We start from the raw sequence: 57671 nt of genomic DNA, 5'->3' as shown, positions 1-57671 counted from the left end.
ATTTACTTGATTGTTTCGGCCCTTTAGTCGGGACTATGATAAAAGAAAAGACTTCAGAATTATCAGTATATGGAACTTTAGAAAATCCGCTTAATTCTCAAAATTTAAGTGAACATCTGCAGAAGATTAGAAATACCCATTATTCAGAATATATAGAAATTGCTGTTGATGCTTCTCTAGGATCCCGTGAAGATTTAGGCATTATAAAAATCAGAAAAGGACCTATATTGCCAGGCAAAGCACTGGATAAAAAACTTCCGCCGGTTGGTCAGATTGCGATAACCGGCATAGTAGGGGAAAGATTGACTTATAAAAACATTGCCGGTCTAAAAACAGGCAGCATAAAGCCTGTTTACTTTATGGCCAAGGTTTTGAGTGAAGCTATAGTTGACTGGTATTTTTCGCATATTTAAATTCCAGTTTACAAGCAATATAATTATGTGCTATTATCATCCCAAATATTTTGATATATGTTATTACATTTTCAGTAATAATTCATAATACTGAAAAATTTTTTGAAATCATTTTAGTTAGCAGAGTTAAGGAGGAGAATAATGAAGAAATTGATGCTAGGCAATGAAGCTATTGCCCGCGGAGCATATGAAGCAGGAGCTACAGTGGCTGCTGCGTATCCGGGCACTCCTAGTTCCGAAATTTTAAGCAATTTTGCCAAATATGATGGAGTATATGCAGAATGGGCACCTAACGAAAAAGTAGCTTTGGAAGTAGGTGCGGGAGCTTCCGTTGGGGGAGCACGGACTCTGGTAGCTATGAAACATGTAGGGGTCAATGTGGCAGCAGACCCTTTATATACTTTATCCTACATAGGGGTTAACGGAGGATTAGTGTTAGTTTCGGCAGATGACCCGGGTATGCATTCTTCCCAGAATGAACAGGACAACAGGGGATATGGGCGCTTTGCAAAAGTGCCTGTTTTAGAGCCTTCTGACAGTCAGGAAGCTAAAGATTTTACAAAATTGGCTTTTTCTTTGAGTGAAGAGTTTGATACTCCGGTGATTTTGAGAACAACTACCCGGCTTTCCCATTCTCAAACATTAGTTGAGGAAGGAGAGCGGGAAGAAATAAGAATCAAAGAATATAGAAAAAATGCAGCAAAGTATGTTATGCTTCCGGGCTATGCGCGTTTAAGGCATGTAGAAGTAGAAAAACGCATGTTAAAACTTAAGGAATATGTAGAGACAACTCCCTTAAACCGTATTGAATGGGGAAATAAGAAGATAGGCATAATAACAAGCGGCATTCCTTATCAGTATGTAAAAGAAGTATTGCCAGATGCTTCGGTATTAAAATTAGGTATTACAAATCCTCTGCCGGAAAAGCTTATTCGCGATTTTGCAGCTGAAGTTGAAAGGCTTATTGTTATAGAAGAACTGGAGCCGGTGATTGAAGAACATGTGAAAGCATTGGGCATAAAGGTAGAAGGCAAAAACTTATTTTCAGTTTTAGGTGAATACAGCCCTGAGCTTATTGAAGAAAAAATCAAAGGTATTAAAGTTCAAAGTGCAGGAGATTTAAGCTCAGAGATTCCTGCCCGTCCACCTCTCATGTGTCCGGGCTGTCCGCATCGGGGTGTTTTTTATACCTTGCGTAAAAAGAAATTAGTGGTAACAGGAGATATAGGCTGCTATACCTTAGGCGCTTTGAGTCCTTTAGAGGCCATGGATACCTGTTTATGTATGGGAGCAAGTATAGGTATGGCATTAGGCATGGAAAAAGCACGTGGGCGCGAGTTTGCCAAAAAGACGGTAGCAGTCATAGGGGATTCGACTTTTGTTCATTCAGGGATAACCGCGTTAATAGATGTAGTCTATAATAAAGGTGTTTCTACGGTATTAATTTTAGATAATGATACTACCGCTATGACCGGCCACCAGGATCATCCTGCAACTGGAATTACGCTTAAAAATGAGCCTACTTATAAATTAGATTTACCGACTTTGGTTAAAGCAGTGGGGGTTGAACATATAAGAATAGTAGATCCCTTAAATCTGGAAGAATTTGAGAAAACCTTAGATGAAGAGCTTAATCGGGAAGCTCCTTCGGTAATAATAGCTAAAAGACCTTGTGCTCTGCTTAAAAAAGACAGAATACCGTCCAAAATCAAATACTATATTGATGATGAAATCTGTACTGGATGTAAACAGTGTATAAGAGTAGGCTGTACCGGGGTTTATTTTGATGAAGAAACCAAAAAAGCAAAAATCAATCTTAAAACCTGTGTAGCTTGTGGGCTTTGTCCTCAAATTTGCAAATTTGATGCTATTAAGGTTATGGAGGGATAATTATGAATAAGAATACAAGAAATATCCTCATAGTAGGTGTAGGAGGACAGGGCACTTTGTTAACAAGCCGTATAATAGCACAGGTTGCAGTTCAGATGGGCTATGATGTGAAAGTATCTGAGGTTCACGGAATGGCCCAAAGAGGAGGCGGTGTAGTATCCCAGGTTCGATACGGGGATAAGGTCTATTCTCCTATCATAAAAAAAGGAGATGCCGATTTTATTCTTGGTTTTGAGAAGATTGAGACAGCCCGCTGGCTGGAATACCTTAAACCCGGAGGGAAGGTTATTGTAAATGATGAGAGAATAGATCCTCTGCCGGTTATGAGCGGCAAAACTGAATACCCTGATGATATTATTGAAAAAATACGCAGTTTTGTTCCTGATGCAATAAAGGTAAATGCCAGCGATATTGCGCTGAAGCTGGGAGATGTTAGAGTTGCCAATGTAGTTTTAGTTGGAGTTTTAAGTCGGGTGATGCAGCTTCCCGAAGAACAGGTTAAGGAAGCTGTAAGAAAAATAGTTCCTGCCAGAGCAGTAGATATAAATCTTAAGGCATTTGAAGAGGGGCTTAAACTGGCCTGAAAATACGAAAACTTGAATTTTTAAGCGGAAAGTGCTTTTACTTTCCGCTTTTATGTTTTTGATTGGCATATAAGCTTATTCTAAAATATACATTTAACAGCTTTATATGATAGGCAAATGCCGATTAAAGTGAGGTGATTGGTATGACATTGCGGCACCTGCGTATTTTTACACCTGGCAAAGCCGAAATTGCGTCAGGAAGAAAAATTGGTTATTCGAAGATTTTGGAAACAGGAAGGTTCTTGTATCTATTGTCAAGACAGAATAACTTTCCTTAAACGTGGATCTTCAACAAAACAGGGATATAACGCCTGGTGGCGTGCGGCCAGAAAGCGTTACCTTATGATTCGCCCGCTTTGTACCCAGTGTTTAAAGCAGGTGAAGCTGACACCGGCTTCTGTTGTGGACCATATGGTTAAAGGTTTTTCATATATCGTTTCAATTCTTCATAAAAATTTTCACGGGTACCGGCAAGAATTACAACAATGGTTGAATCGCCTTCTTCGATGATTGTATAGGCCAGCTCATAGTTTGTTTTGTTGTAATAGATATCATAACAAAAGACACCAGAAAGATCGCCCGTTTTAGGTTCACCTATATAAGGATTCTTGAGGATTTCATCAACGGCTTTTTGAAAAGCTGCTTTGAGAGGTTTTTCTTTCAGCTTTTTTAAAAAACGGGCAGCAGGAGGCAGAATAATAAGCTTATACATCATTCGTCTTCCTCACCGAAAACATCTTCATACGTGAAAAAACTGGCTTTACCGGCAGTAGCAAGGTAGGCTTCATCAAGCAAGCGTTCAACAGCAGGACGAACCTTGCGCCGCATTTCCTTAAACTTTTCAAGAAGCTCAGTCCCGGAAAGACCTTGAGATATTAAGTCGGCAAGGATTTGTTCATCGAATTCGCCGGTGTTTTCACGCACAGGGCGGATAATAATAGCATCGTTTTGTAGATAGCAGTCAACTTCCTTTTCAATACCGAGACGATTGAAAAATTCTATAGGAATAGTTATCTGTCGTTTCTTTGATACGGAAATACGTTTTTTCAACATAGAATTAACACCTCCCAGTTGGGTTGTTTGCAACATAATTATTCACCTTTTCTTAGTATATGCTGAGTAATAATATAATGTACAAATTTTCTTTGATTTAATTATAACAAAGAAACAAAGACAACTCAAGGCAGGAAATAACCTGCGGATAAGGTTATTGAAGATTTTGGAAAGCAGTATGATATAATTCTCACTAGGAGGTAAGGGTATGTCAAATTTAAATGAATTTCTATCAGTATTTCTTTCATATAGAACAGCCAGGTTGGAATTTCTTAATTACATTGGGTGTGTAGAATCCAATAGAGATCCCCTTGCTGAAACCAGTGAGCATTTGGTGGCACTTTTAACAGGTGGTGAACTTGTAAAAAACAGGGTTCAGAAGGGTTATGATGTTGTGGGTTCTGATGTTTGCTGAAGCGGTAAGAATTACAGATAGGAGGATTAAGAGAAAAAGTGTACTGTGAAATTGAGGGAATAACCCACAAAGGGGAAGGCGTAGGAAGGATAAACGGAAAAGCGGTTTTTATTCCTTATGCTCTTCCCGGGGAAAAAGTAGAAATAGAAATAGTCAAAGAAAAAAGAAAATTTGCATATGCCCGGATACTCAATATCCTAAAGCCTTCCTCTTACCGGACAGAGCCGTCATGTTCTCATTACTATCAATGCGGGGGCTGCCATTTACAGCATACTGTTTATGAAGAACAGCTGCGCATAAAACAGAGAATAGTTGAAGATGCAACAGCCAGAATAGGAAAACTGGATGTTGAAATAAACGGAGTCATAGGAGCAGATTATCCCTGGCAGTATCGCAATAAGGTAACCTGGCATGTAAAAGAAGGCAAGCTGGGCTATTATCAGCCGGAAAGCCAGAACCTGGTAGAAATTAAAACCTGTAGACTTATTTCTGAGGATATGCAGCGGGTAAGCTGGGTTCTAAGTGAGCTTTTGCAGAGAAACGAGGGTTATGGACAAGGTGAAATTGTCCTAAGACAGTCATCTTACAGCAAGAGGATAATGCTCATTTTTAAAAATCTAAATCTGGATAGCAATTTTATATCCGCTCTGAAAAGCCAGACAGATGCAATCTATTTTTATAACCGAGGTCACCTGGAACATATCCACGGTGATTTATATCTGGAGGAAAAAATAGGGGACAACATCTTTAGATTGTCTCCCTTAAGTTTTTTCCAGATCAACCAGAAGCAGAATGAAAAAATAATAGACTTTGTAAAAAAAGCTTTAGAATTGACCGGTGGAGAAAAAATACTTGATGCTTATTGCGGTGTGGGCAGTATAGGATTATCTCTGGCTGATCAGGCCGGTTTTGTGCTGGGAATAGAAAACAACCGGGAAGCGACAGCTAATGCCGAATATAATGCGATACAAAATAGAATAAAAAACAGCCGCTTCATAGCAGGGGATTGTGAAAAAATTTTGCCTGAACTGCACGAAAAGTTTGATATAGCAGTGGTGGATCCTCCCCGCAGCGGACTTGAAAGAGCAGTTATAGATGTCCTAATTAAATTTAAACCTGAAAAAATACTTTATGTTTCCTGTAATCCTTCTACTCTCGCCCGCGACCTGGCATTACTGACTGTCGGGGGTTACGAAATACAAAAAATCCAGCCTTTTGATATGTTTTGCCAGACACATCACGTTGAGTGTGTCGTCTTGATGTCAAGGGTGGAGAAATAGGACGGCTGAAGATGTAGATAAATAAAGGGTTTCCAGACATTTAGCTTTTCTCAAGGCCGCTCTGCCGGATGTGGCAATGTCAGGAGACCCTTATTTTTATTGATTGCGGGAACATATCAACCACCCTGAAAATTAATAGTTGAGTAAACAGATTAGATAAAGGTCATTTTTTATAGGAGTTGAGGATACAAGATAGATGTTTTAGCTTAGATTATAATTGGCTTGAATTTTCTTAAAAAATGTGAAAATGTGCGTATATGTATTACCTCATAGTTATATTTATGTTATTTCTTGGGTTCGAGTATAGCACAGTTTTCACTGGTTAGATTGAGGTCAAAACCTATAGCAGTCTGGACTTCTTGTTTAATTGAAGCTTTGTCGATATCTGCATAAAAGGGTATTTGGGAAAAATTTATTTTTTTAAAGTTCCAGACAAATAAAATTAAAACACCTATACTTAATGAATTAATATTAATTTTCAGAACGTTAGCAATATCCTTTATAACTCGCCAGTATTCTGTGCGAATGTTTGGAAACTCTAAGCATACAATAAACGGTTTAATAAGCTCTATATTAATTCCATATCTAGAAACTAATACAGCAATATCATCTAGTATTGCTCTTGGTGATTCGAGAGAATCTTTATTGAATTCAACTTCAATTATTGCGACGGAATCACTAAGTTCCATAATGACATCCATTCGTAAATATACATCACCTCTTCGTCGTATGAAACAACGATTTCCTGTTTGAATAAGAAGGTTTCTTGTAAAAAGATTTGGAAACTGCGCATCAGTATTAATAGATGCAATTTTCTGGTAAATTGTAGCCATTTGCTTCTCAGATTCTTTAAGCATTTGCCCAATATGTTTAGCTTTCAACAGGTTCTGAATTTGATTTATATGTAATGAATATGTTTCCTCTGTAAAATCTACTTTTTCAACCAAATTAATATCAAAATTGACTACTGCACATTTACTTGTTAAATAAATTGCACCTGCTGGACATCTAGAAGCACATAAACCGCAATTAATACATAATTTTTCATTAATTGATGGAGTCAAACTCTCTTTATCCCATGAGATTGCTGAGGTTGGACATACATTATCGTTCACATCCACAGGGAAAGCATTAAAATACTTGCTTTGTGGTGTTATTTCTTCCGGTAAATATTTCATACAATAAGGAGTTACACAGCTAATACAGCAAGCACTGCATGATGATTGCGTTCTTTTCAAAATCGAAGGTTTATTTGGTACATGTAATATCTCTAATATTCGTTCATCAGATTTCATTAATAATATAGATTGTTTGTAATTCTTTTGGTTAAGAATTTTCGACATTTATTAAACCCTCCATCTTTCTGATTTCTTGTGGGTCGATATATGCGCTACCGCGTAGAGTTTTTATAGCCATTATCAACAGCGATTTAAAATCTATGATTCCGATTTTAATATTGAATGCAAACTTTATATCATCAATCAATCGTCCTACCTCTGCACGATCATGAGGCATATGATAGCCAACTGCTAAACTAACTGTATCCCAATCCGTATTATAAGTCTTGCGAGATAAGAGGATTATTTTATTTTCTAGTGCCTGGCGCACAGCTTTTATAGAAATATATTCTTCTTCTGAGGGGGATTTTATTTCAATGGGTATTGTAAAGTCATCGTCAATTGCAATTGCGTCCCATCTTTCATAGTTTATGCCTGCTCTTGTGGCAGTACAATTAAATCCTAATATACAAAATAAATCAGCAATTAATGGATAAAACACAGTTTGAGTTGCATTGTGGTATTCAGCAAACAATGAATCTACAATTTCTTGATCTTCTTTACCATCATTTATCATGCTTTTTATCTTTTTTGAAATTTCTGATTCCTCTTTTAAAGATAATGTGTCTGTCGAAGTCTGGCGCAACAATCTCACAGTTCCTTTTGGTGCGGCTGTTATTTTATAAATGTCTTTAGTTTCCGCTACAATTCGGTTATACTCTTTTATGTCTGAAGATGATGGGGTGTATTCAATTCCAAGTGCAGAATTTACAATAGGTGTTTTGATAGTCTGATAAGGAGAAAAAAGTAACTCTTTATCACCAATATGTTTACTTAATGCAACTGAATCCTTAGCAATGCTATCATAAACAGGTGTAACATCAAAATTAGCCCTTTGTAGCATTGTATAAAAGCCAAGTCTAATCATAGCAGGCTTAACAGCTTCGTCCATCTTTTCAAAATGTTCTGTACGTATATCTAGAACTCTCTTAAGCCATTCAGCTTTTTCTCGACCATATTGGGTCATTTTTAGGATAACCATGTTTCGTCCATTAGGGTACAAGATATTTTGCCTAACTTTTTCAAACCAACCACAGTATGTTAATACGGACATTGGAAATCTAGTATAGTTTTGCATAGTATTAATTTGAATTTTTATTCTTTTAGACAATTCTAATATAGCTCCATGAAGTTTTCTAATATCACCCCGCATTGCTTTTATGTAATCAATCATTGATGAAAAAGCCCTTAAGTCGGTATCATCAATATTTAAAGGACCTACAATAATTTCATCACGACAAATATAGCCATCTAGTTCATAAGCGGTAAGAAGAATAGTGGCAAAAGTCCTTGATGCGTTTTCATTTTTATTATCAATAACTTGATTTGGGTAATTAATCCCTAAAACACTTTCCTCAAAAATGGATTTTGGATCGATTTTAGCCGCTGCCATATGTTCACCTAGAAGTGTAAATGAAAATAGAAGCGCCTTTTCTTCGCTGGAAGTTATCCAACCCAAGGATCGATATAATTCGGCATACATTTTTGATTGATTATATAACGGATCTCTGCTGCGATCTTTTCTAGTAGATAGTTTTAAAGCTTGCTCGCCGACATAACCTGAGGAAGCAGCTAAATTCATTTTCGTTAGTGTTTGAGACATATCATCTAAGGTAAAAACTTTATAATCGCTTAAATATGTATAAATTGTTTGAAAGATATGTATAAAGGTTGGAATATCAGATCCCGGATTAGGAAACCTTATCATTTATTTATATCCTCCTTGGCTAAGAGAGCAAACCTTTCATCGTTTCGATGAAAGGTTTAGCACTGTCAATTTTTGTTTAGTTACTCGTTCGATTTAATTAATTATAGCAAATTTTTTATTTTCGCAAGCCTATTATTGGCAACATCACACCATTTTTGCTCGATTTCAATACCGATCCATTTTATCTTATGTCCTTCTGCATTTAACTTTTCACAACAAACACCCAAAGTGCCAGAACCGTGAAATGGGTCGAGTATTGTGCCTTCATATAAACCATCTTTGTTTTTAGGACAAAAAGCTTTAATTAAATCTGTAATTAAAGATTCGGGTTTTTGTGTAGGATGCTCCGTCTTCTCTTCTTTGAATAATTTACCTGCTAATGTTGGATACTCCCAGATATCTCCTCGTAATGCACCTAAAGGATTAGGAGTCCATTTTTTTCTCTCTCCATTTGCTCCTGTATAATAAACTGGATTTTTTAATCGTTCTGCACTTTTATACGGTATTCTAATATCATCATAATTATATGTCCATTTTTTGTTTGATTTTGAAAACCATAAAAATGGCTCATATTGAGCTGTTGGAACAGTTTTAACACGACTAAAACCATTTTTATAATGCCAAATATTCATACGACGGTAATAGAGACCAGCTTCATACATAATTACTTGGATATAACCAATATAATTATGAATTCCAAACCAAATAATACTGCCGGTATCGTTTAACAAACTCTTGCAGTTTTCAATACGCTTTTTTGTTATGTCTAAAAATTCTTTTAATAGTAATTTGTCGCTATCATTACCAAAATCTTTATTAAGATTATAAGGTGGATCCGTGAGAATTAAATCAAAGCGCATTCCTTTTTTTATCATTTCAATTAATAATTCATCGCTGTTGCCACAATAAACTTTGTTATACTCCATCTCCATTTGACATCCCTCACTTTTTTCGTTTTTCTTTTCTAAATATTAAGATGTATTGGTGATGAATGTTTTCCACATAAGCGAAGGGATATCCATAAGGTAAAAGACTTTTGTGATTTTGTATAAGAATCTTAGTACCTTGTAGTCCCCAAAAATGTTTATCATCAATAGCCGCTTTGTTAAGCTTTTGAATTAGATCACTATGAAAACTAATAAACTCTGATTTATTTCTAAAATCAGAAACTATTATACACATATATTTTCCTTCTTTTATAACCCTACCGCACTCGAGAAAAACATCATTAACTAAAACATTTATAAATTTTCCGTAATCTTCAATATTACCTAAATCATCATCACTATCGGAATAATTTGTAGCCAGGCTATTATTCACGCGTTCTTTGATTACTTTATGATCAGCACGCTTATTTAAAATTGCCCAATATGGTGGGCTTGTTACAATAAAATCAAAGATATTTGATTCAAATGTTTTAAGTACTTTACGACAATCTCCATTAATGAATTTGTGATTAGATGATTCACCTTCTGCCACTTCTGTTTCCAATCTCTTAATTGCAAGCTCATGCCATTTCGGGGAAAGTTCAATTTGGGTGCAAATTCTTCCATTAAGTGCACAGGCTTTAGCGGTTGAACCGACCCCGCCAAACGGATCTAGTACCTTCTGACCACGCTTTGTAAAAAAAAGAATTAATCGGCCAATATCTTGAAAGGAAAATGGGGCTGGATGCTGCCTTTCAATTTGTGCATGAGGATGTTTGGCTCCCAATCCCTTTTGAAAGAAAAAACTTTTAGTTTCAGGAAGCCATTCTTTTCCTGTTAAGTCATTAAGTTTATTTCTAGGATCTACTTGAAAATACTCTTTTTCCTCATTTTTTGTTTCATTTTCTTTAGAATCGATTAAACTATTGATATTTGATTCATTGTTTTTTAAGGATTGTTCTTTGCCCATCCGTGGATTCTGTGGAGCAATAATTGTTTTGCTCATGTTTAAGTATTGCTCTAATTCAGTTATATCAAATCTGCGTTGACCACCTGGAGTCTTTATTGGGTTAAGAATTCCTTTTTCAACCATACGATATAGAGTAGAAACACTAATTCCAAGAAATTCTGCAGCGCTGCTTGTGTTTAAAAAGTTTGCTACTTTGTTTGTTGCCATATGTATCACCTCGCTCTATAGTATATCGTAATTGTCAACACTTGTCAACACTATTCATCACTTATCCTCATAGAGCGGTGATATTATTCGTCATCTACAATCTCCATAATATCCCCAATATCGCATTTTAAAGCTTTACATATTTTAACTAAAACTTCGGTTGTTACGTATTCGTTTTTCCCGAGTTTTGCCATTGAAGATGTACTAAATACCAGCCGCTTCTCTTAAATCTTTCTTTTTCATATCTTTATCAATTAAGAGTTTCCATAGTTTTTTATAGCTTACGGCCATAATTGTCACCTTATAATGTAAGCAAAGCTGGAGAGAAGAAATTTATGAATGAGCGACATCATAAACCTCCACGACAAATATTTCAAGAAATTTCTGGATGATACCGAAATAATTGATATAGACCTCATCCTCGTCAAAGCGGATCTCAATCCTATGGCCAATAAAATGTGGAGCACTTCATAAAGTCTGTTATTGACAAAAATAGCCCCGTCATGCTTCACCTTGTATTTCTCGCGTTTTAAGAAAAGAGGGTTTAGAAAAGCCGGATCTTCAAGCATCCGCATCTGGCTGGCCTGGGATAAGTACATATCCAGAGGACTCATTCCCAGGGAAGCATGAATCTTCCTGTGATAATCCTCCTCCAGCCACTGCCAGAACTGGCGGTTTAAGTCATCAATAGAATTAGGCGGTTGGGATTTCAGAAGTAGCGTAAACCTCGTCTTTACTGTCCCGAAGAATCTTTCAATCTCTTTGCCTATCATCCCGTGTTTTTTTTTTAAATATGGTAGATCGTAGCATAAGAAATATCCTTATGCAGAAATTCACCCTTGTCCACTAGCTGGTCATAAAAGACAGAAACTGGCATATCTCGCATTTCGCTGTGCAAAGCTAGCAGATGTTTTTCCTGCTCCGGGTGAGTTTCCACGGTTACTCTCGGTCGGAAAGTTGTTTGAGTTTAAGCTCCTCAAACCCAGCCCGGCGGTAGGCAAGGAGCCAGCCTGTCAGTGTTTTGGGCGTAAACTCCTTAGGCCCGTAATGGGGCACCTGATGAACTTTACTCTCCACTTCTGCTATATACTCTTTCTATTCTGGTTAGCAACCTGGCCGTTTAAAATGGGCGCGATGAGTCCGTAACGGAATAATGCTACTTTTCATAATCTTCTTCCTGCATAAAATCCTTCCTTTTTCAGGAGGTTAACCGTTTAATCATCTATTGATTTCATTTTAAACTAATCAAAGGATAACTCACCATGCAAAAGGTTTGTGGAAGCAAAAATCTATTTTCAGGAGGGGCAGATAACGGTACAATTAATTTGCCATAAAGTTATTTGCGAAATGTCCGTTGGCCCTTCCTGGAAGGATTGCTTTGCCCAAAGTCCGGAGCATTTCCAACAACCTTATGGCTTTTTCTTTTGTTTCCTGTGGTAACACACCGAGAAAGCCTGTAGCCCGGAAAAACATTTCAATCCGGTTGAGATTCTTTATGAAGCACTTCCAGTAAAATAGCACCAGTTGATGACAGCAGGTAATTTCCCCATACACCAGATTTTTATGCAGCTTCTCTAGGACAACATCAACGAACGGCATACTAGAAATGTAAAAACGATGGCAGCAGAGAGACCGTTTTTCTGCAGGAAGGGCATACGATTCGGCAAATCGGTAACCGATTCTGTTTGGCAGTGATGATGGTATTTAGCTAGTAGAAACCATGCCGAGTTAGACGAATCCGCCCCTTGCAATGGAGGCATCTTTTGATTTCGGGGAAATCGTTGTTCATTCCGCGCTTTATATACTCATCAACTGAAATACCAAAATCATGCGGTAGCACCAAATAAATCACCCCAAACATTTTACTAAAATTATATCAAAATGCTGGGTGTAAAAAAATGGTTCAGGTTGTTTGATTTTGAAAAAATTTCTCTCATTTTGGAGATGGCAATCTGCTAAATCTCAGCAATATTAAATGCTGAGGCAGTATTTATTAACTCAACTTTCGTAGCAGAAATTACTGAACAACCTCTGGATATACAGGGGCTGAGCAGCAATCCAGAACATTACTTGACATGAAACAATTTTTGCTAGTTCCTTGGGAACATTATCAAGCAGCATCATGCAGTAATACATTAACTGCCTCAAGGCTGTTTCATAATCTAAATCTTGTATCTCTTCGCAGCAAAGGAAGAATAAATCTCCAAAACTGCGGTAATCTTGGTTGTGACGACGTTCCCATTCCAACAGAATATATCTGCTGAAAACTATCGTTGTATGGGCTATGAGCATGTCATAACTTCGACCCTGATACTCGGTTCCAAGTTTCAAAAGGCTTTTTGAAGACTTGAAGAAAACTTCAATCTCCCAGCGCATACCGTAAATACGGATGATTTCTTTATCATCCAATGAAAGGTCAGTTGATGCTATAACAAGCCATTTGTTTCTATTGTTATGATGGCGGATGAAGACCAATTTTACCGAGATACCGCTTTTTGTTTCGCACAACAATGAGCCGATAATATCAGACTTATTTTCTGAATACAGGCATTTGCGAATTTCGTCAAGTTTCATCAGTTGCCCATTGTAACGATAACGATGATTGTTCTTAACCATGCCGATCACATGAAGACCAATAGCTCCTAGATCCTTAATCATGGGTTCGTTGGTAAACCATGTGTCCATAAGAACGTAATCAGCAGTAATACCGATATTTAAAGCGTTTTTAATCAGCTTAAGCACAACATCGGGTTTGGGCATCATAGCTTCAAGACGACGTTTAAAGCCATGACTGCGTTTGTCGATGGAAGCAGATACCCCGTTATAACGGTTTGTTTCTTTGGCAGAACTTAGCATGGCAAAATCTACAGGAATAAAGCTATAGCCTTCAGTCCAACCCAGAGTCAGCATGTTGAAGCCTTTTATGAAACGGTGCTTGCTGTGGTCAAATACTTTAGCTAAGAGCTCTGCCTTTTTACTGCGATTTCGTGCAATAGGGGAGTCGTCAATAATAAAAGCTCGAACTCTTTTATCCGATGTCAGGTGGTCAAATTTATCGGTGACTTTGGACGCCAACATAAGCAGGAAGCGTCTCCATGCATAGTGTGGATTGTTTAAGAAATTGTAATATACATCTTTCTTAGGTAATCCTTGACCACGTTTGCTCTCCAGGAATCTATACTGATTCTTGCCAAATAGAGCTAGCAGGAAAATAAACTCGAAAATCTGCTGAACACTGACACCGCGCGACTTTCTAATGTTAGCTGCACGAAGCAGTTGGTTGATTTTAAGCTCTTTAAAGAGTCTATTAATTTCATTAATAACCTTTTCAGACGGATTGATTTGATGTAACATTAACTTGTGCATCCTTTCTGTTTGGAATGTTTTGTTTTTTTACCACTTTACATTTTACCAAACGTGGATGCACTTTTTGTGTCAATACAGGTTTTTTTACTGTTTATTTTATTGTTTTTTCGGGCTTTTCAGCCAGTTTTTTTGGTCAGAAAGTTGAGGTTTTAACTTTAGTGTTCCAGTCTTCCCGGTAGATATATTTGCGTATTGTTTTTCTATCCTTCTGAAACTCGCGTGCTATTTCGCTGATATTTTGCCCTTTGATAAAGAAAGCTTTTCTGATATCATCAATTTGGGTCATTGTGAGCATCCTCCATTCCTCCCTTGCAGTTAAGTTGTCCCTAACTACAAGGGTAAAATTTTTTTAGGGGTGCCTGCAATGACCTTTGCAAATTTGGGGATTTTTGAGTTGCAAAAGTGGGGATTTTATTTTGCAACTCTGTCCATTTTTATTATGCAATAAACAACTGAGCCACCTTGCCCAGACTTTGTTAATATCGTTTTATGAAATTTAATTTCCTACTTGTCATTCTCACCTTCTTTTAAAGCTTTAGATTTTTTTAATCTGTCTTTTAGTCGGTATGATTGAGCATTCATATTCAGAATGTGAGCATTATGAGTTATTCGATCTACCAGGGCTGCAGTCATCATGCTGTCGGGAAAAATCTCTCCCCACTTGGAAAACTCAAGATTGGTGGTTATGATCACACTCCCCCTTTCGTTCCTATCTGATAAAACATGAAATAGTAATTCAGATTGAGCCCTTGTAAAACTAAGGTATGATAGTTCATCCAGGATTAATAAATCCGATTTGTTTAAGTTACGAGTTATCTTACTTAATTGTCTATCTTGCTGGGCTTCACCAAGTTCAGTGACTAGATTTGCAGCAGTGTAATAACTTACTCGATATCCGAGCCCACAAAGCCTTCTTCCTAAACCTATGGCCAAATGTGTTTTCCCAGATCCCGGATTTCCGATCAGAATTATATTCTCTTTACGCTCCACAAACTCTCCATTAGCCAGTTGCCATATATATGCTTCTTCTACATTGGGTAAAAGATCAAAATCAAACATATCCAGACTTTTGTCTAAAGCAAAATGTGCTTGATGAATCCTCCGTTTTCTCTGGTTTTCTTCCCTTTGTTTCAACTCCCGACGTAAAAGTTCGCAAAGGAACTCTTCATATCCCCAACCCATTTCTTCTGCCTGTCTTACTACGTCTGAATACATGGCTAATGTGGGCAGTCTTAACTGTTTGGCATAAAGACTAATAACATCTGAATCAGTCATAAGCGATCACCTCCTGTACAAAGTATGTCGTAGGCTTTAAGATCGACCGTTTGTACAGCTGGTCCCATATTATTAATCTTTATTACCTTAAGTTCAGTTTCGTTGAGGTAGAATTGCACTACATCCACCGAATACTGATTGTTTGCATCTGCTTTTCGAATAGCATCGGCTACTTTTTCGTATCCATAATCAATAGCCAAACGTAAAAGTCTTACCATGCTTTTTTCCGGATTATTAAGTTTACGGGAAAATATCTCTAATTCCTCGGGTAACCTGGCTTCTTTAACCGGTTTTGCATGGAAAACAGATCGAGGTCGCATTTCGATTAAGGGTAAGTAGTGTTCAAGTTGATATCGGGTCTTGTACTTTTGATAGCATCGCTCATGAGAAGCGATTAGTTCTCCCCTGTAATAGATTTGTACTTCAAAGGAAGTAGCTCTTACTGTTACTGTTCTTCCAGACCATTTTACCGGTACAGAGTAGTGGTTGGTTTCAAAAGTAACGGTAGAGAAGTAATCAACTTTACCTTCTGCTAGTTTTGCTGCTTCATAAGGTCTTCCTGGCAGAGCGGTAAGGGCTTGTCTTTCTTGTTCAAAGGCTTCTTTTACTGATAATTCCCGGCCTCTAACGTGATGGACTTCTATGTATTTATTGCATCGCTTAATTAGTAATTGATTAAGTTCCTCCCAGTTTTCTACCCGGGGAAGGGGTACAAGAAAATTACGCCGAGAGTAACCGACCAGGTCTTCCACCAGCCCTTTTTCATGTCCTTCTCCTGGATTACAAAAACGGGAATTATATACATAATGAGCACGAAACTTAGCAAATTTATTTTGTTCTCGGGCAGTTTTCCCCCAGCCTTCCTTTACTGCAGTTTTAAGATTATCGTAGATAATATCTCTAGGTACTCCACCAAAAAATTTAAAGGCTCTTTGATGTCCTTCTAAAAATGCCTCCTCTCTCTGAGATGGGAATGCAAAAACAAAAGGTGTACAGCTAGAACACAGGCGCATACAGAAGAGATTAACTTCTGTCTTTTGTCCAGCTATATAGGCTATAGCCGTTCCCCAGTCAACCTGTGCTGCTTCGCCCGGGGAAAAGGATAATGGTATAAATACCTTAGGCATCTTCTCCTTCATTTCATGTACTACTCGGCGAATGGTAGATTCTCCACCAGTAAAGCCAAGTTCTTCAGTTAAGCGATCATATATTTTTTTAGCAGTATGTTTTTGCTTTTTTACATCCTCCTTTTTATCTTCATCCAGACAATCCTGAATAAAGGCTCGAATTTCCGGGGTTACAACAGAAGGCTTGCGTTTACTATTCTTCCTTTCTCCAGGAAGATTATTTCCATTGCAATAACGCCTTACTGTATTACGTGAAATTCCTAATGTTTTTGCAATTTGCCTTTGAGATAAACCTTCTATTACGTACAATTCTCTGATAAGCTTATATTGATCCACTCTGATCACTCCGATCCCCCCACATCATTATGTCTTCAACTTTAATGATATGGGATTGGTCTGCAGGGTGGATCACTTTTTTATGATCATTTTGTTTTTATATGGTTCATTTTTAGTTTAGCGTTTGCACTACGTTTAATATTGAAAGGGAATTACAGAACCTCATTGAAAAAAATATGGAGAAATTCTTCGAGGTACGCTTTCTTTGTTCGGAATACATTACAACATATGGAGGAAGAATTGATTCATTAGGTATTGACGAAAATAACTGTCCGGTGATTTTTGAATACAAGAGAGCCATTAATGAGAATGTAATAAATCAAGGCCTTTTTTATCTTGATTGGTTGCTTGACCATAAAGTTGACTTTGAGCTTCTTGTAATGAAAATTCTAGGCAATGAAAATTTTGATAAGCTTGATTGGAGTATGCCAAGACTCATTTGTATTGCCAGTGATTTTACGAAATTTGATGAGTATGCAGTAAAACAGATAAATAGAAATATAGACCTTATTCGTTATAAAAAATTTGGAAATGAGCTAATTTTACTTGAACTCATCAATTCAAATACTACAAAACCTGTTAAAGACATTTCTGATAACAACTTCAAAACGAACCACAGATAAAACATTTAATGAACAATTACAAGCGACAGATCCTAAACTTAAGGAATTGTATTATGCTATAAGAGATTATATATCTATTTAGCCCCCTAAAACCTTTGGAGAAAATCTGTCTAATATGATAATCTTTGAGCAAATGGGGGTAGATATTAATGAGCAGTAAAAAACAGTACAGTGATGAACTAAAAGAACAAATTATTAAAGAATGTAGGGAAACTGGTAATAATCCTTATAATATCCGGCGATGGATTTCCCTATGGATATAGAAAAATAAATGCAGTACTAAGGAAACAATATGGCATAGTAATAAACCATAAGAAAACTTACAGATTAAGCAGAGAGCTTGGCATACTAAAACCCCAGAGAAAAATATATCCCAAAAGGCCAAGGAGGTTAGCCAAAAAGCAAGAGATTACGGGTTCTAATCAATTATGGAAAATAGATATAAAATACGGGTACTTAAAGGAAACTAAAAAGTTTTTTTATCTGGTATCGATAATAGATGTTTTTGATCGCATGATTGTAGATTATTACCTGGGATTAAATGCGACCGCTTCAGATTGCAGCCGTTTACTTAAAAATGCCCTTGCTAATAGAAATTTATTGTGTGGCAACAATTTGCCGGTAATAAGAACCGATAATGGTCCCGCAGTTTATAGTAGCCAGGTTCGAAAAAACCTGCCAGGAATTAAAACTGGTTCATGAGAGAATACCTATAAAAACTCCTAATATGAATGCCCATATAGAAGCATTTCATTCTATTTTGGAAGAAGAATGCTATACCTGCAATGAATTTTTAAATTTCAGGGAAGCGTATGAAATTATAAGCCAGTATATAGAGTATTATAACAACCGGAGAATACATGGAAGTCTTGGATACTATATACTCCTGCTGATTATTATGAAATTCACAGAGATAAAAATATTTTGGTACAGGTTGCTTAACAGAGTTTTTTATAAGTATTTTGAAAACTTATTTCTCTAGTAGTCTAATTTTATGTAATTTTTAAAGAGCATTAGATTTAGACAGATTTTTTACATAAATAAGGAGCCAAGGCGATTTTACAATAGAATTAGACTTCATTCTGCTTTGGGTTATAAAAGTCCGGAAGAATATAAAAACGAGAGAAAAACGTCTAAACTATGTGTCTAATTTAACGGGGGAACCCCATATTGAATGGTTATCAAGAGGTGGAACTGATACTATAGATAATACTGTGGCTTTGTGTCCCAACTGTCATAGAAAAATGCATGTTTAAAAGAAGAAAGGAAGTGTAGTGTGTTGGCTCAAGGAAAGATTGAGGCTAATAAGGTTATATTTCAGAAAATATTTTCGGAGGACTTTTGGTTTGTGATACCGGAATATCAAAGGTCTTATGTCTGGCAATCAGATAATATTTTTGAGCTTGTTGAAGACTTATATTTCGCTTTTAAAAATAAGCCAGAAAGCGAATATTTCTTAGGCTCTTTAGTTTTAAAGAGAGTAAGGAATAGTTCTTATCCTGAATATGAAGTATTGGACGGTCAGCAAAGACTAACAACTTTTTTTATTATGATGGCAATTCTAAGGGATATAATTTCAGATGAACGTGCTAAGAATACAATTCATAAAAAGATATATCAGGAGGAAGATAGGCTTGAAAATATACCGGCTAGGATGCGTATTACATATAAAATAAGGGATAATGTTGAAAATTTTATTAACAATTTTCTAATCGAGAAAAACGGAACAACTCGTTTAGAGGAAATAAAATCATATTTAGATAGTGATAATGTGTCATTAACTAATATGGCTAATGCAATATTAGTTTTAAGAGAACTTTTGATTGAAAAGCAGCAGGAAGTTGATTTGTTGGATTTTATCAGGTTTATTTTTAATAACGCCCTTTTCATTTATGTTTCTACTGATAATACTGAAGATGCATTCAGAATGTTTACCATTCTTAATGATAGAGGAATACCATTAACTAATGCAGATATATTGAAATCACAGAATATAGGTGCTTTAACAACTGAAAAAGAAGTAAGCAAATATGCAAAAATATGGGAAGAAATTGAAGGAAAACACGGAGAAAATTTTGACCGTTTTCTCCAGTTTATCAGGACAATTCTAGTTCAGGAAAAAGCAAGGGCTAATCTGTTAGAAGAATTCAATGAAAAAATTTATAATGTTAAGTTACCAAATAAACCTAAACTAAAAATGGGTAAAGATACTTTTGAATTAATTGATAAATATAACACTATTTATGAGAATATAATTGAGTTGCAGGAACCTTCACTAAGTAATGAATATAAAAATCTCATTACAGTAATGAGAATAGGATTACGTTCTGAGGATTGGATACCGCCGCTCATGTATTATTGTTGTAAGTTTGGTATTGATAAAATTGATAAATTTTTAAAGAAATTAGAATATAAATTCACAGGAGATTGGGTTTGTGGGGTCACACCAACGTTAAGGTTGGATGCAATGAATAATATATTAAATGCAATTGAGAATACAGATGCCCGGAATCTTGATGACCTTTTAGATAATGAAAGTCTATTTAATATTGACACTGAGGAATTTAGAAAAAATATTGAAGGGAATATATATAAAAAACAGTATGCAAGGTATTTGCTCTTAAAACTTGAGTATTTAATGAGTGATAATACTGTTCATTTATCAGGTTATAATTATATAACTGTTGAACATATTTTACCTCAGAATCCATCAGATAACAGTCAGTGGAGAAAGGATTTTACTGATGAGCAAAGGGAATATTGGATAAATAAACTTGCTAACCTTGTATTAATCAGCCAGAAGAAAAATTCTGCTTTAAGCAATCTTGATTTTGAGGAAAAGAAAAAGGTTTATCTGAAAAATAGGATAGATGCTTTCCATGCAAACAAGGTATTTATTGAACAAAACTTAAAATGGACGCCTGAAGTGCTAGAGAAAAGACAAAAGGAACTGGTTAGGTTATTGATTAAAAGGCATTGAGATATTTTTTAGGGATTAATATGAGCTAGGAGTTTAATATATCATGAAGAGGGATAAAAATCATTTTCGAGGCTGCTTCTTAAGTGGAGGAATTGGTAATGCCATGGGGTGTTCTGTTGAGTTTTTAAAGATAAATGAGAATGGTGAAATCATTATCCTGGCTGTTAGGAGGTATGTTTTTAGATGGATAACAAGTACAGACTTGCAAAATTCATAACAATTATTAGAACAGTGCTTATATGGCTTCCCATCTTCTTTGCAATTGTAACTGGGATAGTTGGAACCGTTTTATCACATGAGTTTCGTTTTGACTACTTGATGCCGGCTGATTTGTTCCCTGTAGCGCTGGCGGGTGGATTACTATTTTTATTTATGGGTGGCTATGTGGGTAAAGCTTAATAAAGGTCTCATTGGCTAAAGTTTGGTTGCGATGACAGGGTTCCTTGTTACTAGTCAGGTTGTTGCTGTTGCTATTGTAACCGGTCTGCTCATGGCGAATATGAACCAACAGGTTGGAGAGTAGTAATGGTCCTTGCTTTTTTTACACTTTTTGCTTTGACGAATATTGTGCTTGGTATTATGGGTATACGATTGTTTCGGAAACTATAATATAGGATTATAGAAACATATCTATGTGTTTTCTTTTGATGGCTTTTTGCCGTTCGAAGCACGTGGAATCAGTAGCATTGATTAAAAAAAAACACAGTTAGAAGTTGAACGTGGAATTGAAAGCAATAAGTGAAGATAAAAATGCACCTCTTATGAGGTGCTTAACTTATCTTATTTTTGGTGGAGACGATGGGATTCGAACCCACGACCCCCTCGTTGCGAACGAGGTGCTCTCCCAGCTGAGCCACGCCCCCTCCAAAGCAATAATAACATATGTTTCTGCGTTCAATCCAGACTTTTTTGTATAATCTTGCCTTTAACAACCTAGGAATACAGGTGTTCTATTTCATCAGCAAATCTCTCTATAACTACACGTGTTTTGATCTTCTGGGTTGGTGTTAATTCGCCCCGGCTTTGCGTCAGTTTGCGCGGCAATATTTTAAAGCGTTTTATCTGTTCATAGTCGCTCAATTCACTGTTGGCATTGTTTATAATTTGCTCAATCATCTGGATGATGACTGGATTATCATAAATGTCTGATCCCACCTGGACACAGGTAGTTAGGCCGTTGATTTCTTCGAACACAAGTTGACTTTCATCGAAGGAGAGCCCTTGGGTCCGAAACATATTAATGATTATATCCCAGTTAGGAACAATTAATGCTGTTATATACTTACGCTGGTCTCTAATGACTACAATTTGGTCAATCAGCATGTTTTCGAGTACTTTAGCTTCGATACGTGCCGGAGCCACGTTTTTGCCAGTATCAAGTACGACAATAGATTTTTTGCGGTCTATAACTCTAACAAAACCATCTTCGTCCATTTCAATGATATCACCGGTACAGAAATAACCATCCTCCGTAAAGGCTCCTATATTGGCTTCCGGATCGTTATAGTAAGAATTTATAATGCCTTCACCTTTAATAAGGGCTTCTCCATCTTCGGCTATTTTAATATCCACACCCGGGCAGGGCGGAGCATTCCAGCCAATCTTGACTGCACTGGCGTAGCCTACTGCACCGTTACACATGGTCTCTGTTAGTCCCCAGCCGTTCAACATAGGAAAATCTAAAGCACTCCAGGTCAGATGGAGTTCAGGATTAAGGCTTGCCCCTCCTACTGCACAAAATCTTACACGTCCTCCCATTATAGCCCGCACTTTGTCAAATACCAGTTCCTTGGCTTTTAGGTAATCTTCACGCAATTGTCCTTCCAAGATTTCCAAAGGATCTTGTATCATATTTATTTTACCGTGCTCATCGGTGCGGGCTACAACTACTTTCTTACCAACTTCCAACGTCCATTCCCAAGCTTTTTTGCCCTCTTGTGTGGAGCAGAATGCATTTTCAATACCGTTCAAAAGACGTTCATACATGCGGGGAACCCAGCACATCCAGGTAGGACATATGTAAGCTATATCCTCCATTATGGTTTTTGGGCTTTGGGCAAATCCCATAGCTCCCCCTGCTGCAATAATGACAAAATATCCGTAAGTACGCTCCATTACATGGGCAAGGGCATAACATTGAAATATACATCCTCGCAACTGATAGGGGTACCGCCTATTGCACACATCTTAAGACCGCGCCATATAGCCCAAACACAGTTTTTTTGCGTAAATCTGGCTGCTTTCAACCTTCCGGTAGTACCCGATGTATAGATAATGGTAGCACCATCGCTACCTTTTAATGATAAAATCCGTTCATCCAGAGCGTGCGGATGGCTGGAAGCATAGGATCTGCCAAGGGTGCGGAATTCTTCCAGGCTCCAGGTCTTTTCACCATCTCCCTGATATTCGCCGTTCAGACATATAATGCCCTGGAGAGTGGGTAGCTGCGGCCAAAGTCTTTCTAACTGGTGAAGCATTTCCGGGGTGCCAACAAATGCAAACTTGACTTGGGAGTGATTGATAATATACGTTATCTCATCATCGCTCAAGGTAGGAAAAATAGTAACAGTAGTTCCACCTGCCATCATATTGCCTATGTCCGCCCATGCCCAAGCAGCGCAGGTTGGGGCAAAGATGCAGTTTCTATCATTGATGGATATTCCCATGGCTAGCAGGGCATTTGCAATTTCACGGGAGATTAGATTCTATTCGGAATAAGTAACTGTTCGCCAGGTATTACCATCCTTGAAGATATGGGCGGGCCGGTTGCCTGCGTGCTTGACAGTGTTCATAAAGGTCTCAGGAATAGTCTCTGTAACCTCTACATAATGATCAAGTATTGGCCAAGGTTGAAATCGCCTATTGTCCATCTTATCCCTCCAATATAAAAATTTTGATAAACGAGATAGGGTATGCCCAAAGTTTAACCATTAAACTTAACCTGCTGGATAGGTTTATTATTAAAATATCGCTTCGTATATTTTTATATAATAGAAATTTATATTTTTATTATATTGTGAAATATATATTTGTCTATGTGTTATTTAAATTTGTTATTTTACGATAAATAAATTTTTTTAATAATAAAGCCTGGAGATTTTACTCCAGGCTTCAGGCTATCAACAAATACTTTGTCGACAGCCTGGCACCGCTTATAAGAGCGATGTATAATTTTATTAATATTATAATTTAGTAATATAAAACATTTAAAAATAAGAAAGGAGCGTATAATCTATGAAAAATAAGAAGGGTTTATTCGTTGGTTTACTTTGTGTAGTATTTTTATTCAGTGCGATTAGTGCAAGTATAGCGTGTGAAAATTGTAAAACTACAGAATTAAAAGCACCTAACAAAATAGTAATATTCAAAATAGGAGACAGTTATTATTATGAGCAGAATATAGATACTAAAGTTAAAAACAAAGTAAAGATGGACACTGCACCTTTTATAAAAAATAGTAGAACTTATGTTCCGGTTAGATTTTTAGGAAATGCATTAGGTATAGATGATAATCATATAGGTTGGAATGGAGATACTAGAGAAGTTATTTTAGAGGGAGCAGCTAAAATTAGGTTAAAGATAGGAAGTAAGGTAATGATAGTAGATAATAGGAGAGTAGTGATGGATGTGGCTCCTATAATATCTAATGCTAGAACCATGTTACCTGCTAGATGGGTAGCAGAGAATTTAGGATTCAAAGTAGATTGGGATAATGCTAATAGGTTAGTAATAGTATATCCTAAAGAAAAATCTAGACCTACTAATGATGATATAAGTAATATAACAGGTAAGCAATTAAAGATAGATTTAAATTTTAAGAATGGAGTAAGTGAAGAAGAGAAGATATATGTAAGAGATTTTTATAAGAATTTATATAATTCTTGGAATGACCCGATGTATAAATTTTATTGGGGAGAAGAGGGGTTGAAGGAGTTACACACTTTTTATAGAGGTATGAATCCTGAAGCAGCCTTGAAAGCACATTTAGATAAAACATATGGTTCTGGAAATTATATAATGGATAAGAGATTATTTTGTGCAATAAAAGATATAAGGTATGATGTTCCACTTTTTATGTTTAACTGGCATATTATAGTTCCTAGTGAAAATATAGTTTATATCTATAGAATAGACAATTATATTGACCAAAAGACCTTAGAGACTAAGTTTGAGTTTGGGATTTCAATGTATAGAACTGCAGACGAATTACTGTAAAGGACGGTGGAAATAATGAGATATAAGAGATTTGTAAGTGTGGGTTTATTGGTATTATTTTTAATCTCTATATTCCCATTAAATGCCTTAGCAAATGTTTATACACCTTTAAGTAAAGAGGTTAAAAATATGCTAGGTGATAATCCATTAATATCATCAACTGGAGTAAAAGTAGAACCTTGGTATATTGTTCCTGACTCTGAATTAAAGTATATAAAAACTAGAAATAGTCCTAATCCTTACTATGTAGACCCAGAAACTAGTAAAATATATTATAATCCTAATTTTAATGAGAAAAATGAGTATATCGGGGATTTAGATTTAAAATATATAAAAGAACCTATTACAGAATTATATTTCTTTGAAAAATCCACATATGCTACACCTAAAACCAATATTCGTTGGAGAACAAAATCTTTTGAATTTTTAGTTTTTGATAATTGTGGGTTTACCAGAGATGGTAAATTTTATAGTAATAAATTATTATATCATTCTGAACCAATTCAAGACATTGAAGACATTGGGACGTTTCAACCGTCTGGTATAGTAGACAAAGGCTCGTGTTTTTTTATGTTTCATGGCAGGGAAGCCGACGGAAAAGCCCCCTCGTCTATTTGATAATTACATCTAGGAACAATAGAAAACCAAAACCCCAACCCAGCCATTCATTAAATTTGGTAAACAAAACTGCCTAACAAACCATTGCCGAATTTTTACTTATTTCCAATATTCGATTTTTTCTCTAAAACCATTTTTCTGAAGAAGATTTTTTACATGATTTAAAATCTCTTTCCTTATCGCCAATCAACAAGACAATGGAAACGTCCCCTTGTCCCCATTTAGGACTGGGAGAACTTTTGCAGGAGATACATAAGAGAACGGATAAACCTGTGGCAGTTATTACAAATGGTTCACTTCTGTATGATCCTCAGGTGCAAGCTGAACTCAGCAATGCGGATATAGTTTTGCCAACATTGGATGCATATGATGAAGTATCTTTTAAAAAAATAAATCGTCCTCATGGAAGTTTAAAATTTTTAGAAGTAATCAAGGGACTCGAAGATTTTTCAAATAAGTACAAAGGGCAGCTATGGCTAGAAACCATGCTTGTAAAGGGTATCAATGATGATGATGAGAGCCTGAAAAGATTTTTAGAGATACTAAATACAATTAAATATGAAAAATTATATTTAAATACACCAGTGCGTCCACCTGCTGAACCTGATGTCCGTGCAGTAGATCATGAAAGGATGGAATATGCAGCAAAATTTTTAGGCGGAATTTCTATCGATTTATTAGAGTCGCAGGGTTTTTATAGTGAGATAGAGGATGATTATGAAGCTATTTTCAGTATTATCAGGCGGCATCCCATGAATCAATTTGAGATTGAAAGTTTTTTGAAAGCAAGGGGTAAGATAGATAACCAATGGATTTTTAGTAAATTAAAAAATGATAATGCAGTTACTGTAATTAATTACAAAGGGTATGATACCTATAGATTAAAATGGATGAGACTTATGTTTGAGAGTCGGACTTATTGTCCGGCTTTTTTTTAGATGTTAAATATATAATGAAAAGAAATTTTATTAGAATAATAATATGATAATATTATGAATTGAATTGATATTGAAAATAACGCATAATGTAGCTATCGATACTTGCTTGGAAGCGGGGTAAGCTAATATGTTCGAGTTTGTCAATGTAAAATACAAAGAAATAGTTGATCTTCCTTCGTTTTGTATTGAAGAAGGAAAAGTAACTACTCTTGTAGGGCAAAGTGGCAGCGGCAAGACTACTATATTAAAGCTTTTAAACAAAATGATTTCTCCTACCCAGGGCAAAGTTTTATTTAAGGGAAAGGATTTAAAAGAGATAAATTCGGTATTGCATCGCAGAAATGTTGTTATGCTGACGCAAAATTCTGCCATTTTTCCGGGAACCATCAGGGATAATTTGAACATTGGACTGATGTTTCAAGAAAAAAAAGAAGCAGATGATGAGGTTCTCAAACAGATTTTAAAGAAAATAATGTTAAGCAAAGATCTTGATGCTCCGGTTGCTACTCTTTCTGGGGGGGAAAAACAAAGGTTGGCTTTAGGACGCTTGCTTTTGCTCAATCCTGAGGTATACCTTTTGGATGAGCCTTCTTCGGCTTTGGACGATGAGACAGAGGAAATAATTATTAAGATGCTTATCGAACATGTTCACATATATAATAAGACGATTATAATGGTAACTCATTCTAAGAATATAGCTGAAAAATATTCTGATACTATAATCGAAGTAGAAAGAGGCAGGATTGCAGGCAGGAGGGAAGTTAATGCACGGCATCATTGATTTAACAATATTTCAAATACTCCTGGCTTATATTTTTGTGCTAATTTTATTAGCAATTGTAAAGGCACGCGGAATTAAGCGGGAGAAAGAAATAATTATCGCTTCGTTAAGAATGACACTGCAGCTTGTGCTGGTAGGATACATACTTGTATACATATTTAACAATCCAAGCCCTTTTATAACAGTTTTAATAATTTTTATAATGGAAAGTTTTGCGATTTATACTGTATTAAAGCGTTTTTCGGAAGGACTCTTTCCTGCTTTTAAGAGAGTTATTGTATTTTCTATGAGTACAGGAACTATAGCATGTATATTTTATTTTCTTTTTTTGGTAGTTCAGGTTTCTCCCTGGTATGATCCTCAATATTTTATACCTATTGCCGGCATGTTAATAGGTAACTCCATGACCGGTATTTCACTAGGGGTAAAATCTTTGCTGGAAGGAATGAAAACCCAGAAAAATCTGGTAGAAGAAGCACTGGTATTAGGAGCTACCCCTCAGGCTGCTACTAAAAAGATAGTTGATGATTCTTTTGATGCTGCTATTATGCCTACAATTAATTCCATGTTGGGAATGGGAATAGTGTTTTTGCCTGGCATGATGACCGGACAAATTCTTTCCGGTACTGCTCCTACAACGGCCATAGCCTATCAGATTGCTATAATGCTTGGTATCTTGGGAGCAGTTGCATTGAGTGTTTTCGTTATGCTTCAGCTTGGTTATCGCACCTTTTTTAATAAAGAAGATCAGCTCTTTTATGATTTATTTTAATATCTCCACTAATAATCGGAGATTATGACAAGATGCTGATTTCTTGATTTACATAAAATACCCCCGGCTATACAGGCCGGGGGTAAATATTAATATGCTAGAATTTTTCAATTCTCTGCCATATTTCTTCAGGAGATAGCCCACTGGCATTTATAACAGGAGCATGGACAACTATATCCTGCATATTCATTAGGTTTTCATCACACCCCGAAATTATAACCGCATCAACCTTGTGTTTATTAGCTTCTTCAACATCAACTAAACGACAGCCTTTAGTAACAAGATAATTCTTTACTGCTCGCAAATTATCTTCTACCGCAATTGTTTTATTCAAAATATTCACCTCCGTTATGTTTTAGTTTATTATCATAGTTAGTATGTATCGATGATTTATTATTTATGTTTAAATTAACTTAACATTATTTTGTCTTCCTTGAGACTTTGTTTATCATACGAAAATTTTTTATAAAAAAAGAGGTGAAAATAAGAAATGAAAAATATTGCTTTTTATTATTCCCCGATTGGAAGATTAGCAATAACAACTGATGGGTCTGCACTTACCAAGCTTTATTTTCCTGATGAGATTATTCCTGAAGATGTTACATACAGAGAAACTGATTTATTGAGTGAAACAATTCATCAACTTGATGAATATTTTATGGGGAAAAGAAAATATTTTACACTTCCGCTGAAGCCGGAAGGAAGCAGTTTTATGCAGGAAGTATGGGAATATCTTCTGCAGATTTCGTATGGTGAAATAAAAACTTATGCTGAAATAGCACAGAAAATAAAAAGACCAAATGCGTATAGAGCAGTAGCTTTAGCCTGCAGCCGCAATCCTCTACCTATTTTAATTCCCTGTCACAGGGTAATAAGAAAAAACGGCAGCTTATCAGGTTATCGGGGAGGAGAAAAATTCAAAAGATACCTTATAGCTTTAGAATTGCAATATAAATAAATTAAAACTCTTGCCTTTTGTCATTAAAAAGGGTATAATGAAAAGTGCCGCGAGGTAAGGATGCAGGGGAGTAGCTCAATTGGCAGAGCATCGGTCTCCAAAACCGAGGGTTGCGTGTTCGAGTCGCGTCTCCCCTGCCATTTATTTTTAAAACTGATTATTTAAAGTCACCTTCTATGGGAAGGTGGCTTTTTATATATTTTTTCAAATAAAAAGATGCTATAAGATGTGCATATATAAAAATGTTTATACTTATAAATAATATAAAAAATTCAGGCGGTGAATTTATGCGGAAAGTATTGGTATTAATGGGAGGAATGTCTTCTGAACGTGAAATTTCCCTCAAAAGCGGAAAGGCAGTAGTGGAGGGTTTGAAAGCTGCGGGTTATGAAGTAGAAACTTTAGACTTAAATAGAGAAAACTTAACCGAAATACCTAAGATGAAACCTGATGTTGTTTTTAATATTTTACACGGCCAGTACGGAGAAGATGGGAGGGTGCAGGCCTATCTTGATATTTTGGGAATTCCATATACTGGATCAGGGATGGTAGCAAGCGTTATTGGTATGAATAAAGTTTTAACCAAAAAGGTTTTAAGCTGTGAAAATATCCCTACTGCTGAATATATAGTCTTAAAAAAGGAAACTTTTGGTTTTAATAAAGTAAATGAAATAGTCCAAAGACTCGGATTGCCGGTAGTAATAAAAGCTGCTACCCAAGGTTCAAGTATAGGAACTTATATTGTAAAAAAAGAAGATGAACTAGCTTTTGCCATACAAAATGCCTTTAGTTTTGATGAAGAAGTTTTAGTTGAAAGATTTATTGCCGGAACCGAAGTTACTGCTGCTCTTTTAGGAAATAAAAACCCTACTGTTTTACCTATAATTGAAATAACTTCCAAAAACGAGTTTTATGATTATGAATCTAAATATACTCCCGGCATGTGTCATCATATTATTCCCGCCCGCATTTCAGAAAAAGCGCGGACAGGAGTTGAAAATATAAGTCGTCAGGTTTATTCTGCGATTGGATGCAGGGGCTTTGCCCGTGTGGATTTTATCGTAGATAAAGATGATAATCCCTGGGTTTTAGAAATTAATACTATTCCAGGCATGACTGAAATGAGTCTTGTGCCGGATGCAGCTAAAGCGGCAGGCATCAGTTTTTCTGAACTGGTTGATAAAATTGTCCAATATGCTCTGGAATAGCTGTTAGTTTAACCGATGCAAGTATATAATAATAAATGAAAGAGCCTTAAGATATGAATCTTAAGGCTGATTTTTTATCAAGCAGGAGGACTTGGCATGCGAAACGTAACTGATTTGAAAATGATTTTAGACAAGATAGACGGCAGGGGATATAAAGCTTATAAAACCCTGGAGGGATCTTATGACCTTAAAATATGCCATCTTTATATAGACCATGTGCAGGCTGACCCTTTTGCTCCTCCCAGCAGGATGCGTATTCGAGTTCCCATGGATAGAGCGGGATTTCCTTATTATCTTTATGAGGGAATAAAGGTTACTGCCTTAGAAGATATTATTGCCCGTATTATTAAAAGTGAATTGATGAAATCAAATCTCAAATCAGAAGGAGCAGGAAACAGTGGGCTCATATTTATAGATGCTGGAGGACAAGAGATAATCAAAAGAACAGCGGTTAAGATAACTTCGGAAATGGTGGAAGCCAGAATTTCCGTAGGTTTACCAGCAGCAGGAAGAAGAATTAAAGGAGATGCTGCAATTAATTTGCTGACTTCAATAATACCTCAAATAGCAAGTAATTCACTCTATTTCAAAGCATTAGATGAAAAAAAATTAAAAGAACATGTTGAACTATATGCAGATCAGGAGTTAATACGAAATAAGCTTAAAGAATTGGGATTAGTTGCTTTTATAGGCAATGGTTCAATACTTCCCCGTAAAAGCGGAAACAGCAATCTTCCTATGTCCGAAAAAGAGGCGGTAAAATTTCTTTCTCCTCCTTCGATGGAAATAGAAATAGATACGATGTTCCATGGAAAAATTAAAGGAATGGGTATAAAAGAGGGAATTACTTTAATAGTAGGAGGAGGATTTCACGGAAAAACTACTTTACTAAGGGCTTTAGAAAGGGGAGTATATAATCACATAAAAGGAGATGGAAGGGAATGGGTTATAACTGTTCCCGATGCTGTAAAAATCAGGGCCGAAGATGGAAGAAATATAGAAAAGGTTGACATAAGTATTTTTATTGACAACCTGCCTTTCAATAAATCAACCGATTCTTTTTCTACTGAAAATGCCAGCGGCAGCACTTCTCAGGCGGCTAATATCATAGAAGCTGTTGAAGCAGGGGCTAAGCTTTTGCTTTTAGATGAGGATACCAGTGCAACTAATTTTATGCTGCGGGATGCACGTATGCAAAAATTGGTCGCTAAAAATAAAGAACCTATTACGCCTTTTATAGATAGAGTCCGAGAGCTTTATGAAAAGCTTGGAATTTCTACCATTTTGGTTATTGGAGGAGCGGGCGACTATCTGGATGTAGCTGATAAAGTAATTATGCTTGACAGCTATAAGGTTTATGATGTTACTGATGAAGCACATGAAATAGCTGCTGAAATCCCTAGCAATAGAAAGATTGAATCTGTCAAACCTTTTAAATTGAGGACTGCACGAATTGTGAAAAAAGAAACTTTCGCTATGAAAGATAAGAAACTTAAGGTAGCAGCAAAGGGGCTTGATACGATTGTATATGGAAAAACGGTTATAGATCTTTCCGCTGTTGAACAGCTGGTTGATTCCGGACAAACCAGAGCTATAGCCGATATATTGAGGTATATTGTGCGATATATAGATGAAAAATCAAGCCTTAAAGAAATTTTAGACAAGATTGATACTGATATTTTATCTGATTTAGAAGTTATTTCTCCTTTTCCTAAAGGAGAACATCCCGGCGATCTTGTTTTACCGCGAAGATATGAAGTTGCCAGTGCTTTAAACCGTATGAGAAATTTAAAAATCAAATAGTTTTTTATCGGATAATATAGGAATTTTGATATAATAGATTTTAAATAATCGATGAGACGGGGAAGGTTTTATGGACAAAAAAATGCGGGAAATAGCGGATAAAGTGAGAAACGGAGTAAGGTTGTCTAAGGAAGACGGGCTTTATCTTTACAGCTCAAATGATTTGTTGACTATCGGCATGTTAGCGCGTGAAAAGAAAAAAGAGGCTTCCAATGATTATATTTTCTTTAATGTTAACCGACATATTAATTTAACCAATATATGCATATCCAGATGTAAATTTTGTGCTTTTGGGGTAGATGAAAATTCTCCCAAGCCATATACTATGACTTCGGATGAAGCTTTTGCTTATGCCTCAAAAGCGGTAGATCAGGGAATAACCGAGTTTCATATTGTAAGCGCTTTAAATCCAAGGCTTACACTCGATTATTATGTTGAAATCATAAAAAGACTTAAGACAACTTATCCTCATATAATCATCCAGGCGCTTACCGCAGTAGAAATTGTTTATTTGGCCCAAATAAGCAATCTTTCTATAAAAGAGGTTTTGCTGATCCTCAAGGAAGCAGGCTTAGAAGCTATTCCTGGAGGAGGCGCAGAAATTTTAGATGATAGAATAAGAAAGGAATTATGTCCGCGTAAAGCGAACAGCGAAGAATGGCTTGAAGTTCACAGAACAGCCCATGAATTGGGCATTAAAACTAACTGCACCATGCTCTTTGGACATATAGAAAGCTATGAAGACCGGATTAATCACCTTATCACTCTGCGCAGATTACAGGATGAAGCTCCAGGATTTAAGGCATTTATTCCCTTGCCTTTCCTGCCGGAAAATACTGGTCTTTCTAATCTGAAAAAAACCAGTGCGGTAGATGAATTAAAGACTATAGCTATTTCAAGGCTTATGTTGGATAATATTGAACATATTAAGGCCTTTTGGGTAATGTTGGGTATCCCGATTGCCCAAATTGCTTTGCAGTTTGGGGCAGATGATTTAGATGGAACTATCGTTGAAGAAAGAATTATGCACGCAGCTGGTGCTAAGACAGATAAAGGTATTGCCAAAGAGACCATTATAAATCTGATAAAAGAAGCAGGATATGTTCCGGCAGAAAGAGATACGCTTTATAATATTCTGAAAATTTACTGATAAAAGGGCAGGGGATTTTTATGCGTCCAAGGGTGGGGCATATTCAATTCATCAACTGTTTTCCTCTTTTCTATGGACTTATTGAAAAAAAGTTTTTATTGGAAATCGATTTAATAAAAGGAACGCCTACTGATTTAAACCAGATGCTGCGTGAAAATAAACTGGATTTAGCGCCTATTTCTTCTATTGCATATGCCTATGACTATAAAGATTATGTTCTGATGCCGGATATTTCAATAAGCTGTAATGGGGAAGTAAAAAGTATATATCTTTTTTCCAAAAGGCCAATTGAAGAGCTGGATGGAAAAAAAATAGCCTTAAGCAGCATCTCGGCAACTTCAGTTAATCTTTTAAAAATAATAATGCACTTTTTTTATAATATTAAGCCGGACTATTTTATATCAGCTCCGGAAATAGGAGCTATGCTTATGGAAGCAGAGGCAGCACTTCTGATAGGAGATGATGCCCTGCGCGCCAAATATAAATTATCCGACCGTTTGTATGTTTATGACTTGGGACAAATCTGGAAAGAACAGACAGATCTGCCTATGGTTTTTGCAGTCTGGGCAGTACGCCAGGAATTTGCTGAAAAAAACCTGAAAATGGTTAAAATTATAAAAGATACCTTTACTGATTCTATAAAACTGAGCCTCGAACATATATATGATGTGGCTGCTAAAGCCGCACAATGGGAAGATTTTACTCCTGAATACCTGGTGGATTATTTTCAAAAACTTAAATTTGATTTTGATAAACATAAACAGGAAGGTTTGATGGAATATTACCACTATGCCAGCAAATTGGGCATTATTTCCGAGGTGCCTCCTTTAAAGATACTGGATATTTAAGGTAAGGAGCGAATGATGTTGCGGGTTAATGCTGTTTTAGAGTCTGTTTTACAGGGTAAACGCATGACTGAAGAAGAATTTTTATTTTTATGGCATAATGCAAATTTGCTGGAACTGGGCAAAGCAGCAGATAAAATGAGGCAGATGATGTTGGGAAATAATTTGGCTACTTTTATCATCGACCGTAATATTAACTACACTAATATTTGCACCTGTAAATGCAAGTTCTGCGCATTTTACCGTTCTCCTGAAGATCATGATGCTTATGTAATAGACAAAGAAACCCTTTTTCATAAAATAGATGAAGCTGTAGAATTAGGGGCAACTCAGCTTATGATTCAGGGAGGCCTTAATCCTGACCTTGATATAACTTTTTTTGAAGATATGTTCAGAGAGATAAAATCCCGTTATGACATAACCCTCCATTCCCTAACTGCACCGGAAATTGCATTTATAGCTGAAATATCAGGTTTAACTATAAAAGAGACTTTAATAAGGCTTAAAAATGCAGGGCTCGACTCACTGCCCGGAGGGGGAGCAGAAATTTTACATGATGAAGTCCGCAAAATTATAAGTCCTAATAAAATAAAAACAGAAAAATGGCTTGAAGTGATGGAAACTGCACATGAAATTGGGCTTTTTGCCACTGCTACTATGATGATGGGAAGCAGGGAAAATTTGAAACATCGGATGGACCATCTTAAAAAAATACGGGAATTACAGGATAAAACAGGTGGATTCAGAGCTTTTATAGTATGGACTTATCAACCGGGAAATAATGAACTTATGGGCAATAAAATTTCTTCACTCAATTATCTTAAATTTTTAGCGTTATCTCGGCTTTATCTGGACAATTTTAAACATATCCAGGGTTCCTGGGTAACTCAAGGCAAAGAAATTGGACAGTTATCATTATTCTTTGGGGCAGATGATCTGGGGAGCATTATGATTGAGGAAAATGTAGTGAGAGCAGCCGGCGTTTTTTATAAAATGGAAAAAGAAGAAATGATTGATCTTATTCGCCTGGCAGGGCGAATACCGGCACAAAGAGATACATCTTATAATATATTACAGACTTTTTAAATTAAACAGGTGAGGCGATTTGAAAATGTATGTACCAGCGGCAGATTTCGCTTTTATCGGAGGATCAAGCACTTTAAGCATAGAAATCCCTGAAGATTTAAATCTTGACTATGTTGAAGTTTTGGAAAAAAACCTTAAATTTGAAACCCCTTTTGGTATCAGTCCTGATTTTAAACTCCTAGCCGTCCGAGGAAATAAAGGAATAAAGAAAGTATTAACCTGCCGAATGCACGGCTGGCGAAGGGATGTAAAGAGGGCAGATGCATCAAAACAAATTTTTTGGGTATTTAAACAGGCGGGGATAAAAAGGATAATAGCAGAAGGGGGAGTAGGAAGCATAAATCACCTTTTAAATCCAAGGGATATAGTTGTTCCACATGATTATATGGATTTTTCCATGCGCAAAGATGTAGGACTTGAAGACAGGCATCTTCTTATAATGCGGGAAGCTATATGTCCGGAAATAAGCAAAGAATTATTTAATGTTGCTAAAAACTCCTGGCAAAAAGGGAAGGTTTTTGAAAGAGGCATATATTGTAATACAGATGGAAGACATTTTGAAAGTCCGGCTGAGGTAAACTACTACCGTATTGCTGGAGCCGATATAATAGGTCAAAGCATATGTCCTGAAGTTTATCTGGCCCGAGAAATTGGAGCTTGTTATGCCGGAATATATTTGGTGGTAAATTACGCGGAAGGAGTAGTAGCCCCTTGGCAGCATGAAGAACTTAAAGATATTTTTTATTCCGAAAGTTATGATATAGGAAAGATAATTTTTGATACTTTAAAAAATTTAACAGCCGATGTAAGCTGTAATTGTGCTGCTTTGCGCAAAGAAACCCTTTTAAAATCTGTTTATTAAAGGAGGAAGTTATGGCGCGAAACAACAGGAGTACTTTAAGATTGATTGTATTTTTACTAATTTTAGGTGGATTGTCGCTTTTTCTTCATTTTTATGCCGATTGGCTGTGGTTTAAGTCAATTAATTTTGAACAAGTTTTTACTACTATTTTGTTAAATAAAGTTGTTCTATATACTGTTGTATTCATTGGGGTTTTTTTGCTTTCCTACATAAACTTAATCTTTACCCGCAAAAATATAGGACCGGCTTATGAAGAGTTTGACGATGACCCTACTGTAATATATCTCGATGAGGAACGCCAAAAATCACCTTGGCAGGAATTTTTAAAAGGTAAATATGCTAATTGGGTGTTTATTGGGATAAGCCTTTTTATTGCCTTTATAATAAGTTCTTCAGTTGCTGATAAATGGATTATAATTCAGCAATATTTAAATCAGGTTCCTTTTAATGTAACTGATCCTATTTTTAAGAAAGACCTCAGCTTCTACTTTTTCGATCTGGCTTTTTATCAATTTATTTATGGAATTTTAATGTCATCTCTGGTTTTGATAACCCTGGTTGCAGGGACAATATATCTTTTCAATGCCTCTTCCAATCTTCTGTTTGGTGACTGGCGTCAGTTTACGGTAGCCAAAGGGCATATGGCGCTGCTTTTTGCTGCTATATTTATTCTGCAGGCTTTTAAATACAAACTGGCATCTTACGAGATTCTCTTTTCACCTGATGGTATAGTTTTTGGTGCTACCTATACTGATGTTTATGCCCGTTTAGTTTCCTATAAAGCTCTGATAATAATCTCTTTGATAATTGCGCTGGTAATTTTGTTAAATATTTTCATAAAACGGGTAAACTGGATAGTAGGCAGTATAGGCTTGTGGCTTTTGATTGTTTTAGTGTTAAGCGGAATTTACCCCGGTCTTTTACAAAAATTTATAGTACAGCCTAACGAATTTAGTAAAGAAAAGAAATATATTGAAAACGCTATTAAATATACTAGACAGGCTTATGGCTTGGATAGAGCAGAGAATAAATATTTTGACATTAATTACCAAATTGATATAGGAGATGAAAAAGATGCTCCAACAATAAATAATATTCGTTTATGGGACTGGCAGCCTTTGCTTACAACTTATAAGAGCTTGCAGGAACTGCGGCCATATTATGTATTTAATGATGTAGATATCGATCGCTATGTAATCGATGGACAGTATCGTCAGGTAATGCTGGCAGTGCGGGAAATTTCTCCGGGTGAACTGCCGGAAAACGCCAGAACCTGGATAAATGAACGGCTTATGTATACACATGGCTATGGATTGGTTGTAAGTCCGGTAAATGAAGTAGAAGAAGAAGGTTTTCCACGCTTTTTTATAAAAGATATACCTCCCGCATTTACAACAGACTTGAAAGTGAAGAGACCTGAAATATATTTTGGCGAACTTACTGATTCATATGTAATCGTAAATACTGAACAAAAAGAATTTGATTATCCCATGGGAGAAAAAAATGTATACTGCTTTTACAGTGGTAAAAATGGCATAAAATTAGATTCAATAACTAAAAAGCTGATGTTTGCCTGGGTATTAAAAGATTACAAGATTCTGCTTTCGTCTGATATTACTGAAGAAAGCCAGATATTAATGAACAGAAACATAATAGAAAGAGCTAAAAAGATAGCTCCCTATCTAGAATTTGATGAAGATCCATATATAATAATAAACACAACAGATGGCAGGCTTTACTGGATGATTGATGCATATACTTATTCAGAAAAGTATCCTTATTCACAGCCTTTTGACAGCGAAGGGAATAATTATATAAGGAATGCGGTGAAGATAGTTGTAGATGCATATACCGGTCAGATAGATTTCTATATTGCAGATAAATCAGATCCGATTATAAAGACTTATAGCAAGATATTCCCGGGTGTATTTAAACCTATTGAAGCGATGCCGAAAGAATTAAAGAGCCATGTAAGATATCCGTCCAGATTATTTACTATACAGGCTAAAATGTATCAGACTTTCCATATGACTGACCCCAATGTTTTTTATAACAAAGAGGATATATGGCTTATACCTACTGAAATAGTAGGAAATAAGCCAGTAGAAATGGAACCTTACTATATAATAATGAGGCTTCCTGAAGAAGCCAAGGAAGAATATATTTTGATGCTTCCTTTTACTCCTAAAAATAGACCTAATATGGTAGCTTGGATGTGTATGCGCATTGATGGGGAAAATTATGGCAAGATGCTGGTTTACAATTTCCCAAAACATGAAACCATATATGGACCTAATCAGCTGGAATCCAGAATAAACCAGGATACTTATATCTCACAACAAATAAGTTTGTGGGATCAGAGAGGTTCAAATGTTTATCGTGGCAATTTATTAGTTATTCCTATACAAAATTCTATTCTCTATGTAGAGCCATTATATTTGCAAGCAGAAAATGGCAAGATACCTGAATTAAAACGGGTAATCGCCGCTTTTGAAAACAAAATAGTTATGGAACCTACATTAGATGCTGCACTTATTAAGCTATTCGGTGAAACAGGGGCTAAACCGCCGGGAACTGCTCCTGGGGCTGATGTTAATGTTGAAATTCCTGTAGTTAGTGATGATTTAAAAGAGTTGGCTAAACAGGCAAGACAGTATTATGACAGGGCTAATCAATTATTGCAAGAGGGTGATTGGGCAGGCTATGGTGAAAATATTAAAAAATTGGATGAAGTAATAAGACAGATGGAAGAAGCTGCGGCTAGATAGCCCAGCTTCTTCTGATATTGAACTTTTTGAGGTGGGGTGAAAAATGATGCCTGATAAACTAAGAATAGTATGTCTGGGAGACAGCATCACATATGGTTTCCCTTATGGCCCGGAATTTTCCTGGGTTAAAATGATGTCATCCGCGATCGATGGAGTAATAATAAATAAAGGGATTAATGGAAATACAACTGAAGATATGCTTCAGAGGTTTAAACGCGATGTTTTAGATTTGAAGCCTGATTACGTCATTATCACCGGGGGAATAAATGATGTGGTTCAGGGTGAAAGCTTGGCTGCAATAACTTTTAATATTGAACAAATGGTAAGTTTAGCCAGGGAGCAAAACATTAAAGTGATATTAGGAATTCCTACTCCGGTTGATTATTCAGCATGGGAAAGAGTGCTTCAGAATCTTAGAAATTGGATTTCAGATTTTACTCAAAATCAAAATATTCCGATAATAAACTTCTGTGCAGCTTTTTATGATGAAAATAAAAATCTCAGAAAAGAATTGCTCCTTCCTGATGGAGGACATCCTACTCAGGAAGGATACAGAGAAATGTTTAAACAGATAGATTTGAATTTATTTAAATAATTATTTTTTAAACCATTTCCGGGATTTCTTCAGGAGTCAAGGGCTTAACTATAAAAATCTTTTCGATATCGCCATCTTTATTGTAAATCTTCACATTAGTTTCAGGCTCATTTTTTGCATCACTATACCGTGCTAGTATAGATGCAGCTTGTATTAAATCTTCATCATTGAATTGACCGGTAAAGGATCTGAAAATTCCAGTTGGACCTGGGCGGTCAGTTACTTTTATCAGTTTGTCAGATTGTAAGGCAATTTTTTGAATAATTTCATTTTCCGCCCGATTACGTCCAATAACCAGAAGATTATCTTTTACATAAAAATGTCGCCCTACTTTTAATATCTCCATTTCCTCAGGTTCAGCTTCTGGTCTCTTTTCTATTAATTTTTTAAGCCTGCGTGAAAAGTTGGCTTCAGTAAGCAAACATCCTCCGGCAGGTGAAGGATATTCGGTAATGCCAAATTTTTCTGCCAACTCTTTTTGACGACTTCTACTTCTGCCGCTTATATCTTCTAGTTCTTCCCGTTTAATCCAACCATTTTCTTCGGGGATGGTAGGGGGCAGAAGTTTGGCCGACAGCGGTCTTACTATATAGCCCTTGTAGCCTGACAATTTTTCAACTATATGCAGAGCGGTTTTATTCTGACTCATAGGCCTTTGTCCCAACACTTCACCTGAAATAATGAAAGAAGCACCCAGCTCAGCCATCATATCCCCAGCTTTCTTAAACATAAAAGCATGACAGTCAATACATGGATTCATATTTTTACCATATCCATACTTTGGATTTTTTAAGACTTTGCCAATATATTCTCTACTTATGTCAAGAGTTATCAGTTCTATTTTGAGGTTTTGGGCAGCTTTAATTGTCGATTCCTTAACCCCAAAAAAAGGTGTAACAAAATTCAGAGCAATCACTTCAATATTCTGTTTTTGAATCAAAGCCACAGCTAATTGTGAATCAAGTCCACCTGAAAACAAGCTTATTGCTTTCATATTTCCATTGCTCCTTTTAAATAATCTTCGTCACTTATTACCTTTATTCCATGTTTTTTAAGCAAGGCAGCAGTTACTCCATCTCCTTTGCGCAAAACAGATTTAAAAGATCCGTCATATATTTCACCTGAACCACAGGAAGGGCTCCGGCTTTTCAATATTGCACAAACAGCTCCTACCTCACCTGCTTTCTGCAAAGTAATATAGGCTCCCCTGATAAAAAACTCACTGACATCTTCACCCTTTTTATTAATCACTCTGGCTTTACCTTCAAGCACATCAAGCCCGGTTCCGTTTTTAATTTCGGCTGGCAGTCTTGGAGTAGAAAGTCCTCCCAATTCTTCAGGACAAACTGGTAAGACCCTCCCTTCTTTTAAAAGTTTTTCAAAAACCGGATTAAAGTTGTTTCCACCATTATATTTGCAATTATACCCACATAAACACGCACTTATTAAATTCATATATTTATTATCTCCTTACTTAAAAGAAGTATTTTTTATAGTTTTTTAATATCTGTGTAGAGCAAGGATATCAGCACTTTCATATTATAAAATAAATAATTGTCTAAAGGATATATTTTTATGCATAAAATCGATACGGTTTATATAAAGATCAACGATAACCTGGACGATAATATTCTGGAAATAAGTTCAAGGCTGGCTTTAAACTATGGTCTTTTTGAAAAGCAAAAAATAACCTTTAAGTTAGGGAGATTAAAAGAAGAATTTTATCTTTCTTTAATTGAAACAGATGAAGATATGTTGGTACTAAATTCTGTAAATTTAAAAAAATTAGCTTTATATCCTGAACAAAACTACAATTTTAAAATAAACGAAGGTGAGATTAGAATAGGACCGGTAATCGGTATAATGGTTGACATAGTAAAAAACCGGAATAAACCTTTTGGTGCCCAAACTCTTTTTATTAAGCAAGCTTTAGAAATAGCTAGGAAATCGGGACAATTGTGTTTTGCTTTTAGCCCATATAACGTTGATTGGAAACATAAAAAAATACAGGGTTACACTTATTTAAAAAATAACTGGGTTAAATCTGTTTTTCCATTTCCCGATGTTATTTATCCGCGTAGCCGCATATCATCTACAGAAAAACTTAGAATCCGCAAACGCTTTAAACAGACAGGAGTAATTTTGTTAAATTATAAATTGCTGGACAAATGGGAAGCCTACAAAATTCTAGCTCAAAATCCCGCTCTTGAATCTCATCTTCCTGATACCCGTTTCGTTTTCGATTTTACGCGTCAGATAGATATTATGCTCAATAAATATGAAGCAGTATATTTAAAACCTATATGCGGCGAACAGGGGAAAAACATAATCAAGGTTATCAAACCCAAAAAAAAAGGAATTTATGAATATTATTATTCCTGCGATAAACGGCAATTCAAAGGAAAAGCAACCAGCATAAATGAATTGTATTTTTCTTTAAAAAATGTAATAGGAAACCGCAGATATATTGTCCAGGAAAGAATAAAACTCATAAAATGGCAAAATAAGATTGTAGATGTACGCGTTCTAGTCCAAAAAGGTTATGGAAATAGATGGGAAATAACCGGTATAGCCTGTCGTATAGGGAATAACGGCTCAATTACAAGCAACTTATCTTCGGGGGGGACTGCAAAAAGGCTTGAGGATATTTTAAAATTGTATTTTAACAACCAAAAAATGGAACAAATTTTGTCAAAAATTAAATTTGTATCTCTGAAATCTGCTGAAACCCTGGAAAATAAAATAGGTATTTGTGCGGAAATGGGAATTGATTTGGGAATTGACAGGCAAGGCAAAGTTTGGTTTATAGAAGCCAACCTAAGACCTGCGCGTAAAATTTTTACTTTAATTGGAGAGACAGAAACTAGACTTAAATCTATTGAAAATCCTTTGCTGTATGCTAAATATCTGGCTGGATTTTAAAAGGAGAGGAATCTATGCTTCGTGGAAAAGTTATTATAACGCGTTCTCTGGCTCAGGAACTTAAAGTTCCGGTAAAACCGATAATAAAAATTAGGGCGGGTAACATAGTAGTTGATACTAGGCTGATCATAAATAATGATGAAACCAGAAAACTTTATATATTGTCCCCTGAGTTATCCAGGGCTTTATTTATTAAAACCAAGAAGAAATTAAAAATCCGCTATGATACTGAAAAAAATATGCTGCATATAGGACCTATAATCGGAATTTTAACCGCCTCTATCCCTAATAAACCTGAATTTGGACCTAAGAGCACCCAGGCAGAATTAATTTATTTAAGTAAGATAGGTCAAAAAATGCAGGCGCAGATTTTTATTTTTACTCCCACAGGCATTAACTGGGCAGCAAAAACTGTTAAAGGATACAACTACAAAGAAAACAGTGGGGGAAGCGGGGTATGGACTGCATCTACTTACCCTTTACCGGATGTGATATATGACAGAATATCAAGCCGCAAAAGTGAAAGTAATTATAATAATACTAGAGAAAAGCTAAAAAAATTAGCTTTTTCATCTTACTTTAATCCTTCGTTTTTGAACAAATGGGATGTACACCAGATTTTATTTAACAATCCTGAACTTAGACCTTATTTACCGGAAACTAAACTTTTAGATAAAGAAAATCTTGAAGATATGCTTAAAAAATATAAAGTGATATATGCAAAACCGGTAGATGGCAGTTTGGGGCGTAAAATTATTAGAATAACGGTTGACGAAAAAAAACAAACGTTAAAGTATACAGTGTATGTGCGGGGAAAATTTAACGGGCAGGCCACAGATGCAACTGATTTCATAAAGAAAACCGAAAAAAATCGGGAAGGAAAAACTTATATTATTCAGCAAGGTATCGATATGGCTAATTATAAAGGATCAGTATTTGATCTTAGAATAATTTATCAAAAAGATAGACATGGTGAATGGCGAATAAGCAAAAAATTTGTTCGGCTTGCCCCTAAAGGAAGCAGCCTGTCCAACATGAGCAGAGGTGGGAAGGCTGAAACCAGCAAAAAAATACTTAAATACTTTTTCCATCGAACTGAATTAATAGAGGCCAAAAATCAGGAAATTTCCGCCTTGTGTCATGCTGTCGCAATTACTATGGAACAATCGGGAACCGGAATATATGGTGAGCTAGGATTAGATATTGGAATAGATAAAAAAGGCAAAATATGGCTTATTGAGGTTAATTCTAAGCCACGTAAAACCACGGAAACGGAATTGTCTATGACCATTGTTAAAAATACTTTCAAAAGGCCGTTGGAATATGCTACTTATCTGGCAGGTTTTTAAAAGAACATTCTTTTATACCTCTTTTATATACATCCCTGAAATGCTATATTATTTATGTAATATAATGGTTAAAGGGGTGATAATTATGTTTAAAAATAAAAATTTTAACAGTTTAGTTAAACTCGTTCTGGTTATATTGATAGTAGCAATAGCTGGAGGCATAATTTTAGCCAAGGTTAATTATCCTGTTGTCAGCGTCCAGCATAATGATACTGCTGCAGCTAAGGAAACCTCTGTTTCACCGGTTATAATAGGGCCAACCAATATAGCAGACATGGTAGAAAAAGTAAGTCCTTCAGTGGTAAATATTGAAACCACTGTAATCAGCAACAGTTTTCCCAATAATCCTTTCTTTAATGATCCGTTTTTCAGAGAATTTTTTGGCAATGAATTTGATATTCCCAAACAAAATGTTCAGAAAGGGATTGGGACAGGATTCATAATTAATGAAGATGGATATGTCCTAACTAACCAACACGTAATTGATAAGGCAAATGAAATAATAGTTAATGTGAAAGGTAAAGAATATAAAGCTAAAGTAGTAGGGCAAGACTATGAAATGGATCTGGCAGTTCTTAAGATTGAAGGCAAAGAAAAGTTTATTCCTTTAAAAATGGGCGATTCAAATAAAATAAGAGCAGGAGAATGGGTAATAGCCATAGGAAATCCGTATGGCTTAGATCATACAGTTACTGCTGGTGTAGTAAGTGCTAAAGGAAGACCATTATCAATTGAAGGAAGGGTATATAAAAACCTTATTCAAACTGATGCAGCTATAAATCCCGGAAATAGCGGAGGACCTCTTTTAAATACTAAAGGCGAAGTAATTGGTATTAACACCGCGGTCAATGCCCAGGCTCAAGGAATAGGATTTGCTATTCCAATCAACACTGCCAAGGAAGTCCTGCAGGAATTAATACAAAAAGGCAAAGTTATCAGACCTTATATGGGAGTTTATCTGCAAACAGTAGACAAAGAAATTGCCAGTTATTTTAATATTGAACCTAAAGGAGCAATTATTGTCGGTATAGTTGAAGATAGTCCAGCAGCAAAAGCAAAGTTGCGCAAATATGATGTGATAATAAGCATAGACAAGCAAAAGGTAGAAACCAGTGAAGATGTTCAGCAGATATTAAGCAAAAAAAAGGTAAATGATAAAATAATGTTGGAAATAATAAGAGAGGGAAAAACTATATTGGTACCACTTCAGCTGGCAGAAAAACCTTAATAATTAACAGGAGTTTAATTTTGCCTGGCGAATAAAATAATAATTACTTTAGGGTGGGGAAAATCCCACCTTGTTTATTATTTATTCTTTTGAAAAGGGGGAAAGCACATAGTGAAGCATAATAAAAAGGGACTTGGAATTTTAACTGGAGGCGGAGATTGTCCCGGACTTAATGCTGTGATTCGTGCTATAACTAAAACAGCTATTAATGTCTATGATTATGAGGTGATTGGTTTCATAGATGGCTTCAAGGGTCTGGTAGAGAATCAGTATATTACTCTTGACATGGAAACTGTTTCAGGAATTGCACATACAGGGGGGACTATTTTAGGGACTACCAACCGGGATAATCCATTTCGCTATATAACCGGAGGAACTCCTGAAAAGCCTGAGTTTACTGATCAATCTGACCGTGCAATTGAAAATATTAAAAGACTAGGATTAGAAGGGTTGATAATAATTGGGGGGGACGGAAGTTTAAATATTGCCCAAAAGTTTTTTGAAAAAGGGGTTCCAATTGTAGGAGTTCCTAAAACTATTGACAACGATTTATCAGCTACAGATGTAACGTTTGGATTTAATACGGCAGTAGATACCGCTTCAGAGGCATTAGATCGCCTGCACACTACTGCAGAATCGCATCATCGGGTTATGATTTTAGAGGTTATGGGAAGATATGCAGGCTGGATAGCTCTTCATGCCGGCATTTCCGGGGGAGCTGATGTAATACTTATTCCAGAAATCCCTTATGATATTAATAAAGTTGTCAATAAAATCATGCAGAGATATCGCCTTAACAAGAAATTCAGTATAGTAGTAGTGGCAGAAGGAGCAAGGGCTAAAGACGGCGAAATGGTAATACAAAAAATGGTACCTGCAAGCCATGATCCAATAAGACTCGGCGGCATAGGACATAAGGTAGCTGAAGAAATAGAAAAGCTGGCAGGTGTAGAAACCAGAGTAACTGTTCTTGGACATTTGCAGCGTGGAGGATCTCCCGTCCCTTATGACCGCATATTAGCTACCCGTTATGGAGTGGCTGCTATGGATGCCTTTGCCCGCGGTGAATTTGGCTCTATGGTAAGTCTTAAAGGAACTGAGATTGTTACAGTTCCCCTTGTTGAAGCGATTAAAAAGCTGCGAAAAGTTCCTCTAGATTCTGATCTCATTCATGCTGCAAAATCAGTCGGCATCAGTTTTGGTGACTGAGATATCTTATCTTTTAGTCTAGGGAGGCACGTTTTATGGAAATAAAAAAAGTAGCTGTTTTAGGTGCAGGAGTAATGGGAGCAGGTATAGCCCAGGTGGCAGCTCAAGGGGGATATTCTGTAATTTTACGTGATTTGCAGATTTCCCTGGCCCAGGAAGGATTAAAAACTATTGAAAAGAATCTGGAGAAAATGATTGCCGAAGGTTTTATAGATTTTAAAGTTAAAAATGATATTATAAACCGAATTACTCCGACTACAGATTTAGCACAGATTTATGATGCAGACTTAGTAATTGAAGCAGTAGTAGAAAATATAGCAGTAAAAAAACAAATATTTGCTGAACTTGACAACAGGTGTAAAGAACATACCATTTTAGCTACCAATACCTCATCTTTATCCATAACTGAAATTGCTTCTGCTACCAAAAGACCAGAAAAAGTAGTAGGAATGCATTTTTTTAATCCTGTTTCCGCTATAAAACTGGTAGAAATTGTAAAGGGCATGGAGACAGATGAAAGGACAGTGGAAATAGCATCTCAGTTCGTTGAAAAAATCGGAAAGGAAAAGGTTGTTATAAACCGCGAAAGTCCTGGATTTATTGTTAATCGTATACTCATCCCTTATATAAATGAAGCAATTTTTATTTATGGAGAAGGTTTAGCTGAAAAAGAGGAGATCGATTTAGCAATGAAACTAGGTGCAGGTATGCCGATCGGTCCCTTAGAATTGGCTGATATAATTGGACTTGATACCCTATATTCAGTTATTATAAGTTTCTATAATGAATTCAGGGATACCAAGTACCGTCCGCATCCTTTATTAGCTACTATGGTAAGAGCAGGTTATCTAGGTAAAAAATCTGGGCGCGGTTTTTATGTATATAACTTTAATACCGGGGGGGAGACAAAAAAATGAACTTTAATGTTAATAAAACAGCAGGATTTTATTTGGGAAGTATTGCTGGCTTTCTGATTTTAGGATTTTGTATTTGGGGCATAAATTTTTCACTCGGCAATGATGATCAAACTTTAAAAACCATGCTTTTAATTCCTGCTTTTATCTTTTTAGGCATATTTATTGTTGTAGTTTTAAGCGGTCTGTTTATGGGGTACAGCATGGATGATAATGGAATCCAAATAAGATGGGGATTCAGAAAAAAGTATATAATGTGGAACGAAATTGAGCACATCATAAAAGTAGAAGGAAGGAGCAATTTTTTTTCGATTTTTGGTATCAGCTGGCCAGGATATGTTGTAGGCTTATACAACATAAAAGGATTAGGTCCAGTAAGAATGTATGCTACTCATCCTGAAAAGGGATTTTTATATTTAAAGACTTCCAAAGGATTTTATGGGATAACCCCTCGAAATGTTGCGGAAACTGCAAAATTTATCGGAGAAAAGGCAGCTAAAAACATAGAATATTTTGATATGAATGAAATGCCTGAAGAGGTTAAAGGTAAAATTGCCACCGAAGACCGTTCTTATCGTTTATTGTATACATTAAATATTATTCTTTTACTTACATATGCTTTATATTTAGCTCTTTTCTTCCCTGGCACAGGAGCATCAAAATTTATCATCCTTCTGCTGGTTTTGGCAATCGGACTTTTCTTTTTTAATACTTCTAATGCATCAAGGCTTTTTCAATTTAGTCCCAATGGTGGTTATACTCTTTTAATATTAGGTATAATAGTAACAGGAACCTTTTTTATACTTTCACTGGTTGAAATAACCTTGTAACTTAACATAAACAGTGCTATATATTTATTCATCAGGCAGATTTACATGAGTGTTCTGCCTTAATTTTTGCAAATATAGTTGCTTTTAATTTACTTAATATATATTATGTAAACTTCCTCAATTTTAATAAAAAACAGCTACTAGCATTTTAATAAACAAAAATATATAATTATTTTTGATTATCATGGAGCAGAGAGGTTGGATAAGTATGCAGCTTGGAATAATTGGACTTTCTATGGCAGGAAAAACAACTATATTTGAACTACTTACTGAAACTTTTGACAAACAGCTTAATATAGGTAAGACTAATACATCTATGGCAAAAATACCGGATAATAGAGTAGATTTTTTGTCAAATTTATTTAAACCTAAAAAAACTACCTATGCCCAGCTTGAGATTGTTGATATTCCTGGTTTAATTCCTGGAGGAGATAAATCAGCAACTGTTTTTTTAGATGCGGTCAGAAAAGCAGATGCACTCTTACATGTAGTTCGTGCTTATGAAGATGATATAGACCCGATAAAAGATATTGAAACCGTAAATTATGAACTTTTATTAGCAGATTTGGATTTAATTGAAAAGCGTATTGAAAGAATAAACAGTAATAAAAAGAAGAATCAAATGCAAAAGGAACTTATGCTTTTAGAAAAGCTTAAAAAAGCATTAGAAGAAGAAAAACCATTATCATCAGTAGAAATAGATGAAGAAGAGAAAGATATAATAAGCAATTATCAGTTTTTGACAACTAAACCTATGCTTATTTGCTTGAATGTTGATGAAAGTGTCCTAAATGGAGCATCTTATAAAGACAGGGAAAAATTAAAAGCATACCTTCATGAATTAGGAATTCCGATGCTCGAAGTTTCCGCAAAAATAGAGCAGGAAATCAGTCAGCTTAACGATGAGGAAAAAGAAATTTTTATGCAGGAAATGGGTTTAACTGAACCAGGAATAGTAAAAATTGCCCGCAGCATGTATGAAAGATTAGGTCTTATTTCCTTTTTTACTGTAGGGGAAGATGAAGTTAAAGCATGGACGATTGAAAAAGGTACCACTGCTAAAAAAGCAGCAGGAAAAATCCACTCTGACATTGAACGCGGCTTCATAAGAGCAGAAGTAATTGATTATGAAGCATTGCATGAATTTAAGAGTATTGCAACTGTGAAAGAAAAAGGATTATTTCGTTTAGAAGGTAAAGATTATATAGTTAAAGATGGAGATATAATTCATTTTAGATTTAATGTTTAGGTGGGTAGAAAGATGAAATCCATAATTATAGGTGCAGGAAAAGTTGGATTTAGCATTGCACAGCTTCTCTCCATGGAGGATCAGGATGTAGTAGTCATTGAACAGGATGAAGAAAGAGTAAAGCTAATAGAAGAAACTTTAGATGTTCAGGTAATTCAGGGAAGTGGTGCCTCTTGGAGTGTTCTAGAAAGTGCTGGAGTAAAATCAGCTGAAATGCTGGTAGCAGTTACTGAATATGATGAACTTAATATGATTGCCTGCTTGTTAGCTAAACAGTATGGAGTTAAAACTACTATTGCAAGGGTTCGCAATCCCGAATATGTAGAAACACCTCATTTTTCACCGGAATCTTTACTTGGGATTGATCTTATAATAAACCCTGAAAGAGTAACGGCTGAAGAAATTGCTAAAATTATAAAGAACCCTGAGGTATTAGATATTGAATATTATGCCGACGGAAAGGTTCAACTGGTTGAGTTTGTAGTTCCCGATAATTCCCCGGCGATAAATATGAAACTTAAAGATTTAGACACTTCAAAATATGTTATTGTTTCTATTGCAAGAAAACATAAAATGATTGTTCCGAGCGGTGATGATGTTATTAAGGCGGGAGACCATGTCTATCTTATGGCTAATACTGCTGATATGCCCGATGTTTTAAAATCTCTGGGCATTTATCGCAGAAAGATAGAACATGTTACTATTTTGGGAGCAGGACGCACAGGCTGTTACCTGGCCCATATAATTGAAAAAGAAAAACTTCCTGTTAATATTAAGATTGTTGAAAAAGATGAAAAAAGGGCTCGCGAAATATCGGCCAAACTTAAATACAGCCTGGTAATTCATGGAGATGGAAGCGATCTTGATCTCTTGGAAAATGAAAATATAGGTCAATCTGATCTTTTCGTAGCTGTTACTGATGATGACAAAATAAATCTTTTATCCTGCTTGATTGCCAAAAACCTGGGAGTTAAAAAAACTATTGCCAAGATAAAACGGGCGGATATTATGCCTCTTATGGAACAAATAGGCATTGATATCGTCCTAAGCCCCCGCATATTAACAGCTGGTGCCATACTTAAATATATACGCAAAGGAAATGTAGTTTCTGTAACAGTCCTAGGTGATGAGAGAGCAGAACTTTTGGAGTTCTATGTGCAGCCCGGTTCATTTGCGGTTGGAAAACAACTTAGAAAAATAAAATTCCCCAATGGCTCGGTTGTTGGTGCTATTGTAAGAAATGGCAAGGTAATAATTCCCGATGGGAACAGTAAAATTCAACCTGATGACCAGTTAATGGTATTCAGTTTGCCTCGCAGTATCCATAAAGTAGAAAAATTATTTATTAATGGAGGCAAAGGGCTTTGGTAAGAAAAGAAGTCATATTAAACTATATTGGGAAAATATTAATAATAATCGGAATCTCAATGCTTACCGCAATAATATGGGCTGTTTATTATAATGAAAATGAGATTTGGTCTATTTTAATTTCATCAGCCATCACCATTGCAACCGGCTTGGTATTAAGTTTTATATACCGCAATAACAATGAACTAAATTACCGTGAAGGTTTTGCAGTAGTTAGTTTAGGATGGCTTTCAGCTTCGCTTTTTGGATCGTTACCTTTTGTTTTCAGCGGGTATTTTCCAACTTTTGCCGATGCCTTTTTCGAAACAATATCCGGATTTACTACTACTGGTGCAAGTGTACTTAAAGACATTGAGGCACTGCCTTACAGCCTTCTTTTTTGGCGCAGCCTGACCCAATGGTTAGGCGGTATGGGTATTATGGCCCTATTTATAGCCATAATTGTAAGTATGGGGGTAAGAGCCAATCAAATATTCAGAGCGGAGGTTCCCGGGCCTATATCAGAAAAAATAAGCCCCCGCATAAGAGAAACCGCCAAGCTTTTATGGATTACCTATGTAATTATAAGTGCAGTTTTGTTTATTTTGCTCTCAACCTTTGGTATGAACATTTTTGATGCTATGTGTCATACCTTTACTACCATGGCAACAGGCGGATTTTCTACTAAAAATCAGAGCATAGCATTTTATAGTCCTGTAATTCAATGGATAATAATAATTTTTATGTTTATAGCAGGAGCTAATTTTTCTCTATATTATTTTGCATTTAAAAACCGAACCTTGAAAAATTTTTACTATAATACAGAATTTAGGTTTTATGTATATATCGTTTTGGGAGCAGCATTTCTAGTTTTTATAGCTTTAAACCATTATTCAGGAATGGAGGAGAGAATTAGAACTACATTGTTCCAAGTAATTTCCATATTAACAACTACCGGTTTTGCTACTTCTGACTATGAAAAATGGGGAAGTTTGGGACAAACTGTTATCCTTCTGCTGATGTTTATCGGTGGATGTGCCGGATCTACAGCAGGTAATGTAAAAGTAGGTCGCTACATTATTATATTGAAAAGAGCCAAAATCGAATTAGAACAGATGTTGCATCCCAAAGCTTTAATATCATTGCGCTTTGGTGATAAAGTCCTGAGCAATTCTTTAATTATAAATGTATTGCAATACTTTTTTCTGTATATATTTTTGATTTTTACCGGTACTTTAATATTGGGAAGCATGGGAGTAGATATCCTGACTTCATTTACTGCCTGCGTATCTTGCATGGGTAATATAGGTCCCGGTTTTGGAATGGTAGGGCCAGTCGAAAATTATGCGGATATACCTTATATAGGAAAATATGTATTGAGTATATTGATGCTTTTGGGACGTTTAGAGATATATCCAGCGTTGATATTATTTATGCCTAAATACTGGAAAGAGTAATATCTTACCGGCCTTTTAAGGCCGGTTTCTTTTTGAATATTTAATCTAAGACACCTACTTTATTTGAAGTTCATATTATGAATTAAACCTGTTTTAAAGGAGAAAGCAAATGTCTGACAAAGAATCAATAGCTGAAAAGCGGCCATTTTCAGTTTCCGTAGGAATCCTTATCACCTCTAACAACAAAAAAATGTTTTATCCGCAAGGTAAGTCAGCTCGTCTTCACAAAGAAATGATTTTACATGCCAGAAAAAAAAATATACTGGTATTTTTTTTCTATCCACAAAATATTTACTGGAAATCCCGGAAAATCAGAGGGTTTACCTTGGATAAAAAAGATAAATGGGTGCAAAAAAAATTTGATTTTCCGGACATTGTATATAATCGTCTATCTTATAGAAGTGAAGAGAAAAAAGTTCAGGTTCAAAATACATTGAACAAATTACAGCAAAAAAATATGTTTCTTTTTAATACACGATTTTTAAATAAATGGGAAGTCCATCAGGCATTAAAAAATAATCCTGAAATTGCATCTTATTTGCCTCGGACTTCTGTTTTTTCCAAATCTGCCTTATATGAATTTATAAACACATATGATGAGGTTTTTTTAAAACCTCATAACAGCAGCAGAGGTAAGGGAATTATTAAAATAATAAAAAAACCCGGAAAACAGCTGGTCTTTGCATCTGTTGAAAGTAAGCCCTTGGTTTGGATTAAATGCAAATCGTTTGAAAATTTATATCATAGATTACAGGTATATATCCCTTATCCTAAATATTATCTATTGCAACAAGGTATAAATTTAGCCAAATTCCAAAAAAGGATATTTGATTTAAGGATGCAAGTGCAAAAAGACGGAAATGGAAAGTGGGTTTTAACTGGAATAGGCGTGCGCGTAGCTGCTCCTAACCGTTTTGTAACTCATATTCCAAACGGAGGAAAAGCTGCACCTTTTGAGGAAGTGATAAACGAAGTCTTTAGGAACCGAAAAGAACATATAGAAAAGATAAAAAGACAAATAAGAATCATCTGCAAAGTTGTTCCTGAAACTTTAGAAAAACATTTAGGTATTAATCTGGCTATTATTTCTCTTGACGTAGGTATAGATATAAATGGTGATCTTTACATTTTTGAAGTAAATTCCAAACCTGCCAGTTTTGATGAGGAAGATATACGAAAACGACATCTCGAATTACTTACCGATTATTTTATTTTTGTTGTCAGTCAAAAGCTGAGCAATAATATGGATTATGAAGTAAAAAGGAAGGTTTAAAAATGAATCTGGTATTTTTTTATTCTAAAAATGAAACAGGAGAAGCTTTAAAAAAGATTATCGGTGAAGAATTAGAAGATGTTAATTCAAGAGATATAGAGATAGAAAAAACTGACTATCTGCAGATTAACATTTATGACCAAAATTCGACCTGTAAATTAATAATAAATTCTCCCGAAGCTATAGTTAATACCCAGAAAGAAAAAATGAGTAAAATTTTAAAACTTAATAACATACCATTTTCTTATGAAAATATTGATAAAGCAAATCGCATATATGAAATAGTAGTGTGCGATTTTAATATTATATCCATCAAAGCAAAAAACACCTCCAAAACCAAAAAGAACGTGGAATTCATTCGCGAAGGAAATAATCCCAAAATAGCGGAAATGGCACGCAAGACTCTTTATATCCTAGGACTGGATATTGGTAAGGTTTATATAATATTGAATGCCAGGCGTCAATATAAAGTAACTTCAGTAGATCCTTCACCTATCTTGCGCCAAAAAGAATTAAACGCAGTAAAAGCCTATATCAAAAAAATATATAATATAGATGATTATGTACAAAAAAGGGAAGTAAAAATAGGAGCAGACCCTGAATTTTTATTGATCAATTCTAAAAACCAAAAAATAGTGGCTGCTTCAAATTTTTTTCCCCGTGAAGGAGTAGTCGGCTGTGATAACATTCGTATGCCTAACCGGCAGCAGCGTCCCATAGCGGAAATAAGACCTAAACCAAGTTTCTCTCCGTTAGAGCTTACCCATAATATAAAAGAAGCCTTGATAGCAGCCAATAAATTAGCCCCTCACAAAAATATAAAGTGGTTAGCTGGCAGCCAGCCGGCTAATGAATACTCAACAGGGGGACATATCCATTTTAGCAATACAGAACTTAATTTTAAGCTTTTGCGTGCTTTGGATAATTACTTGGGTATAATAGGCTTTTTATTAGAAAATCCAGTCCCAGCAGCCAAAAGGAGAAAAAAATATGGTTTCATCGGTGATGTTAGAAAAAAAGAACACGGGGGCTTCGAGTATCGCACTTTAGGGAGCTGGCTTATTTCTCCTCAGATAACTCTTGCCATTTTATGTTTGGCTAAAATAGTAGCCAGCAAATATCCTTATTTGTCCATGAACTACTTTTGCTCCATTGAAGCACAAAAAGCCTTTTATAACGGAGAACAGGAACGTTTAAAAATATATTTTAAATATTTATGGAACGATATTAAAAACACAGATATATATTTTCTTTATTGTGAACACCTGCAAATAATTCCGGAAATGATTGAAAAAAACACAAACTGGGATGAAAAAATAGATATTAGAAAAGCATGGAGTATATCGATTAAAAAGACAGTGAAAACAAGTAAATCAAACCTTAATATAAACCGAGCTAAAGGAAATACTTCTGCTAACAGGCAGATAACCAGAATCAGTCAAATTTCCATAAATAGCAGAAATTCTAATTCCCAGACTACTAGAAGAAGAAATATCCCCCGGAGGGTCAACAATACCTTGCCGGTAAGAATTAACCCCTCCGGGAGAATAACGCGACATTGAAAAACTTATTTCATTCCCAACTCTTTAAGTAATATCTCAGCTGCTTTTTTATGATAATCTATTCTAAGAGTTAAATCCTGCTTTTGTGAAGTCTCAAATATAAAACTGTTTACTCCTAAAAACTCCGCACTAGCTCTAGCCAAGCTTCCCCTGACCGGATAACGAAGCAGTGTAAACTGTCTATAAGAACTGCTAATGTTTGCATTTATTGTTTTAACTATTTTTTTGCTGATATTTTTTGTAGCTGTATTAGGATAATATATAAGAGTTTGTCCTACTGAGTCAGTTGAGGAATTTTTATAAAAATCATATCCTTCATGCATATCCATAAGCCAATCAACCTTATAATCTTGGACAGTTTTATAAATAGCTCTCGCTAAAGTGCCGCTTCCATATGAAGAACTTCGAACTGGGAAAGATCGGTTTAAGTCACCTTCACTTTTAACATATCTCTTATTAATTGCTATAGCTTGTTTATTTGCGCGCGGTAGAACTAATAAAGTTCCACGGTTTATTTTCCAATTTTTAATTTCTTCCGCCGCCTTATAGCCCGCAGCTTCATTGCCATGAATTCCACCGACGATCATTACAGTAGGCCCCGGATTTGTGCTGCGAATAATATAAAGTTCAGTTGCCCATTTAGTTCCTTCCGCTATCACTTGGACCTCTGCTGTTTGAGAAGAGGCATGATTTTCTAATGTAGTTTTTTGCGAAGTATTTACAGTATTATCAGTTGGCACTTTTGAAGTTACGGTATAATATGTATAACTGCGTCCGTTGATGGTAATAGTCACCGGATTATATGCATTATGTACAGAATAAGGATTAAATGAATCATATGTAGTTACCGTCCAGTTTACAGGTCCTGAATAAGTTACTGTAGCTGCATTTAACGCATCCAAATATGGGGGAGAGAATAATAAAGACATTAATGTTAAAAAAGTTGTACAGATAAATCGTCGTTTAAAGCTGCTTACCTTTTTCATAACTGATCATTCCTTTCCTGATTTATTATTTTTTTTTATAAATAAGTAAGCAACTTCAAGTTTCGACAAATAATAGTAAAATCCTTCTTATTTTTCAAGGAAAAATATGTATATACTTATTGAACTGCTAAAAAAATTTTTTGAATTTTTTTGAAAAATTGTCTTGACTGTATTTATTTTTTTGATACCCTGTATTAGGGATATTTTTGTTACATGAAGACATAATTTCATAAATATATTTGTTTTTGAATTTTTGTTTAAGTATTATTGTGTAAAAAAATAAAAATAAAATGACAATGTAGATTTTTCTTGTTAACTATTAACAATTCTGAATATTTGATATAATAATAGTAAATTACTTTTTTTATATACAAAATCGGACAAAAATAAACATTTAATAAACCAAACGGGGTGAAGCTATGAATATTGAGCAATTTGAAATTTTTAGAACTATTGCTCAGGTTAAAAGTTTTACTAGGGCTGCTAAAATACTCAACTTTACTCAACCGGCTATAAGTTCACAAATTAAGTCATTAGAACAATATTATAATGTTGAGTTATTTGAACGCGGAAGCAGCGGTGTAAAACTTACTGAAGCTGGTAAAAAATTTTATGAATATGGGGAAAAAATTTTAGCTTTATTTCAGGAAATGGAAAGTGAAATTGCCAAAATAAGCGGGTCAACCAAGGAATTTATCAGAGTAGGTGCGAGTAATTCCCCGGGCAATTATTTTCTTCCGCAGACTATTAAATTTTTTAAAGAAAAGCATCCAAATGCTTACATAAGAGTAAACATAGGCCATTCTTTCGAAATTATTGAAGCATTAAAAGAAAGGACTCTTGATATAGGTGTAGTAGAAGGCGATATGTCTAACAGTTCAGATCTTGAAAGACATAAAGTTTCAAGCAACAAACTTGTTCTGATAGCTCCCCCCAATTCAAAATGGAGCAAAGTAAAAAATATCACAGTTGAACAATTGATGTCTGAACCTTTTATTACCCGCGAAGAAGAATCGACCTTGAGGTATTTATTTAATTCTTATCTCAAAACAATTGGCTATAAATTGGATGATATGAACATTGTAATGGAAATAACCAACTGGGAAGCTATTAAAGAAGCCGTTATGCGTAATGTAGGCTTAGCAATAATCCCTTATCCGGTGGTAGAAAGAGAACTAAAAGAAGGAAAATTACATGAAATAAATTTAGAAGGAGAAAATCTGCAGCTAAGCTGGGATGTTGAAGTTGTTATACGAAGTGGTGAAATTCTAACTGGGTTAAAAAAGGAACTATTTGAATTTTTAATTTCACCCCATACAATATGGAAGGCAGAAGCTGAACTCGTTGCTAAAAACAAAATGCGTTTTATATAAAATCTTTCATATTTTAATTACGTTAAATGCATGAATTGGCGAATCGGCACTATGTTTATATGCCGATTTTTTTTATTTATCTTGACTTTTAAAATAATATTCATATAATTATTATACATATAGGGGGTATATGTATAATAATTTAAAGGAGGTAGTGGACAATTGGAGTTTTATAACATCAAAACTAACCGCATATTTACTCCACTTAGAAGGTATGCATGGTTGTTTATTTTATTAGTTGCAGTAGGGGGGCTGTGGATTCCTAAATTCGGATTGTTAATGATACCTATAATGTTTTCACTTATGATTTTAGGAATGTTAAAAGGAAAATACTGGTGCGGTAATATATGTCCTCATGGCAGTTTATTTGATGGAATTATTATGCCGGTAAGCCGAAATATTAAATTACCAGCCTTTCTTAGGAGCAAAATAACCTTAGTTCTTATGTTTACCTGGTTTATGTATATGCTAGGGAGCAGATTAGCTAAAGTAATATCAATTTGGGGAACTACACCTTTTATTGATAAATTAGGATATATTTTTGTGGTTAATTACCTTGTAGTTACTATATTAGGTACTATCTTGGCAATTCTAGTTTCTCCTCGGGCATGGTGCAGAATATGTCCGATGGGAACAATGCAAATTCTTTTTTATAAACTGGGCAAATTACTAAAGTTAAATACTAAATTTGATGAAAAAGTTACAATAGCTGATAAAGATATGTGTCACATATGCGGAAAATGCGCTAGGGTTTGTCCTATGCAGTTAACTCCTTATTTAGAATTTGATTCTAATAATCAATTTTCACACGAACACTGCATACGCTGTCAAACTTGTGTAAAAAATTGTCCAGCAGGCATTTTATCAATAAATACTGAGAAAG

53 protein-coding genes, 2 tRNA genes and 3 pseudogenes (2 of these 58 cut by a window edge) are annotated in these 57671 nt (G+C 35.6%); 39 read left to right on the top strand and 19 right to left on the bottom strand.

The genetic code is table 11. The features are described from left to right. From yyaC to H0Z36_RS02715, 3 genes are all read left to right on the top strand, one after another. Positions 1 to 413, top strand: partial view of a spore protease YyaC gene (gene yyaC / locus H0Z36_RS02725; protein WP_296863666.1) — the 3' portion only. It extends 124 nt beyond the left edge of the window; only the last 413 of its 537 coding nucleotides appear in the window; its start codon lies beyond the left edge, outside the window; it ends in the stop codon at positions 411 to 413. Between the two features lie 141 nt (positions 414 to 554). Next, on the top strand, positions 555 to 2303 hold the full coding sequence (iorA, locus tag H0Z36_RS02720) for an indolepyruvate ferredoxin oxidoreductase subunit alpha (RefSeq protein ID WP_296863664.1): 1749 nt from the start codon (positions 555 to 557) through the stop codon (positions 2301 to 2303). Positions 2304 to 2305: 2 nt separating this feature from the next. Next, positions 2306 to 2887 (top strand): indolepyruvate oxidoreductase subunit beta, encoded by a 582-nt coding sequence (locus H0Z36_RS02715; RefSeq protein WP_296863662.1) that lies wholly within the window; start codon positions 2306 to 2308, stop codon positions 2885 to 2887. A gap of 415 nt (positions 2888 to 3302) precedes the next feature. On the opposite strand, the gene H0Z36_RS02710 is transcribed toward H0Z36_RS02715, so the two are convergent. Together H0Z36_RS02710 and H0Z36_RS02705 are read right to left on the bottom strand one after the other, a co-directional pair. Continuing rightward, on the bottom strand, positions 3303 to 3599 hold the full coding sequence (locus H0Z36_RS02710) for a type II toxin-antitoxin system RelE/ParE family toxin (protein ID WP_296863859.1): 297 nt from the start codon (positions 3597 to 3599) through the stop codon (positions 3303 to 3305). Beyond that, positions 3599 to 3940, bottom strand: coding sequence for an AbrB/MazE/SpoVT family DNA-binding domain-containing protein (locus H0Z36_RS02705; RefSeq protein WP_296863661.1), 342 nt, complete (start codon positions 3938 to 3940; stop codon positions 3599 to 3601). Before H0Z36_RS02705 ends, H0Z36_RS02710 begins: the two co-directional genes overlap by 1 nt. 208 nt (positions 3941 to 4148) lie before the next feature. Here H0Z36_RS02705 and H0Z36_RS02700 point away from each other — a divergent pair, with 208 nt between their 5' ends. Together H0Z36_RS02700 and rlmD are read left to right on the top strand one after the other, a co-directional pair. After that, positions 4149 to 4355 (top strand): hypothetical protein, encoded by a 207-nt coding sequence (locus tag H0Z36_RS02700; protein WP_296863659.1) that lies wholly within the window; start codon positions 4149 to 4151, stop codon positions 4353 to 4355. A 38-nt stretch (positions 4356 to 4393) separates the two neighbouring features. Further along, entirely contained in the window at positions 4394 to 5635 is a 1242-nt protein-coding gene (gene rlmD, locus H0Z36_RS02695) for a 23S rRNA (uracil(1939)-C(5))-methyltransferase RlmD (RefSeq protein ID WP_296863657.1), read from the top strand. Between the two features lie 284 nt (positions 5636 to 5919). Here the strand turns inward: rlmD and H0Z36_RS02690 are convergent, their stop codons facing one another. The 11 genes and pseudogenes from H0Z36_RS02690 to istA all read right to left on the bottom strand — a co-directional run bounded on the left by H0Z36_RS02690 (position 5920) and on the right by istA (position 16896). Further along, on the bottom strand, positions 5920 to 6978 hold the full coding sequence (locus H0Z36_RS02690; protein WP_296863655.1) for a 4Fe-4S binding protein: 1059 nt from the start codon (positions 6976 to 6978) through the stop codon (positions 5920 to 5922). Then, entirely contained in the window at positions 6962 to 8680 is a 1719-nt protein-coding gene (locus tag H0Z36_RS02685; protein WP_296863653.1) for a hypothetical protein, read from the bottom strand. The genes H0Z36_RS02690 and H0Z36_RS02685 overlap by 17 nt, the downstream gene beginning before the upstream one ends. Positions 8681 to 8781: 101 nt before the next feature. Further along, complete coding sequence (locus H0Z36_RS02680) at positions 8782 to 9612, bottom strand: site-specific DNA-methyltransferase (protein ID WP_296863651.1); 831 nt, start codon at positions 9610 to 9612, stop codon at positions 8782 to 8784. A gap of 10 nt (positions 9613 to 9622) precedes the next feature. Continuing rightward, positions 9623 to 10783: a DNA methyltransferase gene (locus H0Z36_RS02675; protein ID WP_296863649.1), complete on the bottom strand. Its 1161-nt coding sequence runs from the start codon at positions 10781 to 10783 to the stop codon at positions 9623 to 9625. An 83-nt stretch (positions 10784 to 10866) separates the two neighbouring features. Beyond that, a pseudogene (locus H0Z36_RS02670) lies at positions 10867 to 11074 on the bottom strand (helix-turn-helix transcriptional regulator). Between the two features lie 114 nt (positions 11075 to 11188). Continuing rightward, positions 11189 to 11919 (bottom strand): annotated as a pseudogene (locus H0Z36_RS02665) (Mu transposase C-terminal domain-containing protein); the annotation flags it as partial. A gap of 184 nt (positions 11920 to 12103) precedes the next feature. Next, positions 12104 to 12382: a hypothetical protein gene (locus tag H0Z36_RS02660; protein WP_296863647.1), complete on the bottom strand. Its 279-nt coding sequence runs from the start codon at positions 12380 to 12382 to the stop codon at positions 12104 to 12106. Between the two features lie 399 nt (positions 12383 to 12781). Continuing rightward, positions 12782 to 14137: a transposase gene (locus tag H0Z36_RS02655; protein WP_296863858.1), complete on the bottom strand. Its 1356-nt coding sequence runs from the start codon at positions 14135 to 14137 to the stop codon at positions 12782 to 12784. A gap of 145 nt (positions 14138 to 14282) precedes the next feature. Continuing rightward, complete coding sequence (locus H0Z36_RS02650) at positions 14283 to 14444, bottom strand: hypothetical protein (protein ID WP_296863876.1); 162 nt, start codon at positions 14442 to 14444, stop codon at positions 14283 to 14285. Between the two features lie 209 nt (positions 14445 to 14653). After that, on the bottom strand, positions 14654 to 15424 hold the full coding sequence (gene istB, locus H0Z36_RS02645) for an IS21-like element helper ATPase IstB (RefSeq protein WP_296863645.1): 771 nt from the start codon (positions 15422 to 15424) through the stop codon (positions 14654 to 14656). Beyond that, positions 15421 to 16896: an IS21 family transposase gene (gene istA / locus H0Z36_RS02640; RefSeq protein ID WP_296863644.1), complete on the bottom strand. Its 1476-nt coding sequence runs from the start codon at positions 16894 to 16896 to the stop codon at positions 15421 to 15423. Before istA ends, istB begins: the two co-directional genes overlap by 4 nt. A 167-nt stretch (positions 16897 to 17063) precedes the next feature. On the opposite strand from istA, the gene H0Z36_RS02635 reads away from it, so the two are divergent. From H0Z36_RS02635 to H0Z36_RS02615, 6 genes are all read left to right on the top strand, one after another. Continuing rightward, a complete protein-coding gene (locus tag H0Z36_RS02635) occupies positions 17064 to 17510 on the top strand; it encodes a hypothetical protein (protein ID WP_296863642.1) in 447 nt (148 codons plus the stop codon). Positions 17511 to 17723: 213 nt separating this feature from the next. Then, a complete protein-coding gene (locus H0Z36_RS10635) occupies positions 17724 to 18212 on the top strand; it encodes a DDE-type integrase/transposase/recombinase (protein ID WP_366508851.1) in 489 nt (162 codons plus the stop codon). After that, a complete protein-coding gene (locus tag H0Z36_RS02630; RefSeq protein WP_296863640.1) occupies positions 18148 to 18492 on the top strand; it encodes an integrase core domain-containing protein in 345 nt (114 codons plus the stop codon). The genes H0Z36_RS10635 and H0Z36_RS02630 overlap by 65 nt, the downstream gene beginning before the upstream one ends. 160 nt (positions 18493 to 18652) lie before the next feature. Continuing rightward, complete coding sequence (locus H0Z36_RS02625; protein ID WP_296863638.1) at positions 18653 to 18766, top strand: HNH endonuclease; 114 nt, start codon at positions 18653 to 18655, stop codon at positions 18764 to 18766. 20 nt (positions 18767 to 18786) lie between these two features. Continuing rightward, on the top strand, positions 18787 to 20490 hold the full coding sequence (locus tag H0Z36_RS02620; protein WP_296863636.1) for a DUF262 domain-containing HNH endonuclease family protein: 1704 nt from the start codon (positions 18787 to 18789) through the stop codon (positions 20488 to 20490). 183 nt (positions 20491 to 20673) lie between these two features. Next, positions 20674 to 20889 carry a hypothetical protein gene (locus H0Z36_RS02615; RefSeq protein WP_296863635.1) on the top strand — a complete coding sequence of 72 codons (216 nt, stop codon included), beginning with the start codon at positions 20674 to 20676 and terminating at the stop codon, positions 20887 to 20889. A 388-nt stretch (positions 20890 to 21277) separates the two neighbouring features. Here H0Z36_RS02615 and H0Z36_RS02610 read toward each other — a convergent pair. Both H0Z36_RS02610 and H0Z36_RS02605 read right to left on the bottom strand, forming a co-directional pair. Next, positions 21278 to 21353, bottom strand: a tRNA-Ala gene (locus tag H0Z36_RS02610). Positions 21354 to 21423: 70 nt separating this feature from the next. Then, positions 21424 to 23156, bottom strand: a pseudogene (locus H0Z36_RS02605) (AMP-binding protein). Between the two features lie 568 nt (positions 23157 to 23724). Between H0Z36_RS02605 and H0Z36_RS02600 the strand changes: the two are divergent. The 5 genes from H0Z36_RS02600 (at position 23725) to fetB (ending at position 27814) form a co-directional block, all read left to right on the top strand. Next, a complete protein-coding gene (locus tag H0Z36_RS02600) occupies positions 23725 to 24705 on the top strand; it encodes a copper amine oxidase N-terminal domain-containing protein (RefSeq protein ID WP_296863633.1) in 981 nt (326 codons plus the stop codon). Between the two features lie 39 nt (positions 24706 to 24744). Continuing rightward, complete coding sequence (locus tag H0Z36_RS02595) at positions 24745 to 25323, top strand: hypothetical protein (protein ID WP_296863631.1); 579 nt, start codon at positions 24745 to 24747, stop codon at positions 25321 to 25323. 239 nt (positions 25324 to 25562) lie between these two features. Continuing rightward, positions 25563 to 26261: a hypothetical protein gene (locus tag H0Z36_RS02590; protein WP_296863629.1), complete on the top strand. Its 699-nt coding sequence runs from the start codon at positions 25563 to 25565 to the stop codon at positions 26259 to 26261. Positions 26262 to 26388: 127 nt separating this feature from the next. After that, complete coding sequence (locus H0Z36_RS02585) at positions 26389 to 27042, top strand: ATP-binding cassette domain-containing protein (protein ID WP_296863626.1); 654 nt, start codon at positions 26389 to 26391, stop codon at positions 27040 to 27042. Continuing rightward, complete coding sequence (gene fetB, locus H0Z36_RS02580) at positions 27026 to 27814, top strand: iron export ABC transporter permease subunit FetB (protein WP_296863624.1); 789 nt, start codon at positions 27026 to 27028, stop codon at positions 27812 to 27814. Before H0Z36_RS02585 ends, fetB begins: the two co-directional genes overlap by 17 nt. A 97-nt stretch (positions 27815 to 27911) precedes the next feature. On the opposite strand, the gene H0Z36_RS02575 is transcribed toward fetB, so the two are convergent. Beyond that, positions 27912 to 28148 carry a YkuS family protein gene (locus H0Z36_RS02575; protein ID WP_296863622.1) on the bottom strand — a complete coding sequence of 79 codons (237 nt, stop codon included), beginning with the start codon at positions 28146 to 28148 and terminating at the stop codon, positions 27912 to 27914. Between the two features lie 156 nt (positions 28149 to 28304). Between H0Z36_RS02575 and H0Z36_RS02570 the strand changes: the two genes are divergently transcribed. From H0Z36_RS02570 to H0Z36_RS02525, 10 genes are all read left to right on the top strand, one after another. Then, complete coding sequence (locus H0Z36_RS02570) at positions 28305 to 28772, top strand: methylated-DNA--[protein]-cysteine S-methyltransferase (RefSeq protein WP_296863620.1); 468 nt, start codon at positions 28305 to 28307, stop codon at positions 28770 to 28772. 64 nt (positions 28773 to 28836) lie between these two features. After that, a tRNA-Trp gene (locus H0Z36_RS02565) sits at positions 28837 to 28912 on the top strand. Between the two features lie 147 nt (positions 28913 to 29059). Further along, positions 29060 to 29980, top strand: a complete 921-nt coding sequence (locus tag H0Z36_RS02560; protein ID WP_296863619.1) for a D-alanine--D-alanine ligase — start codon at positions 29060 to 29062, stop codon at positions 29978 to 29980. 96 nt (positions 29981 to 30076) lie between these two features. Next, positions 30077 to 31783, top strand: a complete 1707-nt coding sequence (locus tag H0Z36_RS02555; RefSeq protein ID WP_296863617.1) for an ABC-ATPase domain-containing protein — start codon at positions 30077 to 30079, stop codon at positions 31781 to 31783. Positions 31784 to 31853: 70 nt separating this feature from the next. Further along, positions 31854 to 32933, top strand: coding sequence for an aminofutalosine synthase MqnE (gene mqnE, locus H0Z36_RS02550; protein WP_296863615.1), 1080 nt, complete (start codon positions 31854 to 31856; stop codon positions 32931 to 32933). Between the two features lie 20 nt (positions 32934 to 32953). Beyond that, positions 32954 to 33781: a menaquinone biosynthesis protein gene (locus H0Z36_RS02545; protein ID WP_296863613.1), complete on the top strand. Its 828-nt coding sequence runs from the start codon at positions 32954 to 32956 to the stop codon at positions 33779 to 33781. Positions 33782 to 33796: 15 nt separating this feature from the next. Next, the gene (gene mqnC / locus H0Z36_RS02540) at positions 33797 to 34864 is read left to right on the top strand and encodes a cyclic dehypoxanthinyl futalosine synthase (protein ID WP_296863857.1); all 1068 of its coding nucleotides are present in this window, start codon (positions 33797 to 33799) and stop codon (positions 34862 to 34864) included. A gap of 25 nt (positions 34865 to 34889) precedes the next feature. Then, positions 34890 to 35726, top strand: a complete 837-nt coding sequence (locus tag H0Z36_RS02535; RefSeq protein WP_296863856.1) for an MTAP family purine nucleoside phosphorylase — start codon at positions 34890 to 34892, stop codon at positions 35724 to 35726. An 11-nt stretch (positions 35727 to 35737) separates the two neighbouring features. After that, positions 35738 to 38494 carry a UPF0182 family protein gene (locus tag H0Z36_RS02530; RefSeq protein WP_296863611.1) on the top strand — a complete coding sequence of 919 codons (2757 nt, stop codon included), beginning with the start codon at positions 35738 to 35740 and terminating at the stop codon, positions 38492 to 38494. A 43-nt stretch (positions 38495 to 38537) separates the two neighbouring features. Further along, the gene (locus H0Z36_RS02525) at positions 38538 to 39089 is read left to right on the top strand and encodes an SGNH/GDSL hydrolase family protein (protein ID WP_296863609.1); all 552 of its coding nucleotides are present in this window, start codon (positions 38538 to 38540) and stop codon (positions 39087 to 39089) included. A gap of 7 nt (positions 39090 to 39096) precedes the next feature. Here the strand turns inward: H0Z36_RS02525 and H0Z36_RS02520 are convergent, their stop codons facing one another. Beyond that, complete coding sequence (locus H0Z36_RS02520; RefSeq protein WP_296863607.1) at positions 39097 to 40083, bottom strand: tRNA 4-thiouridine(8) synthase ThiI; 987 nt, start codon at positions 40081 to 40083, stop codon at positions 39097 to 39099. Further along, entirely contained in the window at positions 40080 to 40544 is a 465-nt protein-coding gene (locus H0Z36_RS02515; RefSeq protein WP_296863605.1) for a DUF523 domain-containing protein, read from the bottom strand. Before H0Z36_RS02515 ends, H0Z36_RS02520 begins: the two co-directional genes overlap by 4 nt. A 120-nt stretch (positions 40545 to 40664) precedes the next feature. On the opposite strand from H0Z36_RS02515, the gene H0Z36_RS02510 reads away from it, so the two are divergent. The 11 genes from H0Z36_RS02510 (at position 40665) to H0Z36_RS02460 (ending at position 54429) form a co-directional block, all read left to right on the top strand. Continuing rightward, complete coding sequence (locus H0Z36_RS02510; RefSeq protein ID WP_296863603.1) at positions 40665 to 42011, top strand: YheC/YheD family protein; 1347 nt, start codon at positions 40665 to 40667, stop codon at positions 42009 to 42011. A gap of 14 nt (positions 42012 to 42025) precedes the next feature. Further along, complete coding sequence (locus H0Z36_RS02505) at positions 42026 to 43360, top strand: YheC/YheD family protein (RefSeq protein WP_296863600.1); 1335 nt, start codon at positions 42026 to 42028, stop codon at positions 43358 to 43360. Positions 43361 to 43445: 85 nt separating this feature from the next. Further along, positions 43446 to 44588: a trypsin-like peptidase domain-containing protein gene (locus H0Z36_RS02500; RefSeq protein ID WP_296863598.1), complete on the top strand. Its 1143-nt coding sequence runs from the start codon at positions 43446 to 43448 to the stop codon at positions 44586 to 44588. 111 nt (positions 44589 to 44699) lie between these two features. After that, on the top strand, positions 44700 to 45797 hold the full coding sequence (locus H0Z36_RS02495; protein WP_296863596.1) for a 6-phosphofructokinase: 1098 nt from the start codon (positions 44700 to 44702) through the stop codon (positions 45795 to 45797). A 41-nt stretch (positions 45798 to 45838) separates the two neighbouring features. After that, positions 45839 to 46714 (top strand): 3-hydroxyacyl-CoA dehydrogenase NAD-binding domain-containing protein, encoded by an 876-nt coding sequence (locus H0Z36_RS02490; protein ID WP_296863855.1) that lies wholly within the window; start codon positions 45839 to 45841, stop codon positions 46712 to 46714. Continuing rightward, positions 46711 to 47541, top strand: coding sequence for a PH domain-containing protein (locus H0Z36_RS02485; protein ID WP_296863594.1), 831 nt, complete (start codon positions 46711 to 46713; stop codon positions 47539 to 47541). The genes H0Z36_RS02490 and H0Z36_RS02485 overlap by 4 nt, the downstream gene beginning before the upstream one ends. Before the next feature lie 208 nt (positions 47542 to 47749). Then, positions 47750 to 48790, top strand: a complete 1041-nt coding sequence (ychF, locus tag H0Z36_RS02480; protein WP_296863592.1) for a redox-regulated ATPase YchF — start codon at positions 47750 to 47752, stop codon at positions 48788 to 48790. A 12-nt stretch (positions 48791 to 48802) separates the two neighbouring features. Further along, positions 48803 to 50161 carry a Trk system potassium transporter TrkA gene (trkA, locus tag H0Z36_RS02475; RefSeq protein ID WP_296863589.1) on the top strand — a complete coding sequence of 453 codons (1359 nt, stop codon included), beginning with the start codon at positions 48803 to 48805 and terminating at the stop codon, positions 50159 to 50161. Then, positions 50155 to 51594: a TrkH family potassium uptake protein gene (locus H0Z36_RS02470; RefSeq protein ID WP_296863587.1), complete on the top strand. Its 1440-nt coding sequence runs from the start codon at positions 50155 to 50157 to the stop codon at positions 51592 to 51594. The genes trkA and H0Z36_RS02470 overlap by 7 nt, the downstream gene beginning before the upstream one ends. A gap of 325 nt (positions 51595 to 51919) precedes the next feature. Then, positions 51920 to 52867 (top strand): YheC/YheD family protein, encoded by a 948-nt coding sequence (locus H0Z36_RS02465; RefSeq protein ID WP_296863584.1) that lies wholly within the window; start codon positions 51920 to 51922, stop codon positions 52865 to 52867. A gap of 2 nt (positions 52868 to 52869) precedes the next feature. After that, complete coding sequence (locus H0Z36_RS02460; RefSeq protein WP_296863582.1) at positions 52870 to 54429, top strand: hypothetical protein; 1560 nt, start codon at positions 52870 to 52872, stop codon at positions 54427 to 54429. Positions 54430 to 54434: 5 nt separating this feature from the next. Here the strand turns inward: H0Z36_RS02460 and H0Z36_RS02455 are convergent, their stop codons facing one another. Then, entirely contained in the window at positions 54435 to 55415 is a 981-nt protein-coding gene (locus tag H0Z36_RS02455) for a succinylglutamate desuccinylase/aspartoacylase family protein (protein ID WP_296863580.1), read from the bottom strand. Between the two features lie 419 nt (positions 55416 to 55834). On the opposite strand from H0Z36_RS02455, the gene H0Z36_RS02450 reads away from it, so the two are divergent. Next, entirely contained in the window at positions 55835 to 56788 is a 954-nt protein-coding gene (locus H0Z36_RS02450) for a LysR family transcriptional regulator (protein WP_296863578.1), read from the top strand. Positions 56789 to 57010: 222 nt separating this feature from the next. Beyond that, positions 57011 to 57671: the start of a 4Fe-4S binding protein gene (locus H0Z36_RS02445; RefSeq protein ID WP_296863575.1), read on the top strand. The gene runs 734 nt beyond the window's last position; 661 of the gene's 1395 nt are visible here — the first part of the coding sequence; the start codon lies at positions 57011 to 57013; its stop codon lies beyond the right edge, outside the window.

This window comes from Thermosyntropha sp. (genome assembly GCF_017656155.1).
Classification (GTDB): Bacteria; Bacillota; Syntrophomonadia; order Syntrophomonadales; family Syntrophomonadaceae; genus Thermosyntropha.
The sequence above is the reverse complement of the archived record's forward strand: the minus strand, read 5'-3'. Positions and strand labels throughout refer to the sequence as shown.

Bases quoted from the DNA above. Each gene is read 5' to 3' on its own strand.
- H0Z36_RS02510 (WP_296863603.1), top strand. From the start codon at position 40,665: ATGCATAAAATCGATACGGTTTATATAAAGATCAACGATAACCTGGAC.
- iorA (WP_296863664.1), top strand. From the start codon at position 555: ATGAAGAAATTGATGCTAGGCAATGAAGCTATTGCCCGCGGAGCATAT.
- H0Z36_RS02520 (WP_296863607.1), bottom strand. From the start codon at position 40,083: ATGAAAGCAATAAGCTTGTTTTCAGGTGGACTTGATTCACAATTAGCT.
- H0Z36_RS02685 (WP_296863653.1), bottom strand. From the start codon at position 8,680: ATGATAAGGTTTCCTAATCCGGGATCTGATATTCCAACCTTTATACAT.
- H0Z36_RS02630 (WP_296863640.1), top strand. From the start codon at position 18,148: ATGGTCCCGCAGTTTATAGTAGCCAGGTTCGAAAAAACCTGCCAGGAA.
- trkA (WP_296863589.1), top strand. From the start codon at position 48,803: ATGAAATCCATAATTATAGGTGCAGGAAAAGTTGGATTTAGCATTGCA.
- H0Z36_RS02690 (WP_296863655.1), bottom strand. From the start codon at position 6,978: ATGTCGAAAATTCTTAACCAAAAGAATTACAAACAATCTATATTATTA.
- H0Z36_RS02660 (WP_296863647.1), bottom strand. From the start codon at position 12,382: ATGCCGTTCGTTGATGTTGTCCTAGAGAAGCTGCATAAAAATCTGGTG.
- H0Z36_RS02710 (WP_296863859.1), bottom strand. From the start codon at position 3,599: ATGTATAAGCTTATTATTCTGCCTCCTGCTGCCCGTTTTTTAAAAAAG.
- H0Z36_RS02460 (WP_296863582.1), top strand. From the start codon at position 52,870: ATGAATCTGGTATTTTTTTATTCTAAAAATGAAACAGGAGAAGCTTTA.
- H0Z36_RS02545 (WP_296863613.1), top strand. From the start codon at position 32,954: ATGCGTCCAAGGGTGGGGCATATTCAATTCATCAACTGTTTTCCTCTT.
- H0Z36_RS02505 (WP_296863600.1), top strand. From the start codon at position 42,026: ATGCTTCGTGGAAAAGTTATTATAACGCGTTCTCTGGCTCAGGAACTT.
- H0Z36_RS02715 (WP_296863662.1), top strand. From the start codon at position 2,306: ATGAATAAGAATACAAGAAATATCCTCATAGTAGGTGTAGGAGGACAG.
- H0Z36_RS02570 (WP_296863620.1), top strand. From the start codon at position 28,305: ATGAAAAATATTGCTTTTTATTATTCCCCGATTGGAAGATTAGCAATA.
- H0Z36_RS02650 (WP_296863876.1), bottom strand. From the start codon at position 14,444: ATGCTCACAATGACCCAAATTGATGATATCAGAAAAGCTTTCTTTATC.
- H0Z36_RS02485 (WP_296863594.1), top strand. From the start codon at position 46,711: ATGAACTTTAATGTTAATAAAACAGCAGGATTTTATTTGGGAAGTATT.
- H0Z36_RS02600 (WP_296863633.1), top strand. From the start codon at position 23,725: ATGAAAAATAAGAAGGGTTTATTCGTTGGTTTACTTTGTGTAGTATTT.
- H0Z36_RS02585 (WP_296863626.1), top strand. From the start codon at position 26,389: ATGTTCGAGTTTGTCAATGTAAAATACAAAGAAATAGTTGATCTTCCT.
- H0Z36_RS02680 (WP_296863651.1), bottom strand. From the start codon at position 9,612: ATGGAGATGGAGTATAACAAAGTTTATTGTGGCAACAGCGATGAATTA.
- H0Z36_RS02525 (WP_296863609.1), top strand. From the start codon at position 38,538: ATGATGCCTGATAAACTAAGAATAGTATGTCTGGGAGACAGCATCACA.
- fetB (WP_296863624.1), top strand. From the start codon at position 27,026: ATGCACGGCATCATTGATTTAACAATATTTCAAATACTCCTGGCTTAT.
- mqnE (WP_296863615.1), top strand. From the start codon at position 31,854: ATGGACAAAAAAATGCGGGAAATAGCGGATAAAGTGAGAAACGGAGTA.
- H0Z36_RS02705 (WP_296863661.1), bottom strand. From the start codon at position 3,940: ATGTTGAAAAAACGTATTTCCGTATCAAAGAAACGACAGATAACTATT.
- H0Z36_RS02635 (WP_296863642.1), top strand. From the start codon at position 17,064: ATGGAGAAATTCTTCGAGGTACGCTTTCTTTGTTCGGAATACATTACA.
- H0Z36_RS02450 (WP_296863578.1), top strand. From the start codon at position 55,835: ATGAATATTGAGCAATTTGAAATTTTTAGAACTATTGCTCAGGTTAAA.
- H0Z36_RS02515 (WP_296863605.1), bottom strand. From the start codon at position 40,544: ATGAATTTAATAAGTGCGTGTTTATGTGGGTATAATTGCAAATATAAT.
- H0Z36_RS02675 (WP_296863649.1), bottom strand. From the start codon at position 10,783: ATGGCAACAAACAAAGTAGCAAACTTTTTAAACACAAGCAGCGCTGCA.
- istB (WP_296863645.1), bottom strand. From the start codon at position 15,424: ATGACTGATTCAGATGTTATTAGTCTTTATGCCAAACAGTTAAGACTG.
- H0Z36_RS02555 (WP_296863617.1), top strand. From the start codon at position 30,077: ATGCGAAACGTAACTGATTTGAAAATGATTTTAGACAAGATAGACGGC.
- H0Z36_RS02700 (WP_296863659.1), top strand. From the start codon at position 4,149: ATGTCAAATTTAAATGAATTTCTATCAGTATTTCTTTCATATAGAACA.
- ychF (WP_296863592.1), top strand. From the start codon at position 47,750: ATGCAGCTTGGAATAATTGGACTTTCTATGGCAGGAAAAACAACTATA.
- H0Z36_RS02535 (WP_296863856.1), top strand. From the start codon at position 34,890: ATGTATGTACCAGCGGCAGATTTCGCTTTTATCGGAGGATCAAGCACT.
- H0Z36_RS02530 (WP_296863611.1), top strand. From the start codon at position 35,738: ATGGCGCGAAACAACAGGAGTACTTTAAGATTGATTGTATTTTTACTA.
- mqnC (WP_296863857.1), top strand. From the start codon at position 33,797: ATGTTGCGGGTTAATGCTGTTTTAGAGTCTGTTTTACAGGGTAAACGC.
- H0Z36_RS02615 (WP_296863635.1), top strand. From the start codon at position 20,674: ATGGATAACAAGTACAGACTTGCAAAATTCATAACAATTATTAGAACA.
- H0Z36_RS02455 (WP_296863580.1), bottom strand. From the start codon at position 55,415: ATGAAAAAGGTAAGCAGCTTTAAACGACGATTTATCTGTACAACTTTT.
- H0Z36_RS02655 (WP_296863858.1), bottom strand. From the start codon at position 14,137: ATGTTACATCAAATCAATCCGTCTGAAAAGGTTATTAATGAAATTAAT.
- H0Z36_RS02500 (WP_296863598.1), top strand. From the start codon at position 43,446: ATGTTTAAAAATAAAAATTTTAACAGTTTAGTTAAACTCGTTCTGGTT.
- H0Z36_RS02560 (WP_296863619.1), top strand. From the start codon at position 29,060: ATGCGGAAAGTATTGGTATTAATGGGAGGAATGTCTTCTGAACGTGAA.